The organism is Neptuniibacter marinus (assembly GCF_001597725.1).
GTDB classification, from domain to species: Bacteria; Pseudomonadota; Gammaproteobacteria; order Pseudomonadales; family Balneatricaceae; genus Neptuniibacter; species Neptuniibacter marinus.
Genome location: NZ_LUTR01000028.1, coordinates 1 through 40,614, shown reverse-complemented (window position 1 = coordinate 40,614; position 40,614 = coordinate 1). Strand labels below are relative to the sequence as shown.

Below are 40,614 nucleotides of genomic sequence, written 5' to 3'. Positions count from 1 at the left end.
TCAATGCGAAGCTTTTGATTCTGATAAATTATTCAATTTCAGTGAAAAAAAGCTTGAGCATTAACAGAGTATCTACATCAGCGTATTTCTGTAGGAGGCCAACCTTTGGCCGAAGCCCTATTAAAGGTTGGCACCTCTTTTACTCGTTGGCTAGGATGCCTTTAGACCTTTTTCTTGCCCATTCGACGAACGATAAAAATTAAGGCTAGAGACACTAAACCAGAGATCGCTAGGTGATCCGGCTCTGTCATAAAATGAACAATACCGCTCATAATGCTGGCGTGTTCTGAGTGCGCTAGTGCAGGTAGTGATGACGTTAATGCAGCAGCGCCGGTTAATGTGCTGATCCCTACTTTTGCAATTTTTTTCATATGTTCTTTTCCCCTTTTTTGAATACGTAAGCCATGTTTAAACAACAGCAACGGCAGGTGGTAAAGTTTTAGCCGTTAGCATGCCTTCGCTAATAATAAATTGGATAATATCATCTAAACCTTTCGCTTGTTTTAGATTAGCAAATACAAATGGACGGTCACCACGCATTCGCTTTGCATCGGTATCCATCACTTCAAGAGATGCACCAACAAGAGGAGCTAAGTCGATTTTATTGATAATAAGTAGATCCGATTTGGTAATACCCGGCCCACCTTTACGTGGGATTTTATCACCTGCTGATACATCAATCACATAGATAGTAAGGTCCGACAGTTCAGGACTAAAGGTAGCGCTTAGGTTATCACCACCGCTTTCGACAAAGACGACATCTAGATCCCCATGACGTTCGATTAGCTGGTCGATTGCGGCGAGGTTCATTGAGGCATCTTCACGTATAGCAGTATGGGGACAACCGCCCGTTTCTACACCGATAATTCTGTCTGCACTAAGCGCTTCATGTTCGGTGAGAAACTTAGCATCTTCTTGGGTGTAAATATCATTAGTGACGACCGCTATATCATAATGATCTTTCATAGCGGCACAGAGTGATCTCAACAGTGCCGTCTTGCCGGATCCGACGGGGCCACCTACGCCAACTCGTAGTGTTTGCTTTGGTTTACTCATCTATTGTTTACCTCTGTTGTCATTCTGTCGTTATTCCGCAGTTATTTTCTGTTTGTATAAATATTAAGAACGAAATAACCGTGAATATTGTTGTTCATGTAAGGCACTCGCGATAGCTAATGCGGGTAAGCCAGCGCCGATCTGTTCTTCTTCTATTGGCGCAGCTATTTTTAAGGCGCGGCTTAGTATAGGTTGCAGATCACCTAATAAGATCTGTGCTTGGGTCTGCCCTAGTGGTACTAGCTTAGTGGCCGCTGCCACTTGGTTTTCTAACCAAGACCATGCAAAACCTAAGGCTGCACTGGCGTAGTTGATCTTCCAATGGGCGGCGGCGATAGCAAATAGCGTTATAAAGCTAACCTCTTCAGGAATGCTGCCTCGGCCATGGGCAAAAGGCTGCTCTATATTTAAGCTATTGAGTAAGCGAACTAAGGCTTCGCCCATTGCGGTATCGGTTAGCCTAAGTTCTTTGCTTTCGCGGCAAGCTAATACCAGATCATTTAAGCGTTTAACCTCGTCCCAATCTTTGCGGTTTGCTGCATCCATCAATAATCTAAGTGCTGGGAGATCTACTTGGGCGACCGCATGCAATAACTGCATCTCCAACCATTCATGGACATCCACCTGTTTACCAAGCCAACCGCAATCAATGGCGTACTCCAAACCTTGAGAAAAGGAGTATCCCCCCACAGGTAAACTCGCACTACTAAGCTGCATTAAACGGAACAGGGCACGATCATTCGTTAAAATGGCCTCTGCGTCCTCAACAGACTTAGTCGTTGGCGTCATAGGCTCTGGCTGCAGCATCGTCGCCTTAGTGATGGGAGTGACCATGACTATAAGCTCCAGATTCAGGAACAAAGATCGCTTCTTCATGCGTAACGACTAAACCTAACTGTACTAGCATCTCCTCTAGTACATGATCGGGCTTAATTCTTAACCAACGCTCACCCACCTCTATTTTTGTATGACGATTCCCTAAGTGGTAACAAGCACGGGAAAATTGGTGCCAATCATCACCTGAGGCTAAGGCAACCGATTCAACAGCGCCCGCCACTTTGATGTAACGTCCGCAGGTGGTTTTTAGATATTCGCCCACCAGCAAAGGTTTGCCGCGCTCAAGAAAAACACGCACCTCTTCACCTTGATCACTGATCAATTTAAGGCGGCCTCGATCACGCTGCTCATGGGTTAGCACTACACGGCTATCCGCTTGATGATGGCAGTGTGTGCCTAAACGTTCATAAACTTCTAACATCTAACGTCTCACTCTTTATTAAATCTCGCGCTTATAAAACAACCTTAAAACAGGGTATATAGCTGTGCTAAAGGCAGCTCTTCTGCCGGTTCACAGGTTAGCATTTCACCATCTGCGCGGACTTCATAGGTTTGTGGATCAACCGTAATATCAGGCATCCAGTCATTGAGTACCATATCGGATTTGCTGATATTTCGTGTGTTCGCGCAGGCAGATAAACGACGCTGCAAGCCTAAGCTCTCGGCAATATTATTATCTAAAGCGGCCTGACTGACGAAAGTTACGCTGGTTTTAGCGGGTGCTGAACCACAAGAACCAAACATAGGACGATAGTGCACAGGTTGTGGAGTCGGAATTGAAGCATTTGGATCCCCCATCGGCGCGGCGGCAATCATACCGCCTTTAATAATCATGGAGGGTTTTACACCAAAGAACGCCGGTTTCCACAACACTAAATCCGCCAACTTGCCCGGTTCGATAGAACCGACTTCATGCGAAATACCGTGGGTAATAGCCGGGTTAATCGTGTATTTAGCGATATAACGTTTGGCTCTAAAATTATCAGTACCTCCGGCTAGATCTTCTGCCAATAAGCCAAACTGCGTTTTCATTTTATGGGCTGTTTGCCAAGTACGGGTGATCACTTCACCAACACGTCCCATCGCTTGGGAGTCGGAGGAGATCATGCTGAAGGCACCTCGGTCGTGGAAGATATCTTCGGCGGCTATGGTTTCTTTACGAATACGGGAATCGGCAAAGGCCACATCTTCAGGGATATTGCTATCTAGATGATGACAAACCATCAACATATCCAAATGCTCATCCACCGTATTTACCGTAAACGGACGTGTAGGGTTAGTGGATGATGGCATCACATTAGGATAGGAACAGGCCCGAATAATATCAGGCGCATGGCCACCGCCCGCTCCTTCTGTGTGGTAGGTATGGATAACACGGCCTTTAAACGCACCTATAGTGTCATCAACAAACCCCGATTCATTCAGCGTATCGGTATGAATCGCTACTTGTACATCGTACTTATCAGCAACGGTTAAACAGTTATCTATTGACGCTGGGGTCGTTCCCCAGTCTTCATGTAGTTTTAAACCACAAACACCGGCCTCAAGTTGCTCTTCTAAAGCCTCAGGTAAACTTGCATTCCCTTTACCTAAAAAGCCTAAGTTCATCGGCATATTGTCGGTTGCTTGTAGCATTTTTCCAATATTCCACGGGCCGGGTGTACAGGTTGTTGCATTAGTGCCGGTTGCTGGCCCTGTACCACCGCCAATCATCGTAGTTACACCCGACATCAAGGCTTCATCGATCTGCTGAGGGCAGATAAAGTGAATATGCGCATCGATACCACCCGCGGTAAGGATAGAACCCTCCCCTGCGATAATTTCGGTTCCGGGACCGATCACTATATCCACATTATCTTGTATATCCGGGTTCCCCGCTTTGCCTACTTTGGCAATGCGCCCCTCTTTAATGCCCACATCCGCTTTAACTACACCCCAATGATCAAGTATGAGTGCATTGGTAATAACCAGATCCATGGCGATATCGTTGGTAAGCTGGCTTTGTCCCATGCCATCACGAATCACTTTACCACCACCAAACTTTACTTCGTCGCCATAGGTGGTGAAGTCTTTCTCAACCTGAATCCAGAGATCTGTATTACCTAAACGAACCTTATCCCCGGTTGTTGGACCAAACATCTGCGCATAACTAGTGCGATCCATTGTTTTTGATGAGGTTTTTGATGAGGCGCCTGAAGATGACTCGTCGAGCTCAAGCGCTCCCATTACATCGCCGCGGAATCCATAGATCGTTTTGCTGCCCGCATACTCAACCAATTCAACTTCACGGCCTTGGCCCGGCTCAAACCTTACCGCAGTACCCGACGCTATGTTCAGGCGATAACCTTTCGTCGCTTCACGATCAAATTCTAATGCGGGGTTAACCTCAAAAAAGTGATAGTGAGAGCCTACCTGTACTGGACGGTCGCCACTGTTTTCAACTCGGATGGTTTGCGTTTTACGGCCAGCATTAAGCGCTATGCTTCCCTCTGCTGCCTGAATCTCGCCTGGAATCATGGTTCTATCCTCTTCGCGCCATCAACATTTAGTTAATTGGGTTATGAACGGTGACTAATTTAGTGCCGTCGGGAAATGTCGCTTCCACTTGTACTTCGTGGATCAATTCCGGTACCCCGTCCATCACCTGCTCAGCTGTTAAAAGGCTTTTACCGTAGCTCATCAATTCCGCAACTGTTTTTCCATCACGTGCGCCCTCTATTATTTCCATACTGATATAGGCCATCGCTTCGGGGTAGTTCAGTTTCAAGCCACGGTTAAGGCGTCGCTCTGCCAGTAATGCTGCCGTAAACACCAGCAACTTATCTTTCTCTCTTGGTAACAGTTCCATTACTCACCTCTTTGGCCAGGTGTAATTAAATTTGGATGCTTCATTACAATTCATTGTTATGTTTTATAGCGGGCTTTTAGGTTGCCCAAATTCTTGGTTCGCACGCCTCCCGTTCGATCAACGCAGGTCGTAATAAACGCCAGCAACGAGTAAACAATAAGCGAGCCTGTTCCGAGCAATCACCTAAATACCTTATCTGCATAAATTCGCCGTTCAAGCTAACCGCAGCCAGTGCAGGCGGTGGGTTATTCGCCGCTTTTACCTTTGTTAATTCAGTACATTGCGTCTGCAAAGCGCTAAGTAGCTCATCGACTTGATTCTCACCTGAAAACGGGCCTGCAATGAGCAAGGCATTTACCGATCGGTTCGCTAAACCTGCACGGCTATGCATAAAATGATGCTGTTCTGGATTAAGTGATAAGGCTTCGCGTACTTTTAAACGTCCCGCTTGGAAGATCTGCAAACGCTGTGCTAATTGGCCATGGTTAAAGGGTTGCTGGCTGGCTTTTAGACCAAAACAGCTAATCTCCCAACCAATAAAGCGACTATTTTCAGCAAGATGAATATCTGTATGCAACTGAGTATGTGCGCCGGGGTAGATGATATTTTCTAAAGGTAACCATTCTAAGCTACTGCCGGATGCTAAACGCAATTGAATATGCTGAGTTTGCAGTGTTTTATCAGCACGGGCTTTATAAACCCGCCCCGCACCGGGAGTAGTGATAAGCCCATGGGCATTAGGTGACATATCTACATTGATACGTAGATCATCACCCGACACCATACCGCCGGGCGGATGAAGAAGGTAAAGATGAGCAAGATCTCTACCTTCTGGATAAAACGCCTTCTGCACATAAAGTGGGCCTTTATGAGCACAGGTTTTAAGAACTGACCCGCGGGTGGTTTTGCTTAACCCAAGGCTAAGTTCGGCTTCCCACTTTGACTCTTTACCTGTGTTAGGTAATCGTTCTGTTATAGGGTTTACCCAATTATTCATCTATATTCGAACCTAATTCCAAGGCTAATGCTTATCTTATACAGCAAGGTACTGTTTTATCAGTTCCTCACTTAAGTTGGCCATCTGGTCACTGGCAACCACACGGCCTTTTTCCATTAAGCGAAACTCTTTGCCTACTCTACGTGCAAATCCTAACTTTTGCTCGACTAAGATAACGGTTAGCCCCTCTTCCTGATTAAGTTTGAGGATAACATCACCTATCTGTTGCACAATATTAGGCTGAATACCTTCATTAGGTTCATCCAAGATCAACACTTTAGGTTCAATCACTAAGGCACGACCTATCGCCAACTGCTGTTGCTGGCCCCCTGATAGATCACCACCGCGGCGATGAAGCATCTCCTTTAATACAGGAAAGAGTTCAAAGATCTTCTCCGGTATTTGTTTCGCTTTATCTTTACGTATAGGTAAGCCAATTCTAAGATTCTCTTCCACTGTTAAGGTTGGGAAAATATCTCGACCTTGAGGCACATAACCTATACCTGCCGGCGCTCTAAACTGAGCGGGTTTTGTATGCAGAGGCTCACCTTCAAGTAGAATTTCACCGTTCTCGACCGGCAGCAAACCCATAAGGCATTTTAACAGCGTCGTTTTACCCACCCCATTACGTCCCATAATACAGGTACAGGAGCCTGGTTTAATATCCAAATCCAAATCCCAAAGGATTTGAGTTCCACCATAACGTTGATTAACTTTTGAGATCTCTATCATGGTGCTTCTCCCAGATAAACTTCAATAACATCAGGGTTATTTTGAACTTGATCCATCGTACCTTCTGCTAGTACAGAGCCTTGATGCAGCACAGTTACAGTACGGGCGATACTGCGCACAAATTCCATATCATGCTCTACCACAATCACGGTACGCTCACCCGCTAATGAGGTAAGTAACTCGGCGGTCCGTTCTGTCTCTTGGGCTGTCATACCTGCTACAGGTTCATCAATTAATAACAATCGAGGCTCAGCAACCAGTAACATACCGATCTCTAACCATTGCTTCTGGCCGTGCGATAAAGCCCCTGCTTGCATAAAGCATTGCTCTTTTAAACCAATCACATTGAGTACTTCATCAATACGATCAATTTCCGTTGGTGTTAATCGAGCAAATAACATAGGGATAACTGATTTTTGCTGTTTGAGCGATAACTCTAAGTTATCAAATACGCTATGGGCCTCAAACACGGTTGGCTTTTGGAACTTACGTCCTATACCCAACTGTGCAATATCGGCCTCATCATGCTGTAAAAGGTTAATGCTCTGGCCAAAATAAACACTGCCGGAATCGGGTGTTGTCTTACCGGTAATCACATCCATCAAGGTTGTTTTACCCGCACCGTTGGCACCAATTAAGCAGCGTAACTCACCATCATTTACATAGAGGTTCAGATCATTTAGTGCTTTAAAACCATCAAAGCTCAGATTAAGCCCTTCAACGTAAAGAATAACGTCATGGGAAACATCAACCGGCTTTTGCTCATCTTTTAAAAATGACCACACTTGGTCTCTACGCATTATTTCGCGTACATCAGTTAATGGACTCATGCATCACCCCCTTTAATTGCAGGTGCGGTATCCACCTTATCATCTGCTGGCCTAGCATCATTATCGCCACCACCAGAACGGCGCTTGTTGACCATCTTTTGGTATAGACCCATTAACCCTTGAGGTAGATAAAGGGTGACAAAGACAAACAGCGCACCTAAAGCAAACAACCAACCATCAGGCATAATGGCGGTAAATTTAGTTTTCGCAAAGTTGACAAGCAGCGCACCAACAATGGCACCAATCAATGTGCCACGACCACCAACAGCAACCCAGATCACCATCTCAATTGAGTTAAGTGGAGAGAACTCACCGGGGTTGATAATCCCCACTTGAGGTACATACAGCGCACCGGCAATACCCGCAATCAATGCAGAGTAAACGAACAACCAGACTTTAAAACGCTCGGTACGGTAACCAATAAAACGTGCTCGACTCTCACCATCACGAATGGCAACAATTACTTTACCCATACGGGATTGTAGAATTTTGTGGCTCACCACTAAGATCACAGCTAAGAGCAGCGCAGTTATGGCGAAAAGCGTGACACGGGTTGTATCTGCTTGCAGATCAAAGCCTAAAATATCTTTAAAGTCGGTTAAGCCATTATTACCCCCAAAACCCATCTCATTACGGAAGAAGGCAAGCAATAACGCATAAGTTAAAGCTTGGGTCATAATGGATAGATAAACACCCGTTACACGGGAACGAAATGCTAACCAACCAAAGACAAAGGCTAAAATACCAGGGACAAGCAAGACCATCAGCATCGCAAACCAGAACTGATCCATCCCCTGCCAGAACCAAGGCAGCTCAGTCCAGTTAAGGAAGACCATAAAGTCAGGCAGCTCTGGATTACCATAAACACCGCGATCACCGATCTGGCGCATAAGGTACATACCCATAGCGTAACCACCTAAAGCAAAGAATGCCCCATGGCCTAAACTTAATATTCCGCAGTAACCCCAAATCACATCAACCGCTAAGGCCAACATGGCATAACATAGGTATTTACCTAATAAAGTGATGGTATAGGTGCTGACATAAAACGCTGAGTCTTCAGGCATCAATAGATTACCCATAGACGCTAACAACGTTAAAATAACTAAGATCGCGACAAATGGCGCAACTTTACTGTCACCATGTAAACGGCTAAAACGCATTAACTGGTTCATTCTGCAGCCCTCCCTTTCTGGGGGAATAAGCCCTTAGGACGTTTTTGGATAAAGAGAATAATAAAGATAAGTACAAAAATACTCGCAAGCACTGCACCGGTAACCGGCTCTAAGAACTTGTTCGCTATCCCTAACGAGAACGCAGCGACAAGGGTGCCCCACAAGTTACCCACCCCGCCAAATACAACGACCATAAACGAATCGATAATGTAGGCTTGTCCTAAGTTAGGACCAACATTGGTCAACTGACTTAAAGCAACACCGGCGATACCGGCTATACCTGAACCTAAGCCAAAAGTCATAGCATCGACCCAATCGGTACGAATACCCATGGCTTTTGCCATATCACGGTTCTGGGACACTGCCCGTACATTAAGTCCTAAGGAGGTTTTACGTAAGATAATCAGCAATAAACCAAAAACCAAAAGCGCAAAGGCCAAAATATATAAGCGGTTCAAGGTTAAGCTCAAAATAGGGTTAATTTCTAATGAACCACTCATCCATTCCGGTGATGCCACTTGACGGTTGAGGGGAGAAAAAACAGTACGGACTAGCTGCTGTAAAATTAAGCTAATACCAAAGGTCGCGAGTAAAGTTTCCAATGGGCGACCATGTAAATGACGAATAACACCACGTTCAATCAGAATACCGACACAACCAGACACAACAAACGCAAGGGGTATCGCAACCCATAGTGAATATTCAATCGCATTTGGCATCATTAACTGCACAACATAAGTCGTGTAGGCACCCAACATGATCATCTCACCATGGGCCATATTGATAACACCCATAACACCAAAGGTGATCGCTAAACCAATTGCAGCTAATAGAAGAACCGAACCTAAACTTAAACCAAAGAAGAGCTGATCAATAAAACCATAAAACTCTATCTTCTCATTAATCTGTTTTAGTGCTTTGGCTGCGGCTACTTTAACTTGTGTATCTGTATCATTTTCAGCAAGTTTTACGAGTTTATTTCTTGCATCACCTTCAAGACTATCGGCCATAATATTTACGGCAATAAGGCGTTCAGCGGGGTCTTTTGAATCTGCTTGATATAAGGCCAGTGCCAAATCAATCATAGCCTGAACATCTTCATCCGCTTCATTTACACGGGCAGCGATTAAGGTAGCGATAGTGTCATCTGACAGATGTGTTAACAGGGTTTGCACCGCTGCTAAGCGCTTATCAGAATCAGGATGAGAGATATGTAAACGTGCGATAGCTTGCTTTAAAAAACCACGAAGCTTGTTGTTTACACGAATTTTTTTGAGCTGGCTCTTACTTACATCGGCCAACTGCTTTTTGCTTAAAACACCTTGCGCTGTTAATTCACCATCAACCGTAGAGATGATGACCACCTCTTTACTGGCTTTAACAAAATACAAATCACCTTCTAGCATGCCTTTAAACATCGGCAGCATATCTAAGCCGCCTAGTATTTCTAGTTGCTTAAGTACAGGCAGCGCTTTACTTAGCTTGACCTCTGTTAAATTTATTAAAAGCCCAGCAACAGAAACTGGCTCTTCAGTTTCTACCATTGTTGCTGAAAGTGGGGGGGAGGAAACTGCCGCGACAGTTGCGGGATCAGCATCGACCTCTATTGGCTCATTTGCATAAACCGATGTTAGGGACGCAGCAACATAGCAGCACAGGGTGGCAAACAGACGTCTCACGTGAATTCTCCTGTATAGACCGCTGAGTCCGATTTATGGGTAAAAAGTAACCGTAGTATCAGCGAATCAGGAATGGAAAGTGGCTACACTTAATCAAAGAGAACCACTTATTAACGTAGTTAAAGCTTATATTTACTTGGCAAACAGGCTTCGTAAAACTTGTGGAGGTATCCGTCACTTTTCATGAACGAGAGACCTCCACTACTTACTACTGGTCGTTTATTTAGAACCAGAACACTCTTTAGTTACGGTGTTGTAGTTACCGCACTTAATAGGGCTAGTCCAATCAGAGATCAGGTCTTTAGAACCTGGTAGGAAATCAGACCATGCATCACCGGCAACAACACCATCAGTTTCCCAAACAACTTCAAGCTGACCATCATCCTGAATTTCACCGATCAGAACCGGTTTGCTCAAGTGGTGATTTTTGTTCATTACAGCCATACCACCGGTAAGGTTAGGGGTTTCCTGACCGATCATCGCCTGCTCTACTGCGTCAACATCTGTTGTGCCCGCTTTAGTAACCGCGTTAGCCCACATGTTGAAACCTATATAGGTTGCTTCCATTGGGTCGTTAGTTACACGTTCTTCACTTGTAAACGCTTTCCACTGTTTAATAAATGCAGCGTTCGCATCATTTTCAACACTCTGGAAATAGTTCCAAGCAGCTAGATGACCCACAAGCGGTGTAGTATCTAGACCTGAAAGCTCTTCCTCACCTACGGAGAAAGCCACGACAGGAATATCTTCAGAAGAGATACCTTGGTTACCTAGCTCTTTATAGAAAGGGACGTTTGCATCACCGTTGATCGTAGAAACCACGGCTGTTTTCTTACCTTCACCACCAAACTTTTTGATATCCGATACAATTGACTGCCAATCAGAATGACCAAAAGGCGTGTAGTTAATCATGATATCTTCAGCCGCTACGCCTTTAGCTTTAAGGTAAGCTTCAAGAATCTTATTGGTTGTACGTGGATAAACATAGTCGGTACCTGCTAGAACCCAACGTTCAACACCAAGGTCATTTGCTAAGTAATCAACCGCAGGAATAGCCTGCTGGTTTGGCGCTGCACCTGTATAAAATACATTTTTAGATGACTCTTCACCTTCATACTGAACAGGATAGAACATCAGTCCGTTTAGCTCTTCTAACACAGGTAGTGCAGATTTACGTGATACAGATGTCCAGCAACCGAAGATTACATCTACTTCTTCTTTTGTTAGTAGTTCACGTGTTTTTTCTGCAAATAGAGGCCAATTAGAGGCAGGGTCAACAACAACGGCTTCTAGCTGTTTTCCTAACAAACCACCCTTTTTGTTTTGCTCTTCAACCATCATTAGGACAGTGTCTTTCAGTGTTGTTTCACTAATAGCCATAGTGCCTGATAGCGAATGTAATACACCTACTTTGATCGTTTCAGCCGCGATAGCGCTAATACTGATCACTGAAGCACCTATTGAAAGTGCAACCCCTGCCGCAATACTTTTAAGTTTCATACCTGCCCTTCCCCTGATTATAAAATTAGCTGCACCAGTCAAACCGCTTTCAATAAAACGGCTTCTTTGTGCGATGCAATAAGGCTATTCCATATAGGTCCGAACAGGTATGAGGTGATTGACGCACACCTATACGTCATTTGACGTATATAGTATGAGAATACGCCGTCAGCCGTGCTTTTTCGCAGCTCAAATTGAAGTTTTATCAATCCTTGCTACGCCTAAGCGCCGATCAGTGCTATAATTGCGAGGTTCCGAAGATCAAAGCGAACGAGTCTTAAAGCTTTAATTACTCTAAAAGACCTGTTGGCACCGTGTTTCAAGCACTTCCTAGCATTTATGCAGGGGCCTTCAGAGAGCTTTAGATAGAGTGAATCCTTCCTTTCACATCGATTCTAGATAACAAACAAATAGAATTAACACTGCGATAGCACTTACTTTCGAACTGCGCGTTCGATTAAGTTTTAATGCAATTCTGTAAATACCATATAGAGAGCAACAAATGAGTTTTGCCGACCTGGGCCTTTCACGCCCAATTTTGGATGCCGTTTCCGCTAAAGGATACGACACCCCATCCCCTATTCAAGCAGCAGCCATTCCTGCCGTCATTCAGGGTAGAGATTTAATGGCTGCCGCACAGACCGGCACAGGAAAAACAGCAGGCTTTACGTTGCCTCTTTTAGAGCGTTTAAGTACTGGCACGCCAGCACAAGGGAATCAGATTAGAGCGTTAATATTAACGCCTACCCGCGAACTGGCTGCGCAAGTTGCTGAAAGTGTAAGTGATTATTCAAAGAATTTACCATTACGCTCTGCCGTTGTGTTTGGTGGCGTAAAGATCAACCCGCAGATCGCTAAACTGCGCGGCGGTGTGGATATTCTTGTTGCGACCCCAGGGCGTTTACTTGATCTATACAACCAACGCATTATTAAGTTTTCTCAGTTGGAAGTTCTTGTGCTTGATGAAGCCGACCGTATGTTAGATATGGGCTTTATTCACGATATTAAAAAGATCTTAGCGGTCCTACCGAAGCAGCGCCAAAATCTTCTTTTTTCCGCAACCTTTTCTGCAGAAATACGAAAGTTAGCAAAAGGGTTAGTTAATGATCCTGTAGAGATTTCCATAACACCGGTCAACTCTACCGCAACCACCGTTAAGCAATGGATAACTCCCGTTGATAAAAACAAGAAAGCACCCGCACTTATTGAGCTGATTACAGCTAATGACTGGGAACAAGTGCTTGTTTTCTCACGTACTAAACATGGTGCAAACCGCCTAGCTAAGCAGTTAGATGCAGCCAAGATTACTGCAGCGGCGATTCATGGCAATAAAAGCCAAGGCGCACGCACAAAGGCCTTATCTGAATTTAAAAGCGGTGCAATTAAGGTATTAGTCGCTACAGATATTGCCGCACGCGGCTTAGATATTGACCAACTACCCCATGTAGTGAACTTTGATCTACCGAATGTGCCTGAAGATTATGTCCATCGTATTGGCCGTACTGGCCGCGCCGGTGCATCAGGTGAAGCGGTATCTTTAGTTTGCGCTGATGAATTTGAACACTTGGCAGCAGTCGAACACTTGATTGGTAAAATTCTTGAGCGTAAGGAACTAAATGGTTTCTCACCAGTACATCCGCTACCTGAATCCGATTTAAGTAAGAAACCAAGCAAAAGAAAGCCAAGCCAGAAACGCGGTGGCAGTGGACATAAAGATGGACAGCGTTCAGCAGATAATGCACGCGGCCATAAACCACAAGGTAAAAATAAATCCCACCGTTCAGGTAATGGAAGCAGCAGTTCACGATCAAGAACAGCAAAGGGTACGAATTCAGGTTCGCAAAGTAGTGGAAATAACGTGGCGTCTCAAGGGCAACACCAAGGGATATCTAATAGTAGAGCCTCCACTAGTAGACCAACAACGAACGGCGCTTCGGTAACAACTCGGCCAACACGCCGTGTTAGGAAAAGGCCAACACCTAAGCCTAGCCATTAAGCAACCCAACCGTTGAATTTTGCAATCCGCTCTGTTCGGCCTAAATCTGGTGTAATAGACCTTATTTAGGCCTCTAAGCTAAAGATTAAACACTCAACCGCGTTTCACTGATCAACTCATAGAATTGTGCGGCTGGAAGTGGTTTAGAATAAAGATAACCTTGGAAACGATGGCACCCAAGCTCTATTAAGGTATCCCTCTCTTCTACAGTTTCAACTCCTTCAGCAACCACTGCCAATCCGAGCCTATCCGCTGTGGCGATAATAACTTCTACAATGGCCGCTTCTTCTGAAGATGGGCGTAGGTTTGTTACAAAAGATCGATCAATTTTAAGTATATCTAAAGGCATATAACGTAAATACTTAAGTGACGAGTAGCCTGTCCCAAAATCATCAATGGCAAAAGAAATCCCTCGTTGCTTTAAAATTCTCATTTTATTACTAGCGATATCAAAGTTATTTAGCAGCATATTTTCGGTAATTTCTAATTCAATCAGCTCACCTGGTATTTGATAATCAGTTAAAAGCTTTAAAACTCGGCCAACAAAATCAACCTGCATAAATTGTAACGGACTAATATTGATCGCTAAACGTCGACAGCCCTCGGGGAAGCCTCTCTCTCTCCACTGCGCAAGTTGGTTAAAGCTTTCATTTAACACCCATTGTCCCATTTCAATAATTTGGCCACTTTCTTCCGCAATTTGAATAAAGTCATCTGGGCTAATAACCCCTTTTTCAGGATGCATCCAACGGAGTAAAACCTCTGCACCAAACACGGAACCGTCCGACTTCACTTGAGGTTGGAACCAGAGTTGAAATTCCCCTTTATCTAATGCTTTATGTAACCCTTTCTCAATCAGTAAGCGTTCTTGCGCAGAGGACTGCACCTCTGGATCATAGAACTGAAAGCCATTTTTCCCCATCGCTTTTGTGCGATAGAGCGCAATATCCGCATGTCGGAGGATATCGATAGCACTTAGCTCTTTTTCAGGAAAGACCGCAATACCTATACTTATAGTGCAATAAAGAGTGTGCCCTTCTATCTCAAAAGGGGCAGCAATAGCATCAATTATTTTTTTAGAAATGTGTACAGCCACTTCCGCACTGGAAACAACAGTAGGACCTATTTCAGGTAGTAATATAACAAATTCATCTCCCCCAAAACGCGCGCATGTTGTTCCTACTGGAGCAATCGCCGTTAACCTTTGCGAAACAGCACAGAGTAATTTATCACCGATACTATGGCCCAATGAATCATTAATGGTTTTAAAACGATCTAAATCCATATAAAGCACAGCACCGTGAATATCATGCACTTGATGATGGGTAATAACAGAGGACAATCTATCCGTAAACAATCTACGATTGGCTAACCCCGTTAAGGTATCAAAAAAGGCGAGTTCAAAGATCTGCTTTTCTGACTCTTTTCGTGCGCTAATATCTCGTGCGGAAATAAGAATATAATCTTTATCGTTTTGCTTAATTCTTATTCCTCTTGCCTCAATAGGAAACACCTTTTTATGCATATCTATTTGAATATCTTCGAAAGTGCAAACGTGTTTTTCATCTATTGATAAAAAAAGATCTACTAAATCATTTTCTGAATAATTTTGGCTATAAACGGAAAGCTTACTACCCAAAATATGTTCTTTATCACTTTTCAGCGTTTCAACAGCTTGATGATTTAAATCTATTATTGTGCCATCTGGAGCGCAGAGAAACATTGCATCCCCAGCATTTTCCATTAATGTTCGTGAAAAGTTTTTGCTTTTAGAAAGTTTTGAAATGGTATTATTTAAACGATCGGTCACCTGTCGTCGCTCATCCCAAAGCTTAGAAAAACTCGCTACAAGATCCCCTATTTCATCACGTCCTTTATAAGGTAAAGGCAGGTTATTATGGGTATTTAATTGATCAACCCACTTAACAATATCTAATATAGGACGCGATAAGTAACGATAGAAAAAGAATAAAAACACGCAAGCTAACAACACGTTGTACAGCAAACCAAATACCAAACCGATAAAAGCCCGTAACGCAAAATTATGCGTAATGTAGGTGGAATCCAACTCTATAATAAGTTTTGCAGCCCCCGTTTGGGAGTTATCAATCTTTAAAATCGATTCGTAATGGGTATTAAACTGAAAGAAATAGTTCCCTAGCTTATAAAAAAAGGTGTTAGGCGAGGAAATTTCTTGTTTATCATGTGATAACGGATCCCCAAAGTCATCGACAAGCGTTGCTTCAGATATTTCTGGGTGAGAAATTAATGTCGCGGTAATTTCACTTGCCTTTACATAGTTCAAATTATAAATCGCACGCTCTGCTGTCTTTTTATGCAGGGCAATAACGCGTTCGATTCCAGCAAGATAACTTATCTTTTCCTGTCTAAGATCAAGAAATATTTGGATACTTGTAGAGAGTAGTCCTAAAACCAAGGAGATCAGTAACACTGTCCGAGCTTGTTTAAATGCAATCCTGTGTCTAAATTCAAACCCCATTCTCATACCCTGTTAATAATTGGTGATCAAATTTGATGACAAGTATTTTTCATATATAGCCTGATACGTACCATTTTTTTTAATAACCTTTAGTCCCTTATTAAACTGATGAACTAAGTACTCTGTATTATGATTTTTTTTACTGAAGCAGAGGTGAAAAAGGGTCGCTTCTCGATCAACAAAGTGCTTTATTTTTATCTGGTCTTGCACACCTAACTTCTTTGCGACAAATAATGTTGCTGCATCCCCGTTATAGAAAACATCAACCCCTCGGTTTAAAACGGCATTAATTCCACTACTAATGCTCGGTGTGGTCGTATGTTCTATCCCTGAGTCAGTCAGCTCCTTTTCAATTCCCCAGCCATCAACAACCGTTACCTCAAATTTATTAAGGTCTGAAAATTTCACCAATGCGCTAGCGTCACTTGCAGAAGCCATTACTGCAACTTGATTAGCAACACTTATTGGATCGCTATACTTGATATACGCTGACCTATCAGGGCGTTTTGAACAGGTTATACTGGCCAAAATGTAGCCATGCTGTATATTTTTTAAGATTCGTTTCCAGGGCGCTGTTTTAAAATGGATATTGATACCTACAGCTAAGAATGCCGCTCGAACTACATCCACATCAACCCCTTCAAAGGCTCCATCTGAACGAATGATAGAATAAGGAGGGTAGTTAACAGTATAAAGCGTTATTGGTTCTACCTGCTGCTCTGCAGACTGAGCCGCTGGAATAAATAAGAACAAAATTAAAGCAGCAAAAGAATAAAATTCACTTTTAAAACAACGCATAACAACTCCCCTCTATCTGTTGGTATGTACCAACAGTCCCCACTATAATCCATCATAAACCTTATCTTAAAAATTGTTAGTCTCTGTTTTATGAACTTAACGACTATTTTCCCGAAAGAAAGAAAAGACTTTAGTCTTAGTTAAATTGTCTTACTTACATATAAATACAGGTGTTTATTTCATTGATTAAACATAGGTTAACAAGAAATATTAGCCGTCGAAAAGTGATACATGAAGGATGATAAATAATAGGAAATAGACGATTTTTTACGTGAACACGGGCATTATATCAATCTAAAGTATAGCGACTTTAAAAGAAATAAGAGCATTCAAATCCGCTTTCTGTCACTCGAAATAGTCTATACAAGCATATGAGTTATATACAGATATTCTTTATTCAGTGGCCAACACTCTCAAGGCAACTCCCGCAGCAGCGGTTCTATTCTCTACCCCTAATTTAGGGAATATCTGCTCAAGATGTTTATTCACTGTTCTAGGGCTCATCTCAAGAATTTCAGCAATCTCACGGTTCGTTTTACCATTGGCTATCCAATGCAGTACTTCTGATTCTCTTTCCGTAATGGATAACTTACTTTTTAACAGCGTTGAACCTGTAGGCCGATTTCCATCAATCAGCCTAACCAATATCTGATTGTTGTTTTGGTATGCGACGAGTTTAAGCTCTAAAGGATAACTAAGGTTTTTTACCTTTAAAGTTTGATTTTGAGCAAGTTTAGGCTGCTCAAGCCAACGCTGAATTTGCGGCACCAGCGCTTTAGCTTGACCCAACGAACCAATGCCCGCTTTTGCCAACAGAGCATGGGCTTGCGGTGTCCCCCATAACATCACCCCTTGTGTATCCACTGTTACTAAGTGCTGACCACTACTATCAAGTGCTGATTCGACACTGACCGCCTGACGCGCATTAGCCAAATGAACCCGCATGCGAGCTAATAACTCACTTGGGTTAATAGGTTTTGTAAGGTAATCAACACCTCCCGCCTCTAGCCCTCGAACAACATCACAGGTATCTGTTAAACCTGTCATAAAAATCACGGGGATTGACGCTAGTGAAGGGTCCGCTTTAAGCGCTAAGCAGGTTTCAAAACCATCCATATTAGGCATAATCGCATCTAATAAGATAATATCAGGCCGTATCCTTTTTGCGATCGTCAGTGCTTGGCGTCCCTCTAGAGCAACCAACACATCCATACCCGCGTGCTCTAAAGCATCATTAATAAGGCTCAATGCGTCAGGTGAATCATCAACCACCAGCACGATCTCTTTCCCTAGAGCGGTATTCATAACGTATATGCCTCGATATGTTGTGCAAGTTTTTCAAATTGAAATGCTTGGGATAAACCTTGTAAATGCCCAAATGCTTCAGCGTTCAAAATACCCTCTTCATCAATCTGCTGTAATATATTATTAACACCTTTTTGATAACCCATTTCAGCATAGGCTTTAAGCTCTAACAACAGACTGTGCTTAGGAAGATTTTTAACTGGGGGCCTTGCCGCTAAATCTGTCCGATTCTTCAAGTTATCAAGTGGAGTTCCAGCATCAACCTCCGAATTAATTTGCAAGCTACTTGGAACAACAACGTTTAAAGTTTCAGTACGGTACACCCAATCTAAATCAAGGTGCTGAGCAAGCTTATCCAACAAGAGATGGTTACTCACCGGTTTAACCAAGTAATCATCATAAACCAACTTATAATCTTCCTGTTGATTATACTCCTGCGCATCGGCCGAAAGCATCACAATCGGCTCTCTATACCTTTCCTCTCTAAGCTGACTTGCTAGCTCTAGGCCACTCATGCCGGGCATAGATATATCCAGTAGAAAAAGGTCTGGCCTCACCTCTTTAACCAATTGGAGACAGCTATAGGCATCATGGGCTTCCACCGTATTAAACCCCAGCGGAACTAACAGGTCTGACAATAAGCCGCGTAAAACCGGATCGTCATCAACCAAACAGATCGTGCGTTGGAATCCTTCATAGCCCATAGCTTTACGTAATTTAGGCTCATCCTCATGCACACTATCAACCCAAGGTAATAATAGGCTAACTTTAAATTCAGAGCCTTTGTTAAGCTGACTATCCACCTGAAGATCTCCGCCCATAATTTCAGCCAACAATTTTACAATGGTTAACCCCAACCCCGTTCCTGGAAGGCTTGCCGTATCTCTATTGCGGACCCTTTCAAAAGGATCGAAAATACGCTGCAAGTGATCTTCATCTATTCCTGGACCTGTATCACGGATACAGAATTCTGCTACTTGGTTGCGGTAGTTTATTTCAAAATCGATATTACCTTGGGGTGTGTATTTAATCGCATTTGAGAGGAGATTAATTAAGATCTGTCGTAACCGCTTTTCATCGGTAATAACGACATCAGGTAAAGGATTATTAATTCGGCAGGTAAATTTCAGATGCTTTTGTTCCGCTTGTACGCCAAACATTTGCGCCAATTGATCGATAAGTTCAGGTAGTTTCACTTGATTACGGTATAGATCCAATCGGCCCGCTTCTATCTTTGATATATCAAGTAAACCTTCAATTAAATCAGTCAAATACTGCCCACTACGATGAATAATCTTTAAGCCGCGTTTATGTTCGTCTGCAATGCTTTCTTTCTCTCCCAGTAACTGCGCATAACCTAAAATTGATTGCAAAGGAGTACGAAGTTCATGACTGATACCTGTTAGATAACGACTTTTGGCAGCATTTGCTCGCTCAGCATGTTCTTTAGCCTGCTGTAGCTCTTTATCCGTCTGCTCATGGGCATCGATCTCACGGGTAAGCTTTAAACTTTGCCGGTTAGACTCTTTTTGTGCTGTGACTCTACTTTCGTGTGCAAGCAAAAATACCCAAGTCGCAACGCCTGAGGCGATAAACAGCGTAATAAACAACGAAATAAAGGTTTTCTCAAGTAACAAAATTTCCGCGGCATTGGCGGGCTTCATCTGAATATAGATTAGCAACAGCAATCCGCCCAAAACGAGGTTCACACTAAACACCCAAGTGATAAACCGCCCTAATCTAGAGTAGATCGAGCGTACTGCCATACGGGGAAGATAACGGTATAAATTTTTTAATACACTTTGTGAAAAACCTGTTTTTGGCTTACAGCCATCTAAACAACGCACATCCAATGAGCAACATAATGAGCAGATCGGCTGCTCATAAGCGGGGCAATAAGCCATATCCTCCAATTCAAATTTGTTCTCACAAATACCGCAGGTCAATGTTGTTAATGCTGCCGGATGTATACGCTTTTCTTTGCTCAAGAAATGGCTCAGATTGCTTGATTCTCTAGCGATGTAATAACGTCCCTTGGTCAGCCATGCGATCAACGGCACACAGATAAAGCAGGAGAGCAAAGTAACAAAATGACATAAAGGCTTAGCCAGCTCCCCTAGCAAGCCCAAGTAGGCAAGCATACCCAATATGGTTGAAATCAGCATAGAGCCGATGCCTACAGGGTTAATGTCATATAGGTGAGCACGTTTAAACTCAATATTTTTAGGGCTTAAACCTAAAGGTTTATTAATTAACAGATCCGCTGATAGTGACCCCAACCAGCCCAGCGCAAGGATAGCAAAGGTACCTAAAATCGCTTCTAAGGCTTGGTATATACCCAGCTCCATCAATAGCAAGGCGATAGAGACATTAAAGACCAACCACACTACTCGGCCAGGGTGACTATGGGTTAAACGGGAAAAGAAGTTTGACCAGGCGATAGACCCTGCATATGCATTAGTCACATTAATCTTCATTTGACACAGAATCACCATCACCGCCGCAAGAATCAATGATATAACCGGTGATTCCGTCAATGTTAGAAACACTTGCTGATAGAGATAGGTAGGATCTGTAGCTTGCTCAAATGGCATTAGCTGAGTAAAGGCTAAATAAGCTAAAAATGAGCCTAATAACATTTTTATAAACCCAACCCAGACCCAACCAGGGCCAGAGAGCACTAACCAAAACCACCATTGTTTTCGATTTTCTTGGGTTTTAGGGGGCATAAAACGTAGGTAATCGGCTTGTTCACCTATTTGCGCAACTAAGGCAATAAAAATAGATACAGCAGATCCAAACAACACTAAGTTAAAACTATCTCCTTGGGGCGCTTGCGGTGCTACAAATTCAGTCCAACCCTTTAAACTATCGTATTCGTAGATCAACACCACGGCCAAAGCTGAGCATTGTAAGAGCAGCCATATATATTGAGTGCCTACCTGAAATTTACTGATTGCAGTAATACCGTGGGTCACAATAGGGATAACAGCAACCGCACAGATAACATAGCCAATAAATAACGGAATCCCGAGCAAAACATTTAAAGCGGAGGCGAGAATAGCGGCTTCAATGGCAAAGAAAATAAAGGTAAAGGAGGCATAGATCAGCGAGGTAATAGTCGACCCCAAATAACCAAAGCCAGCGCCACGGGTAAGTAGATCTATATCTAATCCATGTTTCGCACAGTAATAAGCAATAGGAAAGCCGGTGACAAACAGAACCAAACAAACAGCCAACATGGCCGTGATGGTATTAGTGAAGCCATAGCTAAGCGTAACCGCCGCCGCTAAACCTTCGAGAGCCAAAAACGAAGCAGCACCAAGAGCTGTCATCCCCACCTTGGAAATACTCATATGACGACCACCCACCGCAGTAAAACGCAGCGCATAGTCCTCTAATGTTTGGTTTGCTACCCATTTATTGTAATGTCGCCGCTCTTTTAAAATGCGCTGCGAAGCACTCATACTCACCCACCACTAGAAAATGCCCACAGAAAATCGCACCACCAAAGAGCATTAGCGCACAAAAACAATGCATCAATAAATAACATCATCAAGATCAAGCAAACCTAAGTTGTTTGTATAGTTACCTGTATAGGTACTTATATAGTTGCTTGTATATACGCCAGACCCTTTATATAGCGAGAACGCGATCAAATTGAGCACGGAATTCTATAATTTGCATTTAATTAGTGCAGTCTTCATGCCAGTTATAGATCAACCAGCAGTAAACAATTACAAGCTAAAGCCTTTGTAATTGCAGCCCTGCTTTCTGTTTATATACTTGCCAAGTGCTTTCGATCACCGATACTTCGTTAATAATCCATTGGCTAAACACTTTCACTTTATGCCGCTGAAAATAAGCTTCCGGTGCGACTAAGTAATAACTAAAAACAGAATGCCAATAAAAATTAACGGGGCACACCAACTGCCCTCTCTGAATTAACTCAAATGCTAAACTGTAACGAATTGGAGCAACGCCTTGACCATTAAGGGCTGCATTCATAAGCAGGCTTGAATCTTTTACTTGTAAAGCGACCTTACTGGTTCCGCCAAACATAGCTTTAAAAGCATTATTTAAAGTCTCTAATTCCTGTGAGCTATCCAAAAGAATAGGCATCTCATCAATCGTCCTCTCTCCCCTATTAAGCTGTTCTAATAACATGGGATGACAAAGTGGCAAGATATAATCATTAGCGATCATTCGCTCCTCTAATCCCACGAACCCTCCAGAACCAAACCGAATAGCAAGGTCTTGAGAGTCATCACTAAAATCATGTAAATCTAGAGAGGTGGAAACAAAACAGCTCAAGTCGGGATGCTGTGTCTGAAAGGCGCCTAATTTAGGAATTAACCACTGAGCGGCAAACGAGGGAATGGACGTGATTTTCAATTGATGGGAAAAAGAGTCCTGCTCCAAGGTTTTACTACCCTCCTCAATTAAAGCAAAAGCTTGCTGAATATAAGGTAAAAGCCTATGAGCAGATGGGGTTGCCCGCACTTCTCGATTAAGGCGTAAAAATAATGGTTCACCAAAAAAATCTTCTAACAGTTTTATCTGCTGGCTAATGGCCGCTTGCGTCACATTAAGCTTTTCTGCCGCTAATTTAAAGCTGCCACTCTCTGCAGCAAACTGAAATACTCTTAGAGCTTTTAATGGTGGCAACCTAGTCATAGTTAATTTTTTCTTAAGTGAATTTAAAAATATATCGTTTGTCAGTATAGCGACTAAACCCTCAAAATAGACGAAAATCTAACTATATAACAACAAAATGCAACCTATTTTTAGGGGGATACCATGATACCTTTATCTAGATCATACTTAAAAAGCCACTTAGAATCGAAAACTCAGATAAGTTTTAATTTAAATTCTGTTCTACAGAATATAAAACAGCGATTAGAACTGTGGCAGCATAATTATCAATCCAGAAAACAATTAGCCCTGCTAAATGCTGATCAACTAAGAGATATAGGGCTCACTCTTAAGCAAGCAAAACTAGAATCTGAAAAAGTATTCTGGAGATAACGAGAGCCGCAAATTAGAAATAATATAAGCCAATGCAAAATATAGTCTATTTATCCTGTATAAATAGAGTAAATATCAGCGGTTATTAAGGATACTAATGAGCGGACATTTGTACTATCTCATGGGCGCATCAGGATCGGGAAAAGATTCTCTTCTCCAAGGTTGTCGCCAACGATTGGAACATAGCCATAATGTATTTATTGCACACCGCTATATTACACGCGCCGTTAGTGCCGGTGGCGAAAACCATGTTCACTTAACTGAATCAGAATTTGAGTTACGCAAAAATAATGAAATGTTCTGCATGCACTGGGCCTCCCATGGACATCTATATGGCATAGGGAAGGAGGTAGAGATATGGGTCGCCCAAGGACATCGTGTGATCATCAACGGCTCTAGAGGCCATTTAGCCGAAGCGAAGGAGCGCTTCAAATCGATTACACCGATCATGGTCACTGTAGAAACGGAGCAATTAAAAAAACGGCTTATTCAGCGAGGGCGAGAATCACTGACTGAAATAGATCAGCGTCTAAAACAACATGCATCACTTCTCCACCTACTACAGGATGATTCAATGCAATATATTGACAATAACAACTCCCTTGAAGCAGGTATAGATGCATTAATGAAGATCATTACTACGGAATCTAATCTCTCTTTAGCCGAAACTTAACGTCCTATAGGAACAAATATTGTAACTAGGCGAAGTGCTCGACTGATCACCCTCTACCTATCCCTTTTTATATAACCTAAAATCTATTCACTAGAGCAGAACTACGTATAAATACGGGTTCTAGTTGTTCCCTAAAATGCGAAAATACTCAATTAAATCTCTCTTTACTAAATGACTACCCGCTTATGACTTTCGAATTATTAGTACTTTTTATTGCAGGCTTTTTAGGTGGGATTTTAAATTCCGTGGCCGGTGGAGGAAGCTTTATCACCTTCCCAGCTTTACTATTTGCTGGTGTTCCCCCCATTATCGCTAATGCCACAAATACGTTTGCATCCAGCGCAGGCTATATCAGCGGAACCTTTGCTTTTCGTAAAGAAATTATGGCGCATAAAAAAGAGCTACTAAAAATAACTATTCTGAGTTTAATAGGCGGAATTGCTGGGGCCTGGCTCTTACTACAAACCCCCGAAGCCGTTTTTATGGAAGCTGTTCCTTGGCTCTTACTATTCGCAACACTTCTCTTTATCTTTGGCGGACAACTAAACAGCTCACTAAAAAAGCTGGCGACTATGCATAGACATGCATCATCTATGGGAACTCTGTTACTGGCACTTTTACTGCTGGGCGTTGCTATTTATGGAGGCTTTTTCAATGCGGGCCTAGGTATTATTACATTAAGCTATCTAGCCCTTGCAGGTTATAGTGATATTAACGTGATGAATGGACTGAAACTCTTAGTCTCTTCTTTAGTATCACTCATTGCTATCATACTGTTTATGATTGATGGGGCAATTGATTGGTATTCAGGAACTATAGTACTTTTAGGCTCCCTTGCCGGTGGGTATGTTGCCGCAATCTTATCCAAAAAGCTTCCGCAGCAAGCTGTACGCCAATTGGTTATTTTTGCAAGTATCGCCATTACTGCTTACTTTTTTTATGACACTTATACTATTTAATATGCCAGCTTACATTTATACCGACAATTAATTATCAACAACCATATAACTTGTAGATAAGCCTCTTACTTATGTAAGGGGCTGCATTATAAAAAATCGGCAGAAAATCCCGCTAAATAGTTTTGAGCATAGACCTCAAATCTACAATTAAGTTAGCCAATTCCTCAGAAGAATCCATCATCTGCTTTGATATTTCACTATTGTTTCTTGCCGCTTCACGGATGTTAAAAATATTCTGACTGATCTCTTCAGCAACCGCACTTTGCTCTTCTGAAGCCGTTGCTACTTGAGTCGATCTATCAGTAATATTGACCATCGCTTCATCTACATTATCAAATGAACGCCCAGTATTTTCCGCACGTTCTATATTCGCATGGGCGTGTTGATTACAACGAGCCATTATATCGACGGTCATTGATACTTGCTTTTGGATAGCATCAATTGTCGAACCTATCTCCCCTGTCGACTCTTGTGTTCGTTGAGCTAAGCCCCTCACTTCATCAGCAACCACGGAAAAACCACGCCCATGATCACCAGCACGGGCTGCTTCAATAGCCGCATTTAGAGCCAGTAAATTAGTCTGTTCAGCTATGCTGTTAATAATATTAACAATCTGCTCGACCTCAGCAGCCTTTACTTTAAGCTCTTCGGATGAGTCACTTGCATGCTCTACCTCACCAACAAGCTCTTTAATACCCTCAATCATATCGCCAACAATTACTTTGCCTGTATTTGCTAACTGCGCGGTGGATTGTGTTGCTTCTGAGGTTTGAGCAGTATTCTCCGCAATTTGATGGGCAGTCGTCGACATTTGCGTCGCCGCACTGGCTAACATATCACTCTCAAGGTTCTGTTGCTTTATCCCCTGTGTGGTTTCTTCAATAGACTCTTGAGTTGCTTGCATAAAGTGACTTAAAAGATCGATACTATCCTCTACCCGCCCAATCACCGTTCGAAGACGTGACTGCATCATATAATTAGCTAATTCCGCAGAACCAACCTCATTCATACTACTGGTCATCGCATATTGCGCTAACGGGTTAACATAGATCGCTTGGCTATATTGCCTAATTCGCTTAAGGGGTAAAAGCAGGTAATAATTAGTAACCAGCAGAAGTACGCAAAGAGCGATCGTCACTAGACCTTGCAGCATGGCATTCTCTGGACTAAACGCCGTAACAATCATCGCTAAAGCAAAAAGTAATGTAACTGACATAACCTTAGTCACAAGGCTTGTTGCCTTGATAGAAGCAGGTTTACGTAAAACTTTTGCGTAAGCCTTCTCTGCATGGATGATTTGTTCATCTGTCGGCTTTGTTCGAACTGATTGATAGCCAACCTTTTCTCCCTTTTTATCAAAGAGAGGGGTTATGTAAGCTTGCACCCAGTAGTAATCACCATTTTTGCAGCGATTTTTAACCAATCCCATCCATGGCTTACTTTTATTTGCATGATCCCAAAGATCAGAAAAAGCAGTTGGGGGCATATCCGGATGACGAACAATATTGTGCTGACAACCAATTAATTCATCAGCGTTATAGCCTGATACCTCGCAAAATTCAGAATTAGCATAAGTAATCTGGCCTTTCAGGTCCGTCGTAGAGATCAGCCTTAGTTGATTTGAAAATTTTCGCTCCGTACCCGTGCAATGCATCCTAAGCTCCCATATCGACCAAATGTTCGATTTGTTCCTTGGCTAATTAATCCCCTGCTACCGTATTCTTTAGTTATTGCAGTGTACATAAAAATTAATACTACACACTTTTTAACTCTTTGTTACACATTAATAAGCTAAGCTTAAGTCACCAACAAGAAATAGTTAAATATAATTTTATTCTTATTATTTCAGTATATTAGAAATATCTTCAAAGGCTATCATTAGGTTGAGATATAGCGAAATAAATCACACACAGGACAATAAAAAAATGATGCGGCGCAATAAAAAAGCAAGTAAGTATAATTCAGTTCATTTCAACCTATAACTCAAATGAGCAATCAATTGAGATCAATAGAACGGAAGGTAACACTACTTAGAGAAAAAAAAAAGGCGGTATACCCGCCTTTAACTATTTGTACGAAATACGATTAAAAGCGCTAACAACCCATACGAGGAACTAAAGGTTCTAAGTGATCTAGCTTGCACTTACCCCCTTTTAAGTCATAACCTTGTATTGCCCGCCAAAGCTTATCCCCCTTCCAATCTCTACGCGCCTTATCGTAGCAACAGCTATTGAGTTCATTAATAAGATCACGTACGTCAGATGGTAGTTTCTGCTGCAAACTATTTAAATGCTTACAATCCAGCGCAACTCGCCCCCATGTTAATAATGCATCACGAGCACGATGTGGATCGTTACTTTTACAAGCTTTCTGCAAAGTATTTAAGCTACGTGAAACACTGCTATTCTGCTGAGCATTATGGAGAGTAGAATCGCCCACCGATGACCTAGAACGTTTATAAAATAAGATCGTAATAATACTTCCTAAAATGCCACCAACCACAACCATGACGAAAATTAATATCCAAGATCTATAACTTGCAGCCCACTCTTTCGTTGCTGGATAATCGGCACTTAATTGTGATGGTGATACCGGCGTTATACTCTGTTTATTCTGAACCGAGGAAGGAGCAATCTCTTCGATCGGTGTATTTGCCTTTAAAGTATTTGGGCTATGCTCAGTACTCTCTGTAAAGTTACCTAAATCAGATGGTAGAACGTTAATGGCTTGCTTGGGTAAAATCGCCACTTCTTCTTTATTTGTTTCAGTGTTCCACCAAGGCAACTTAACTTCTGGCAAAATAACCTCTCCCTGCTGGCTCGGGATAATAGTTATCTCTTGTGTCATAGTGACACCCAATTCATTGTTTTTCTGATCTTGCTCGTAAACTGGTTTCGCTGCGTATTGTTTAATACCGAGCAACGACGGTAAAACAATCTCGGGAAGTTGATCTTGACCTATACCTTTGGCCTGAAGCGTAATAATACGGGTAACCGGTTCACCAACCTTCCAATCATCACTACTCATCTCGCTTTTAAGGCTCAAATCAGTGGCTGCAATCCAATCCCGCCCACTAAAACTTTTTGGTATCGGCGTAACCTCTACGGTATAGCTATCGGCAGAAAGGTAGATACGTCGTACAGCACGGGGATCATTCATACGTCGAAACGGATCAATACTACCATTCACATTACGTATTTCAGCACTAAGTTTTGCTCCCTCAATATTTAACGCCCCACTTTGCTGAGGGATAATAAGCCATGATTGCTCAACAACCAACATCTCTCGACCATTTAATGTTTGGCGATACTGGCGCTGTTCACCTAAGGGCTGAATCAGCGCTTTACCTTGTTTAATCGTTGGCTCTTGAAAAGACGCATTATAAATACGCTGTCCTAAGACAAGGTTCATTTGATAGATAATCGGCTGTTGCACCCTAGGCTCAGAGTCGGACAAGGTGGAAAGTAACTCAACTCCTCCATCCACCGCCGATAGCTGTTTAACGGGTTTTACTTCTATTTCATGCGATTGGCTTTGTTGGCTATTAAGGCTTACAGCTGGGACCTCTAGTTTACCCGCACGTTTTGGCGCTAAAGTAATGATAAGTTTGGTACTCGTTTTCAATTCACCATTGATAATACTGGTTCCTGATTGGTGACTGCGACTAATAATCTCAAAGTCTTCTTCTAAGGGCGATAGATCTACGCCTCTTAAATCATTTTGTGTGAAACTCAGCATTAATAAAAATGTTTGTCCCTGCTCAACCACATTACGATCAATCTGACTACTAATAGCCGCATGAAGCTGAACGCTGGTCAGTAACATCAATACAATTGATAATAACCTAAATAATCTCACCACTGTTTCTCCTCAACCGCTTGCCCACTAGACTGCTGACGATATTGATAGATAAATTTCCTTCTCCACAGTCCAGCAGGATCATCCTCAATCCGGTTCAATAATTGCTGTCGCGCTTGCTCCGCCTCATCTAAAGGTTGGCTTATTTGTTCTGCTCTCCCGGTAGGCGCTATCCCGCTAGGCCTCACTTTTTTATCATCAGCGGTATTATCTTCAATATCATTCAAGGCTGCAGTCGAATCCGACTCATCCTTCAATTGTTGATCGATCTTATCTTTTAAGGCTTGTTGTAGCTGTTCATCAGCAGCCGATTTATCTTGTTCGCTAGATCCCTGACTCCCCTCGGAGGAAACCTGGTCATCAGACACAGTGTTTTTTGTGTGCTGTTTTGGTACTTGGGATTGATTGTCAGAACCACCTGTTTGCTGATTAGCCTTTTGCGATGAGCCATTTTGTGCCCCAGCACCTTCAGTATTACTATCGCTAGCCATACCTTCCTCTGAATTTTGGCCGTTAGCATCTTCGTTGTCAGAACCATCTCCATTGTTTTTCTGGGAGTTTTCCTTTTGCTGCCCGTTAGGCGTGGCATTATTTTGCTTCTGCTTCGATTGCTGTTTAAACAACTCTTCTACCACGTTACGGTTATAACGCGCATCCTCAAAATCAGGCTGCGCCTCAAGAGCCTGATCATAGGCATTTAAAGCACGTTCTAACTCGCCTTTACGCGCTAAAATATTGCCAAGGTTATACCATTCAGCAGGTGTCTGAGGTGTTACAGTTACCGTTTCAGCCTTATCATATTGACCACTCTCATAGTATGAAAACTGTTTCCACTTCGGGTTTTCAAAGACCTCTGCAGCACCCGCCTTATCCCCTGACCGATAAAGCGCTAAGGCTTGCTGATCTTTCGTTTGCCAGAGGTCTGCCCACACTTGGCGGCTACTCGCTACACTATCCTCGCCCTTATGGTCAGTCGCCTTAACGGGTTCTGCTTCTGCTGAGTTGCTATATCCCCCGCCTCCGAGCAGCACGATAGGAAGCAACAACGGTATAAGTAGCGCAACGACACCCCGACGAAAAACCATTAAGACAAACGGCAGAGCACACAAAATAAACCAAGGTCCTTCAGCTACCCATCTATCCATTTTTTCGTTAGATTCAGCCGGCCGTTGTTCATCTCGCTGAAATTGAGCAACCAAATAATTAATATCACTATCATCGACCGTAATCATTTTTGCTTGGCCACCACCAAGGCCTGCAGATTCTTGCATAAGCGACGCCTGCACCTTAGCAACGATGACTTGCCCATTTTGATCTTTTAATATGCCTTGTTCTGTATTAATTGGTGCACCCTGCTCAGTACCCACCCCCAAAATCGAGATCTGACGACCTTGGCTTTTTAGACGAGTAGCAATGGCTGCAATATCTACAGGGAGAACTTCATCACTTACCAATAAAATATTACCTCGTGCGATACCTGCCTGAGTTAGTAGCTGATCAGCTAGTATAAGCGCCTTATCCGCTCGACTCCCTTGAACAGGCATAATCTCAGGGACCATTGCTGGCAATTGGGCCAATATGGTATCGCTGTCATCCGTAAGCGGAGTTACGCTAAACGCTTCAGCAGCATAAACCAGTAACGCTACCTGCGCGTCGGGTATACGTGCCAATAAGTCTTCAATCTTGAAGCGAGCCCTCTGCAGCCGACTGGGTTTAATATCCTCGGCATTCATTGATGCAGAAAGGTCCAACGCAATGACTAACGCATTACCTTGTTTAAAAACAGGTTGAGGTTGTTTTTCCCAAACAGGCTGAGCCGCAGCCACAATTAATAGTAAGGCTGCTATTAGCAAACTTATAAAGAGCCGTGAGGAACGTCCCTCGCCTTTTTGCTCTAGAAAAGGAATTAATTCAGGATCACAGATCGCTTGCCAGTAGGTACGATTGACACGCTTTTTAGCAGAAAAATAAGCAACGGCGACGGTTACAGGAATTAGCAAAAGCCAACTGGGCTGTAAAAAATGAAATGTAGTTAACATCGTAAAAAAATCCATCCTTTACCCTTCCTTCACATACTTAAAAGAGAAAAGAAGCAAGATAAAAGCTAAGAGTAACGCCGCTAACAAAGGCCAATGATAAAGCGACTCAATGGGGCGAAAAAACTCATTATCTTGCGAGATAGGTTCGAGCTCATCTAACAGCTCATAAATTTCAGCTAGCTGATCGATATCCCGTGCACGGAAATATTTACCGCCCGTTTTGTCTGCAATCGAGGTGAGCGTAGCTTCATCAATATTACTGTTAGAGGATGCTTGCATGTAAGAATTAAAACCCGAAAAAGCCCCTAACAACCCTAAGCGGGTATCCGCCCCGACACCTATGGTATAAATTTTAAAGCCTTCTTTAGCTGCTAATTCAGCAGCCACTAATGGGTCTAAAGCACCAGCATTACTCGTACCATCAGTTAGTAATATTAAAACTCGCTGTTTCTTATCAGACTTTTGGAAACGCTTAACCGCAAGTCCGATCGCATCTCCTATCGCCGTTGACTTACCCGCTAAGCCAATTTGAGCCTCATCCAGTAACGCTTTCACAGTTTTCCGGTCATGCGTCAAAGGCGCTTGAACATAGGCTTTTTCACCAAACAGTATTAAACCGACACGATCACCTTGCCGCCGTTCAATAAAATCCCCCGCAACAATTCGGGTAGCAACAAGGCGATTAATCAACTGACCGTTGAGCTCAAAATCCGTTTCAAACATACTTTCAGACAGATCAACAGCCAGTACTAAATCTCTACCCTCTAATTGCTGTGGAATGGGTTCACCCAACCACTGCGGTTTCGTAACAGCCGCGACTAAAAACAGCCAAACAATAAACGCTAAGATAAAGCCGGTATAGCTATTACGACCAACGAGGCTATGCTGCCCACCCACTGCGTTTTCCATTTGATCAATAAAGGGAACATATAAAGCATTATGATTTCTGCCACTTGCTGGGGGTAACATCATTCTTACTAATAAAGGCAGTGGTGCCAACAACCATAACCAAGGCCAAGCAAACTCAAGCATGAGAAGCCCCTTTAACCTGTTTGATCCATAGCCGTGAAAACTTAATCAAGGCAGCACCATCTATAGTGCCAGAATGTTGCTCCTGATAGGGGCCTTGGGCTAACACGTCAAGTACAGCGGAATCAGGTGCCGCGCCAGTTTCTTGCAAAAAGTGACACCAACGAGCACCCGACAAAGGGGCGACCTGTTCCCTTGGGTAGAGGGAAAGCGCAAGTCGTTTCAACAGTGCATTACTTTGCATGACTAACCGTTTACCGTCTTGATCTTGCAAGAAATTCTGTTCAAGCAGCTTTAATTCCTCCAGTGCATAACGTCGAGGGTCACTCAGTTTTTTCCGCAAATAACAGCCACAAAATACAACAATAATGATCAGACTAATAATTAATAACCACCAACCATAAGCCAACGGCCACCAGCTGATCATATCCGGCGTATGCATATCACGTAGAGGGATCTGACTATAATCCATTAGGTCCTCCATCTAAGCTGAATAAGGGGTGCTGATTACTGTGCCAATGAGCAAATTCAACCCCTCGGAGGTTTCGTAGCTGCTCCAAAAGATCTATCCGTTGTTGAAATTGTGCGTGATAGTTCGCTTGCTGTTTTGCATTGGCATCGATTACAACTTCACGACCTTTACCCATAAAGCGATAATGCTTACCCGAAGGTAGTTTCGCTTCCAAAGGATCAGAGATAAGCACCATTTTTAGCTCGCAACGCTGTGCTATACGCATAAGGTGTTGCTGCAGCATTGGATCAACATCATGAAAATCACTAAACAGATAAATAAGGGTTCCACTACTTAAAAGAGGTTCAATCTCTATTAATTGAGTCGTCAATGACGCAGTGAGAGTATCCGATTTATCGGTAAACCCTTGGGATAGCGCAGAGATCATCTGCATTACTTGTTGGCGGTTGTTTGTTGGCTTAAAAAGATCGCCCGAGTCATTAGCCAAAATACGGCCACCCACTCTATCCCCGTTTGCCAATGTAGTCCACATAACCATCGCTGCAGCGTAAGCTGCTAACACTGATTTATAATGGCCTCGCGTTGCAAAATGCATTGGTTGTCGCAAATCTGTCACTACAAAGACAGGGCGCTCACGCTCTTCTCGATACAGCTTCGTATGCGCTTCGCCGGTTCGAGCCATAAGCCGCCAATCTAAATGTCGAATATCATCACCAGGTTGATACTCGCGCACATCATCAAACTCCATACCCCGACCTCGAATATGGCTTAAGTGATGGCCTTCTCGAATAGCCATACGTTCACGTTGCTGCCCCCTTGCTGGCGGCCAATACCGTAAGCTGACTAACTCATCTAAGGTTAGTAAGTTACGGGCAGCCGGAACCGGCCTTGGGCTACTGTCTCCCTGAAACATATAAACTACCGCCTACTACTATGGTACAGCCACGCGAGCAATAAGCTCTGCAATCATTTGATCTTTATCTAGCCCTTTAGCTTCTGCGACGTAACTTAAACCAATTCGATGACGCAGCACACTGGGGGCGATCTCTTGAATATCATCCGGTGTTACGAAGTCTCGACCCGCTAACCATGCTTTTGCCCGGACCGCCCGATCTAAAGCGATTGTGGCACGTGGACTCGCCCCAAACACAAGACTCCCTTTAAGATCATCCCCATACTTCTCTGGCTCGCGAGTCGCCATAATAAGCGCAATTAAGTAGTCTTCAAGGTTAGGGGCCATATAGGTACCCATAATGGACGAGCGAACACGAAAGAGATCATCTTCAGTCAAAGCAATCTCCGCCAATTTGGTTTGGCCACCTAGGCTTGATGTGTGTTCATTTCGCACAAGAGAGAGAATCTCTTTTTCCTGTTCGTGATCTGGATAATCAACCCTAATATGCAACATAAAACGATCCAATTGAGCTTCTGGAAGAGGATACGTTCCCTCTTGCTCTAACGGGTTTTGTGTTGCCATCACCATAAAAAATTTAGCTAAAGGGTATGTTTTACCCGCCACCGTTACTTGGCGTTCGGCCATCGCTTCCAGCAACGCTGATTGCACTTTAGCCGGTGCTCGGTTGATCTCGTCAGCCAAAAGTAAATTACAAAAAAGAGGACCCGGGCGAAAACTAAACTCCCCCTTTTGAGTGTTATAAATCTCCGTACCTGTAATATCACTAGGTAACAGATCTGGTGTAAACTGTGCGCGATGAAAGGTGCCTTCGAGCAAGTCACTTAATGCATGAATCGTACGGGTTTTTGCGAGTCCAGGTGGACCTTCTAACAGCACATGTCCATCGGTAAGCAGCGCAATTAACAAGTACTCTATTAATTCTTCCTGAGCTACCACACGTTTTTTTAATGCCTCAGACAGGCTCATCACTTTCGCTTGTAACGCAACCGCCTCAACGGTCTCAGTTGCCACATCTGCTGTCATTCCATTACTCCTAGAACCTTTTAACTATGTTAATTCAATGGGTTAACGCTTGAAAAATGAGGTCAATTCTATTTATTTCAAGGCAGTTCAACACCCTCTGACTGTCGATTTACAAAGAAGTTTCAATGATTAAAATCAGCCTCTTCTTATTAAAAAGATAAAAAAAAGCCATGCGTTTGGCATGGCCTATTTTAAGCAATGGAGTCAGCATCAATGATCTGAAAGCTGATCCTCACTCAGAAGTCCGTATTTTTTAATTTTGCGATGCAGCGTTGATCGACTCACGCCCATTGCTTTAGCCGCGCGGGTAACAACCCAACGATGTTGCTCCAATATATTTTCCAACGCCTCTTTCTCTGAAAGGTTTCCAGATTCACTTGAAATAGATAAAACCCGTAAAGGCGGAGTATTGCTATTAAGCTCTTGCTCATTCAACAAACGCTCTTCATTTGAAAAAACCTCATCAGGTAAATCTTCGACGCAGATAATATCTCCTTCTTTCATACATAAGGCATATTGAAGAACATTTTTAAGCTGTCGAATATTTCCAGGCCAACTATAGGCAGTTAAGATATCCATCGCTTTCTGATCAATATCTACAGTCTCAGCTTCCCCTTCATCAAGACAGAGGCCACTTAGCACTTTATCTATAATTACCTGTTGATCGCTACGTTGACGCAAGCTCGGCAATGAGACTTGGAAGCCACCAATACGATAGTATAGATCTTCCCTAAACTCTCCACGGGCCACATACTCTTTTAGATCACGGTGAGTCGCGCAAATAACATTTAAACTGACGGGGACAGGCTCATGTTCACCTAATGGGATAATTTCACTTTCTGCCAGTACACGCAGCAAACTAGCTTGCAGCTCTAATGGCATATCACCTATCTCATCAAGAAATAAGGTACCACCATCACTAGCTTGAATTTTACCAACCTTGCCAGTTTTAAGGCCGCCAGTAAACGTACCAGCACCATAACCAAATAACTCACTTTCTATCAACGATTCAGGAATAGCTGCACAGTTCAACGTAATAAATGGTTTGTCCGCGCGGTTACTGCTCTGATGCAAAGCACGTGCCCAAACTTCCTTACCCGTCCCAGTCTCCCCTTGTAAAAGAATGCTAATGCCTTTATTAACAATTTTTTGGCAGCGCGTTGCCTGTCTTAACAGTGCAGGCTCCTTACCTGCAGCCAACACTAAGGGGGTATCGGTTGGCACAGAGCTTTCAACCGTTAAGGGTCTTGATGTCGCAATCCTCGGCTGCGACTTCTGCACAGAGTAAGCAGTATTTTGTAGTAAGCTCGCATGAAATTTGTAAGGCTTACCCATAACCTGCATATAGTGCTCAACAGCGCCCGATCCGGCCGACTCTAACTGCTCGAAGCTTAAATCAAAAATATCTTGAAACTTTTTGCCAACAATTTCATAGCGATCGCGACAGCCTAATGTCAATAGAATGGGGGTCGTTGCAGCGACGATAGTACCACTTTCATTAACGGCAACTAAGGCTTTTGTAATAGAAACAACAGGTGAAACCGAAAAGCTAATTACACGTTGATTAACATACGCATCTTTAAACACTATCGCTTCGATTTCATCGGCGGTTTCACACACCATATTTAGTGCCAGCGCCTGCCCCAAACGATTCCCTGTCGCAAAGGTGGAAGCATCAATAGCACCAAAAGGTGTTCCATCTGGAGAGATCAGCGGTGCTGCTGAACAACTAAATCCCTGTAAGTTACTACCGTAATGCTCTTCAGCATAAACGGTGACGGGACTACACTCCGTTAAGCATGTACCTACGCCATTTGTCCCAACAATGCTTTCTGACCACAAAGTACCTTGTCGTAGCCCTTTTGCTACCAAATCATGGCCTACACTTGACTCAGCAAATGATTTAACCGCAACACCTTCTTCATTGGTAATAAGAACGGTATAACCACTATGTTTAGATAAGGTTCGAATTTTATCAAAAACTTCGACCGAATCATTTAATAGCTTTTCTAAAGGCCCTTGGTGTTCTTTAATTTCAGAATCAGTTAGTGCTACCAACTCCACATCAACATGTTCCGAGATTTTATATCTGTCTCGACACCGCTCCCAAGAGCTTTCAATGTATCTATCAGTTAAAGTATCTCCGCTTTTTGGAGTTTTCATCCTGTGAAAACTCTTAGTATCAGAACGATCTGCACTTTTAGAAGACATTATTTCACCTGCTCACTCCTTGCCTAGCTTATATAATGCATAAGACAAGGTGATTTTTATATTTATAGTTGTGTCAGTCTGCGGCACATCAGGGCATATATGCAACAGTTATTTACCAAAATTACCACAATATACCCTTAAACCATAAGCGTTTTTTGCCATATTTAACGTCACAATGTCGTACATTATAGTTCACACGTCCCATCAGAACGAATACTCATCAGCATGATAGGAAGACCTTACCAAAGGACCACATGCTGCATGCACAAACCCCATGTCAATTGCCATATCATGTAATCGATCAAACTCTTCAGGTGTTACATAGCGATCAACAGGGAGATGATGCTTGCTCGGTTGCAAGTATTGACCAATGGTAATCATATCCACATCAGCTTCTCTCAGCGCCCTCATCACCTCATGAATTTCGCTTTCACTTTCACCTAACCCCAACATAATACCTGACTTTGTCATAATCTCAGGATGGTGCTCTTTAAAGGTTTTAAGCAGGCGCAACGATTCTTCGTAGTTAGAACCTGGACGAATCTTTTTATAAAGACGCGGAACTGATTCGAGATTATGGTTCAGTACATCAGGCACACAATCTTTAAATTTATCGATAGCATCGTTTAATCGACCACGAAAATCAGGTACTAAACATTCGATTCTGATATGTTCACTTCGTTGACGAATTTCCTTAATGCAAGAAACAAAGTGACCAGCTCCCCCATCACGAAGGTCATCTCTATCTACTGACGTAATCACGACATATTTTAATCCCATACTCGTAACCGCTTCAGCCAGTTTTGCCGGTTCATCGCTATCCAGCTGATTGGGCCGTCCATGAGCAACATCACAAAAAGGGCAACGGCGAGTACAGATATCTCCCATAATCATAAAGGTCGCAGTACCTTTACTAAAACATTCATACAAATTAGGGCAACTAGCCTCTTCACAGACTGATGCTAAACTATGCTGACGTAAGGTCTGCTTTATCCCATCAACCTTGGGTGAATTGTTATAGCGTACACGAAGCCAATCGGGCTTTCTAAGCTGATCCTCTCTAGTTGTGGGCACAATTTTTACAGGAATACGGTCAACCTTGTCCTGACCTCTTTGTTTTATTCCCTGTTTAATACTTACTTTCTGCATAACAACGGAAAACTCCAAAAAATAAAAAGGAGCGCGTTATACGCGCTCAAAAGTTCTGCTTTGGGAGCGCAGAAGCGGAGGTGACAACAACCTTAACTTTCAACTTCCAGATAAATGAGACATAAAAAAAGTACGTTAACGTCCATATACACCTACTATTTAAATAATCACCTTAACCTTAGCCACAAACAAAGCAAAACCTAGACCAATAAAAAAATACACACATAAGCCTCTGAATAAAAAGGGGAATTAACATCAATCCCGAAATCATCTTAGGCGTAAAAAAAACACTACCGTCACAGTATGTCTCAAGAAATGAAACACTCTGTAGTAACCACACAAGGTATCTAAATAGATATCTACCTGGTGGCTTCTCACCAGTTACGAGCTCTACCCACTCTCCCTCCCCTATGTACTGCGATTTTAGCCTCTAAAACATCTAATAAAATTGATATTTTATTAAAACCCAAACCAAGGACTCTCTATGCGGCATAATCTTTGCTTTTACAAATTGTGGTCTGAAGTGCCACACGAATAATTATTAAAAAACACTGAAAAAGGAAATAACGATGAACTGGACAAAACCAGCTTATAAAGACCTTAGAATTGGTTTCGAAGTAACAATGTACTTTGCTAACCGCTAAGTAAAAAATCTTAATACATACGTGCCCGCCCCTGCTATGCAGGGGTTCTAAGCAAACACCAAGTCAACTTACCGCTCACAGATACTTTATAAGAACAAACTCAAATCAAGTTGAGCCGTCCTATCAAACATAATGAAACACTTTGACTCAAAAGACTGAAACAGAGTGGCTCAATAATATATTTCATCTCACGATACCTAAAAAAACATAATAGATACGGACACTGTAGGGCATAAGCTGTAGGGTATAAAAAGCAACCCAACAACTGGCACAAAAAGTGTATTCCTCCCAGATAAACACCAATAAAGCATGGAATACACACATGAAAAAAACAAAAATACTTACAGTACTTATCTTCCTTTTGGCATCCCAAATCGCCCAGGCAGGAATGCCTGGTATGCGCGGCGTTCAACATCTTGGTCTCACCGTTCCTAACGTGAAGGAAGCTACTGCATTTTTTAAAGATGTAATTGGCTGTGAGTCATTTTTCTCAATCGGACCCTTTGGACCTTTCGAAGATGATTGGATGACAGAAAACCTTAATGTTGATAAGGAAGCCGTCATAAAAACAGCTCACCTTATGCGCTGCGGTAATGGCCCAGCCCTAGAAATTTTTGAATATTCCGCACCTGATCAAAAGCAAACACCCCCTCGCAATAGTGATATAGGTGGTCATCATCTTGCATTTTATGTTGATGACATGGAAAAAGCCGTAGGATATTTGGAACAGAAAGGGATAAAAATACTGGGTAAACCTCATACCTTTACTGACACTGGAATGAAAGGCCTAACTTGGGTTTACTTCATGGCGCCATGGGGAATGCAGCTTGAGATTGTTAGCTACCCATTTGGCCAAGGTTATGAAAAAGAAACCGGTCGTAGAATGTGGGACCCGCGCTACTAACAGATACTTCACTCTACTATTTGAACCCTATTCATAGCCCCTCCATTTTAAGGTGGTGCTATGAATAGAAGGTGGCCAAAATAATGAAAAAAATATTCGCACTATTTACACTACTATTCTGTTCAATCGCTCAAGCGCATTTCACGCATTTTGAACCCCGTATAATCCATCTTTATCAAGACAACCAAGACACTATTGCCTTAATGCGTATGCCCCTACCTCTAGTCCTTCTAGACAACACATGGCAAGGTATAGATAGCAATCAAGACCTACCGTTCACAGAAAAAAGAGCTGCACCTGAAGGGAATGATTATTTTATTAAGCATGATGAAGTGCGAACAACGCTTGATCGTTTAAAAAACTACATCAGCCAAGGCTACACATTCACAAAAGATGGCGCTACTCAGCCCTTCTCTGTTGAACAGATACATATTTTTAATACCGATAGCCGGAAACCATTCAGTGACCTAGATACTGCACTAGAAAATTTTAACGGAGAGCTGGTCATCACTCCCGACGCAACCAAGCTATTTGATTCAGGCATTGATATTCAATTGCGCTTGCCGAATACATCAATTGTCGAAAATGATATTACGATCACAAGCTATTTAGGAGATAAGTTTAACGCCATCACTCGATTAGCTAACATCATTACTCTCCACATAGATGAGCAACAGATCTCTGAAACTACCGTCGGGGTTTTAGACTACTCCTCTCAGCATCAGCCTACGCTTTCTCATAAATTAATGGGCGGATTTAAGGATGGGTTTAGTCATATTTTGATTGGTTTAGACCACGTGCTTTTCGTCGTCTTATTGTTTTTTAGTGCTCCAACCTTCTTAAGGCTTTTATCACTCGCCACAGCCTTTACGATTGGACACTCATTTAGTTTATTCGTAGGAGACAGCGCACCGATATCATCTCCTCTTTTTACCCCATGTATCGAACTCTTAATTGCTCTAACCATTGGCATAACAGCCATCGCACTGCTTTTTAATAAAGCACAACATTTAGGCACAACACCCCTACTTATTATCGGCGTTATTCATGGCTTTGGTTTCTCATTTGTATTTAGCGAACTAGCACAGGAGGGAGCTCAAACGAGTCTTATTAACCTTCTCGGTTTCAATCTTGGAATAGAGGCAGGACAGTTATTTATCTATATAGTGATTTTTGTACTTACTTCACTGCTCAGTAAGAAGCTTATATTCAACAAACCGCTTCCTTATTATGTTTCTTTAGGTACGCTCGCCGTATCAAGCTATTGGATAGTCACTCGCGCTATTCCTCTGGTTGAATACGCGACCGCTTAAAAAGAAAAACAGAATGAATGCGAGAGGATTAAACCTCTCGCAGATATGACCATAGAGAATCGCTACCCCTTAGCAAATACTTTAGAGTTACGCTCATTTCGGAAGGTAAACTCATCTGGATTATTAACCACCGCTTCCGCACG

The 40,614-nt window shown here is 42.7% G+C and carries 33 protein-coding genes; 7 read left to right on the top strand and 26 right to left on the bottom strand.

Translation table 11 applies throughout. From position 1 onward, the window contains the following. Positions 1 to 161 precede the first annotated feature (161 nt). The 12 genes from A3774_RS14655 to urtA all read right to left on the bottom strand — a co-directional run bounded on the left by A3774_RS14655 (position 162) and on the right by urtA (position 11,654). On the bottom strand, positions 162 to 371 hold the full coding sequence (locus A3774_RS14655; protein WP_067869247.1) for a hypothetical protein: 210 nt from the start codon (positions 369 to 371) through the stop codon (positions 162 to 164). A 37-nt stretch (positions 372 to 408) separates the two neighbouring features. Next, positions 409 to 1,056: an urease accessory protein UreG gene (gene ureG, locus A3774_RS14650; RefSeq protein WP_067869244.1), complete on the bottom strand. Its 648-nt coding sequence runs from the start codon at positions 1,054 to 1,056 to the stop codon at positions 409 to 411. A gap of 63 nt (positions 1,057 to 1,119) precedes the next feature. Next, positions 1,120 to 1,845 carry an urease accessory protein UreF gene (locus tag A3774_RS14645; protein WP_156473724.1) on the bottom strand — a complete coding sequence of 242 codons (726 nt, stop codon included), beginning with the start codon at positions 1,843 to 1,845 and terminating at the stop codon, positions 1,120 to 1,122. A 25-nt stretch (positions 1,846 to 1,870) separates the two neighbouring features. Further along, positions 1,871 to 2,314, bottom strand: a complete 444-nt coding sequence (locus A3774_RS14640) for an urease accessory protein UreE (RefSeq protein WP_067869241.1) — start codon at positions 2,312 to 2,314, stop codon at positions 1,871 to 1,873. Positions 2,315 to 2,358: 44 nt separating this feature from the next. Continuing rightward, positions 2,359 to 4,410: an urease subunit alpha gene (gene ureC, locus A3774_RS14635; protein ID WP_075107989.1), complete on the bottom strand. Its 2,052-nt coding sequence runs from the start codon at positions 4,408 to 4,410 to the stop codon at positions 2,359 to 2,361. 28 nt (positions 4,411 to 4,438) lie between these two features. After that, positions 4,439 to 4,741 carry an urease subunit gamma gene (locus A3774_RS14630; RefSeq protein WP_067869238.1) on the bottom strand — a complete coding sequence of 101 codons (303 nt, stop codon included), beginning with the start codon at positions 4,739 to 4,741 and terminating at the stop codon, positions 4,439 to 4,441. Between the two features lie 76 nt (positions 4,742 to 4,817). Next, positions 4,818 to 5,738: an urease accessory protein UreD gene (locus tag A3774_RS14625; protein ID WP_067869235.1), complete on the bottom strand. Its 921-nt coding sequence runs from the start codon at positions 5,736 to 5,738 to the stop codon at positions 4,818 to 4,820. A gap of 36 nt (positions 5,739 to 5,774) precedes the next feature. Further along, entirely contained in the window at positions 5,775 to 6,470 is a 696-nt protein-coding gene (gene urtE, locus A3774_RS14620; RefSeq protein WP_067869232.1) for an urea ABC transporter ATP-binding subunit UrtE, read from the bottom strand. Further along, positions 6,467 to 7,300, bottom strand: a complete 834-nt coding sequence (gene urtD, locus A3774_RS14615) for an urea ABC transporter ATP-binding protein UrtD (RefSeq protein ID WP_067869229.1) — start codon at positions 7,298 to 7,300, stop codon at positions 6,467 to 6,469. The genes urtE and urtD overlap by 4 nt, the downstream gene beginning before the upstream one ends. Beyond that, a complete protein-coding gene (urtC, locus tag A3774_RS14610) occupies positions 7,297 to 8,475 on the bottom strand; it encodes an urea ABC transporter permease subunit UrtC (RefSeq protein WP_067869226.1) in 1,179 nt (392 codons plus the stop codon). The genes urtD and urtC overlap by 4 nt, the downstream gene beginning before the upstream one ends. Further along, positions 8,472 to 10,019 (bottom strand): urea ABC transporter permease subunit UrtB, encoded by a 1,548-nt coding sequence (urtB, locus tag A3774_RS14605; RefSeq protein WP_067869250.1) that lies wholly within the window; start codon positions 10,017 to 10,019, stop codon positions 8,472 to 8,474. Before urtB ends, urtC begins: the two co-directional genes overlap by 4 nt. Before the next feature lie 354 nt (positions 10,020 to 10,373). Further along, the gene (urtA, locus tag A3774_RS14600; protein WP_067869220.1) at positions 10,374 to 11,654 is read right to left on the bottom strand and encodes an urea ABC transporter substrate-binding protein; all 1,281 of its coding nucleotides are present in this window, start codon (positions 11,652 to 11,654) and stop codon (positions 10,374 to 10,376) included. 502 nt (positions 11,655 to 12,156) lie between these two features. Here urtA and A3774_RS14595 point away from each other — a divergent pair. Then, positions 12,157 to 13,650: a DEAD/DEAH box helicase gene (locus A3774_RS14595; protein ID WP_082792458.1), complete on the top strand. Its 1,494-nt coding sequence runs from the start codon at positions 12,157 to 12,159 to the stop codon at positions 13,648 to 13,650. An 85-nt stretch (positions 13,651 to 13,735) separates the two neighbouring features. Here the strand turns inward: A3774_RS14595 and A3774_RS14590 are convergent, their stop codons facing one another. From A3774_RS14590 to A3774_RS14570, 5 genes are all read right to left on the bottom strand, one after another. After that, the gene (locus A3774_RS14590; protein ID WP_067869216.1) at positions 13,736 to 16,150 is read right to left on the bottom strand and encodes an EAL domain-containing protein; all 2,415 of its coding nucleotides are present in this window, start codon (positions 16,148 to 16,150) and stop codon (positions 13,736 to 13,738) included. Positions 16,151 to 16,162: 12 nt separating this feature from the next. Next, a complete protein-coding gene (locus A3774_RS14585; protein WP_067869213.1) occupies positions 16,163 to 16,948 on the bottom strand; it encodes a substrate-binding periplasmic protein in 786 nt (261 codons plus the stop codon). Between the two features lie 393 nt (positions 16,949 to 17,341). Next, a complete protein-coding gene (locus A3774_RS14580; RefSeq protein WP_067869210.1) occupies positions 17,342 to 18,253 on the bottom strand; it encodes a response regulator transcription factor in 912 nt (303 codons plus the stop codon). Next, the gene (locus A3774_RS14575) at positions 18,250 to 21,720 is read right to left on the bottom strand and encodes a hybrid sensor histidine kinase/response regulator (RefSeq protein ID WP_067869207.1); all 3,471 of its coding nucleotides are present in this window, start codon (positions 21,718 to 21,720) and stop codon (positions 18,250 to 18,252) included. Before A3774_RS14575 ends, A3774_RS14580 begins: the two co-directional genes overlap by 4 nt. Positions 21,721 to 21,997: 277 nt before the next feature. Continuing rightward, positions 21,998 to 22,930 (bottom strand): LysR substrate-binding domain-containing protein, encoded by a 933-nt coding sequence (locus A3774_RS14570; RefSeq protein ID WP_067869204.1) that lies wholly within the window; start codon positions 22,928 to 22,930, stop codon positions 21,998 to 22,000. 123 nt (positions 22,931 to 23,053) lie between these two features. Here A3774_RS14570 and A3774_RS17260 point away from each other — a divergent pair, with 123 nt between their 5' ends. From A3774_RS17260 to A3774_RS14555, 3 genes are all read left to right on the top strand, one after another. Then, a complete protein-coding gene (locus tag A3774_RS17260; protein ID WP_067869201.1) occupies positions 23,054 to 23,281 on the top strand; it encodes a DUF1127 domain-containing protein in 228 nt (75 codons plus the stop codon). Positions 23,282 to 23,378: 97 nt separating this feature from the next. Then, complete coding sequence (gene phnN, locus A3774_RS14560; protein WP_067869198.1) at positions 23,379 to 23,954, top strand: phosphonate metabolism protein/1,5-bisphosphokinase (PRPP-forming) PhnN; 576 nt, start codon at positions 23,379 to 23,381, stop codon at positions 23,952 to 23,954. 185 nt (positions 23,955 to 24,139) lie between these two features. After that, positions 24,140 to 24,913 (top strand): sulfite exporter TauE/SafE family protein, encoded by a 774-nt coding sequence (locus tag A3774_RS14555; protein ID WP_067869195.1) that lies wholly within the window; start codon positions 24,140 to 24,142, stop codon positions 24,911 to 24,913. Positions 24,914 to 25,025: 112 nt separating this feature from the next. Here the strand turns inward: A3774_RS14555 and A3774_RS14550 are convergent, their stop codons facing one another. The 9 genes from A3774_RS14550 to lipA form a co-directional block, all read right to left on the bottom strand. Further along, positions 25,026 to 26,567: a methyl-accepting chemotaxis protein gene (locus tag A3774_RS14550; protein WP_067869192.1), complete on the bottom strand. Its 1,542-nt coding sequence runs from the start codon at positions 26,565 to 26,567 to the stop codon at positions 25,026 to 25,028. Between the two features lie 440 nt (positions 26,568 to 27,007). Then, positions 27,008 to 28,774: a BatD family protein gene (locus A3774_RS14545; protein ID WP_156473722.1), complete on the bottom strand. Its 1,767-nt coding sequence runs from the start codon at positions 28,772 to 28,774 to the stop codon at positions 27,008 to 27,010. After that, the gene (locus A3774_RS14540; protein WP_197468076.1) at positions 28,768 to 30,810 is read right to left on the bottom strand and encodes a VWA domain-containing protein; all 2,043 of its coding nucleotides are present in this window, start codon (positions 30,808 to 30,810) and stop codon (positions 28,768 to 28,770) included. Before A3774_RS14540 ends, A3774_RS14545 begins: the two co-directional genes overlap by 7 nt. A gap of 18 nt (positions 30,811 to 30,828) precedes the next feature. Beyond that, positions 30,829 to 31,842, bottom strand: coding sequence for a vWA domain-containing protein (locus A3774_RS14535; protein WP_067869182.1), 1,014 nt, complete (start codon positions 31,840 to 31,842; stop codon positions 30,829 to 30,831). After that, positions 31,835 to 32,311 (bottom strand): DUF4381 domain-containing protein, encoded by a 477-nt coding sequence (locus A3774_RS14530; protein WP_067869179.1) that lies wholly within the window; start codon positions 32,309 to 32,311, stop codon positions 31,835 to 31,837. Before A3774_RS14530 ends, A3774_RS14535 begins: the two co-directional genes overlap by 8 nt. After that, positions 32,301 to 33,224 (bottom strand): DUF58 domain-containing protein, encoded by a 924-nt coding sequence (locus tag A3774_RS14525; RefSeq protein WP_067869176.1) that lies wholly within the window; start codon positions 33,222 to 33,224, stop codon positions 32,301 to 32,303. Before A3774_RS14525 ends, A3774_RS14530 begins: the two co-directional genes overlap by 11 nt. 18 nt (positions 33,225 to 33,242) lie before the next feature. Further along, positions 33,243 to 34,250 carry an AAA family ATPase gene (locus A3774_RS14520; protein ID WP_067869173.1) on the bottom strand — a complete coding sequence of 336 codons (1,008 nt, stop codon included), beginning with the start codon at positions 34,248 to 34,250 and terminating at the stop codon, positions 33,243 to 33,245. A 210-nt stretch (positions 34,251 to 34,460) separates the two neighbouring features. Then, on the bottom strand, positions 34,461 to 36,461 hold the full coding sequence (locus tag A3774_RS14515; protein ID WP_067869170.1) for a sigma-54-dependent Fis family transcriptional regulator: 2,001 nt from the start codon (positions 36,459 to 36,461) through the stop codon (positions 34,461 to 34,463). A gap of 204 nt (positions 36,462 to 36,665) precedes the next feature. After that, positions 36,666 to 37,610 (bottom strand): lipoyl synthase, encoded by a 945-nt coding sequence (gene lipA / locus A3774_RS14510; protein ID WP_067869167.1) that lies wholly within the window; start codon positions 37,608 to 37,610, stop codon positions 36,666 to 36,668. A 569-nt stretch (positions 37,611 to 38,179) separates the two neighbouring features. Between lipA and pqqA the strand changes: the two genes are divergently transcribed. The 3 genes from pqqA to A3774_RS14500 all read left to right on the top strand — a co-directional run bounded on the left by pqqA (position 38,180) and on the right by A3774_RS14500 (position 40,471). Beyond that, a complete protein-coding gene (pqqA, locus tag A3774_RS16430) occupies positions 38,180 to 38,254 on the top strand; it encodes a pyrroloquinoline quinone precursor peptide PqqA (protein ID WP_075107990.1) in 75 nt (24 codons plus the stop codon). A 322-nt stretch (positions 38,255 to 38,576) separates the two neighbouring features. Continuing rightward, positions 38,577 to 39,158, top strand: a complete 582-nt coding sequence (locus tag A3774_RS14505; RefSeq protein WP_067869164.1) for a VOC family protein — start codon at positions 38,577 to 38,579, stop codon at positions 39,156 to 39,158. An 83-nt stretch (positions 39,159 to 39,241) separates the two neighbouring features. Further along, positions 39,242 to 40,471 (top strand): HupE/UreJ family protein, encoded by a 1,230-nt coding sequence (locus tag A3774_RS14500; RefSeq protein WP_067869161.1) that lies wholly within the window; start codon positions 39,242 to 39,244, stop codon positions 40,469 to 40,471. Positions 40,472 to 40,614: the final 143 nt, after the last annotated feature.

Bases quoted from the DNA above. Each gene is read 5' to 3' on its own strand.
- A3774_RS14505 (WP_067869164.1), top strand. From the start codon at position 38,577: ATGAAAAAAACAAAAATACTTACAGTACTTATCTTCCTTTTGGCATCC.
- A3774_RS14515 (WP_067869170.1), bottom strand. From the start codon at position 36,461: ATGTCTTCTAAAAGTGCAGATCGTTCTGATACTAAGAGTTTTCACAGG.
- A3774_RS14645 (WP_156473724.1), bottom strand. From the start codon at position 1,845: ATGACGCCAACGACTAAGTCTGTTGAGGACGCAGAGGCCATTTTAACG.
- A3774_RS17260 (WP_067869201.1), top strand. From the start codon at position 23,054: ATGATACCTTTATCTAGATCATACTTAAAAAGCCACTTAGAATCGAAA.
- urtD (WP_067869229.1), bottom strand. From the start codon at position 7,300: ATGAGTCCATTAACTGATGTACGCGAAATAATGCGTAGAGACCAAGTG.
- A3774_RS14575 (WP_067869207.1), bottom strand. From the start codon at position 21,720: ATGAGTGCTTCGCAGCGCATTTTAAAAGAGCGGCGACATTACAATAAA.
- A3774_RS14655 (WP_067869247.1), bottom strand. From the start codon at position 371: ATGAAAAAAATTGCAAAAGTAGGGATCAGCACATTAACCGGCGCTGCT.
- A3774_RS14595 (WP_082792458.1), top strand. From the start codon at position 12,157: ATGAGTTTTGCCGACCTGGGCCTTTCACGCCCAATTTTGGATGCCGTT.
- A3774_RS14630 (WP_067869238.1), bottom strand. From the start codon at position 4,741: ATGGAACTGTTACCAAGAGAGAAAGATAAGTTGCTGGTGTTTACGGCA.
- urtA (WP_067869220.1), bottom strand. From the start codon at position 11,654: ATGAAACTTAAAAGTATTGCGGCAGGGGTTGCACTTTCAATAGGTGCT.
- A3774_RS14580 (WP_067869210.1), bottom strand. From the start codon at position 18,253: ATGAATACCGCTCTAGGGAAAGAGATCGTGCTGGTGGTTGATGATTCA.
- A3774_RS14625 (WP_067869235.1), bottom strand. From the start codon at position 5,738: ATGAATAATTGGGTAAACCCTATAACAGAACGATTACCTAACACAGGT.
- urtC (WP_067869226.1), bottom strand. From the start codon at position 8,475: ATGAACCAGTTAATGCGTTTTAGCCGTTTACATGGTGACAGTAAAGTT.
- A3774_RS14540 (WP_197468076.1), bottom strand. From the start codon at position 30,810: ATGTTAACTACATTTCATTTTTTACAGCCCAGTTGGCTTTTGCTAATT.
- A3774_RS14550 (WP_067869192.1), bottom strand. From the start codon at position 26,567: ATGCATTGCACGGGTACGGAGCGAAAATTTTCAAATCAACTAAGGCTG.
- lipA (WP_067869167.1), bottom strand. From the start codon at position 37,610: ATGCAGAAAGTAAGTATTAAACAGGGAATAAAACAAAGAGGTCAGGAC.
- urtB (WP_067869250.1), bottom strand. From the start codon at position 10,019: ATGGTAGAAACTGAAGAGCCAGTTTCTGTTGCTGGGCTTTTAATAAAT.
- A3774_RS14570 (WP_067869204.1), bottom strand. From the start codon at position 22,930: ATGACTAGGTTGCCACCATTAAAAGCTCTAAGAGTATTTCAGTTTGCT.
- A3774_RS14585 (WP_067869213.1), bottom strand. From the start codon at position 16,948: ATGCGTTGTTTTAAAAGTGAATTTTATTCTTTTGCTGCTTTAATTTTG.
- A3774_RS14555 (WP_067869195.1), top strand. From the start codon at position 24,140: ATGACTTTCGAATTATTAGTACTTTTTATTGCAGGCTTTTTAGGTGGG.
- phnN (WP_067869198.1), top strand. From the start codon at position 23,379: ATGAGCGGACATTTGTACTATCTCATGGGCGCATCAGGATCGGGAAAA.
- ureC (WP_075107989.1), bottom strand. From the start codon at position 4,410: ATGATTCCAGGCGAGATTCAGGCAGCAGAGGGAAGCATAGCGCTTAAT.
- A3774_RS14500 (WP_067869161.1), top strand. From the start codon at position 39,242: ATGAAAAAAATATTCGCACTATTTACACTACTATTCTGTTCAATCGCT.
- A3774_RS14530 (WP_067869179.1), bottom strand. From the start codon at position 32,311: ATGGATTATAGTCAGATCCCTCTACGTGATATGCATACGCCGGATATG.
- A3774_RS14525 (WP_067869176.1), bottom strand. From the start codon at position 33,224: ATGTTTCAGGGAGACAGTAGCCCAAGGCCGGTTCCGGCTGCCCGTAAC.
- A3774_RS14640 (WP_067869241.1), bottom strand. From the start codon at position 2,314: ATGTTAGAAGTTTATGAACGTTTAGGCACACACTGCCATCATCAAGCG.
- A3774_RS14590 (WP_067869216.1), bottom strand. From the start codon at position 16,150: ATGGGGTTTGAATTTAGACACAGGATTGCATTTAAACAAGCTCGGACA.
- A3774_RS14520 (WP_067869173.1), bottom strand. From the start codon at position 34,250: ATGACAGCAGATGTGGCAACTGAGACCGTTGAGGCGGTTGCGTTACAA.
- ureG (WP_067869244.1), bottom strand. From the start codon at position 1,056: ATGAGTAAACCAAAGCAAACACTACGAGTTGGCGTAGGTGGCCCCGTC.
- urtE (WP_067869232.1), bottom strand. From the start codon at position 6,470: ATGATAGAGATCTCAAAAGTTAATCAACGTTATGGTGGAACTCAAATC.
- A3774_RS14535 (WP_067869182.1), bottom strand. From the start codon at position 31,842: ATGCTTGAGTTTGCTTGGCCTTGGTTATGGTTGTTGGCACCACTGCCT.